This is a genomic window from Caulobacter sp. ALps2, from assembly GCF_058681635.1.
In genome coordinates this window covers 457,304-510,264 of the sequence record NZ_CM178743.1, presented here as the reverse complement: position 1 = coordinate 510,264, position 52,961 = coordinate 457,304, and the positions used below count along the sequence as shown (strand labels likewise).

Below are 52,961 nucleotides of genomic sequence, written 5' to 3'. Positions count from 1 at the left end.
GCCGGCGACGACGACAAGGCCTGCCGCACGCAGGACGCCCTGACTGTCGACCGCGGCGGCGCCTACTGGCTGCGCCTGCGAGCCTTCTGCCAGATGAAGGCCGGCCAGAACGATCCCGCCCAGCTGACCTTTCAACTGGCGCAACAGGCCACGAAAGACGCCGACTACGGCCGCCTGATGGGCGCGACCCTGGCCGGTACGGCGCCGGGCGCGGCCAATCTGAAGAACGGGGTCAACTACGCCCTGTCGCGCCATCTAAACCTTGATATCCAGTCGTCCGCCGCCGTCGCCTCGGCCTCGCCGGCCCTCAAGCCTCTGATCAAGGCCAGCGGCGATCTGTCCGGCGTGTCGTCCGGCGCCGACCTGACCGCGCGGGAAGCCTCGGACCTGGCCTTCCTGCGCCAGGCCAAGACGCTGTCCGCGTTCGTGGAAGCCGCGCAAGCCTCGACCGTCTCGATCGCGACCCTGGCCGCCGCTGGCGGACCCTTGCAGGATCCGGTGCTGATGGCCCGCGCGTCCCTGGCGGCTGGCGACGTCGCCAGCGCCCAGGCCATCCGTGGCCGTCTGGTGCAGGACAGCATCCCCGGCGCCACCGCCGTAGACCTTGCCGTGCTGGACGCCCTGATCGCCGCCGCCCAAGTTGGCGTAAATGGCGGCAAGGTCGACAACCAGGTGCTGGGCAATCTCGTGGCGCGCGGCGCTTCTGGCGGTCCGAAGTCGCCGGCCCAGCCCGCCGCCGCCCTGCTGGCCAGCCTGGGCGGAAGCCTGGATCCCGACGCCCGCGCCCAGTTCGCCGCCTTCGACCTGGGCAAGTCCGTCGCCTCGCCGGCGCGGATGCAGGTGATGGAGGACGCCGGCGCCGCCAAGCGCAAGGGCGAGGCGGGCCTGCTGGCCCTGTCGATCGCCGTCGACAGCGGCGCGACCGGTCCAGTCCCTGTCGACCGCGCCCGGATCGCCCGCGCCCTGAACCGCGCCGGCCTGCCCGCCGACGCCCGCGCCATTGTCGTCGAGGGGCTGCTGGGTCTGGCCTTCGTGAAATGAGCACGAAAGGCGCGGGCTGGGTCGACGCTTTCCTTGAGATGATGGCCGTCGAGCGCGCGGCCGCCCGCAACACCCTGACCGCCTACGGCAAGGACCTGGACGACGCCCGCGCCTTCCTGGCCGGCTCGGGCCTGGACCTGGACGACGCCGACGCCGAGACGATCGAGGCCTATTTCCAGGACCTGGCCGCGCGCGGCCTGTCGCCGGCCACCGCCGCTCGCCGCCGCTCGGCCGTGCGCCAGTTCTACCGTTTCGTGCTGGGCGAGACCTGGCGAGCGGACGACCCTTCCCGCCGCGTCGCCGCCCCCAAGGCGGGCCGGCCGCTGCCCAAGGTGCTGGAACGCGAGGAGATCGAGCGCCTGCTGGCCGCCGCGATCAAGAAGGATGGCGCGCAAGGCCTGCGCCTGTCGTGCATGATCGAGCTGATCTACGCCTCGGGCCTGCGGATCTCCGAACTCCTGGCCCTGCCGCTGACGGCCCTGGCCCGCGACCCCGCCTATCTGATCGTCAAGGGCAAGGGCGGCAAGGAGCGGCTGGCGCCCCTGAACGACGCCGCCCGCACGGCGGTGAAGGCCTATCTGGCCGAGCGTCCCAGCTTCCTGCCGAAGGGCGTGAAAGACAGTCCGTGGCTGTTCCCGTCGCGTGGCTCGACCGGCCGCCTGACCGCCCGCCGCGTGGGGCAGCTGCTGGAAGACGCCGCTATCGCCGCCGGGGTCGATCGCGAAAAGGTCAGCCCCCACGTGCTGCGCCACGCCTTCGCCACCCACCTGCTGGAAGGCGGCGCCGACTTAAGGGTCATTCAGACCTTGCTTGGCCACGCTGACATTGCGACCACGCAGATCTACACCCACGTGGCCGGCGAGCACTTGCAGCACGTCGTCCAGACCAAGCACCCGCTTGGGCGGAAAAGGTAAGAGCTATGTCCGAAGAAACCCGCGACTCGAACGGAACCCTGCTCGCCGATGGCGACACCGTCACCCTGATCAAGGACCTGAAGGTCAAGGGCTCGGGCGGCGTCACCCTCAAGCGCGGCACGGTGGTCAAGAAGATCCGCCTGACCGGCTACCCCGACGAGATCGAGGCCAATGTCGACAAGGTGAAGGGCCTCGTCCTGCGGACGGAGTTCGTCAAGAAGGCCTGAGGCTAGGCCTAGGCGACCCGCGGGCTCCGCGCTACCTTGGGTGGATTGGAGGCCGCCCATGCTGGATCTGATCTGTGACACCGCGCCGTTCTGCGTCGCCCGCGACTACGCTCCGGCGGTCGAGACCATCGGCATGTTCCGCGAGGTCGATACCGCCGGCCAGGCGATCCAGGCCGACGCCGAGGCGGTGAAGGGGCTGGGCGTGCGGATCCAGTACGTCTCCAACGACTATCTGAACAGGGTCCCGGCCAAGGCCCTGCGCCAGGCCTGCGCGGATGGGGTCTGTGTTGTCTTCCGGGTGTCGTGCGAGGACCTGACGTGCTCCTGGCATGTTGCTCCGACGTTGAAGACGGGTCCGGTGTTCCTGAAGGAAATCCGCCTGGTCGCCGCCAGCGCCGAAGACTTGGCCCGGGCGAAGACGCAGGTTTTCGTCTCCGCTGGCGGGCATCGGATCAGCCTTGCTCGGCTGGACAAGAACAGACCTGCTCCAGCGGGGGATTACACCGCGCCGGTCACGGCGGCGGACCAGGCCCGCCGCGCCCGCTCTTGATCGCCTTCAGCGCGATCGCCGTCAGGGCCAGCAGGCCGGCCGGCACGATGGCCAGCAGCCAGACCACGACGATCAGCAGCAGTTGCAGGCTGGTGACGACGACCACCAGCGCCCGGTTCTCCGGTCTCCAACCATCTGAACGGGGAGAGGGCCACGGCACGGACAGGCCTCGCGATGTTGGCGGCATGTCGCCGGATCGGCGGCGACATGCCGCCCGCCTCGCTGGACGGGAATCGAGCCGGAGGAGGGACGCCGTCTTTTGCGACGCCCCTCGCCCTTCTTGCGCCCCACCGCGCGAGCCCTTCGAAAGCCGTTGCTCACACAGCCGTCGACACAGCCTAGTTGCCGCGCGCGGGCCCTCGGAGCAATGTCGGGCCTGTCGCAAGATGTGATGACGTCGTCTGGCGAGAGTTAAGAGACGCCTTTTGCTACAACGGTTTGCCTAGGGTTTGTCGCGGAGGGCGAGGAGGGTCGAATGAGCATGGACGCCGCGCCGTCGACCCCGCTGAAGGTCGCCCTGGTCGAGGACGACGCAGCGTTCCAGCAGGCGTTTCGCACCGCCCTGGCCGCCGCGCCGGACCTGGCGATGGCCGGCGTCGCCGCGACCGCCACCGAGGCGCGCGCCATGCTGGCCCAGCCGCCTTGCGACGTGCTGGTCGTCGACCTGGGTTTGCCCGACGGTTCGGGCGTCGACATCATCGGCGAGGCCCACGGCCGCTGGCCTGGCTGCGCGATCATGGTCGCCACCACCTTCGCCGACGAACGCCACGTCATCGCCTCGATCGAGGCCGGGGCCAGCGGCTACCTGCTCAAGGACAGCCCGCTGCCGACCATCGCCGAGGACATCCGTATCCTGCACGGTGGCGGCAGTCCGATCAGCCCCCGCATCGCCCGCCAGGTGCTGATGCGCTTCCGCCCCGACGAGAAGCCAGCAGAAGAGGCCGAGGCCGCCGAGAAGCCGGGCGTCCCTAGCCTGTCGGAGCGTGAGAAGGAGACGCTGCAACTGATCACCCGCGGCTTCTCGTTCGAGGAGATCGCCGAGCTGATGGGCGTGTCGCGCAACACGGTGCTGACCTTCGTGCGACGGATCTACGCCAAGCTGGAGGTGCGCTCGAAGACCGAGGCGGTGTTCGAGGCCCGCGCCTATGGCCTCCTCTAGGGGCGCGCTGACACAGCGCCCCTGGTTCCCATGGGCGGTGTGGATCGCGGTCGCGCTGGCCATCGGGACGGTCGTCTTCTTCGTCCAGGCGCGCGCGGGGGGCGAGCGGATCACCGCCGCGCGGCTGAGCGTCGCCGACACCGTCGGTTACCAGCGGCCGCCCGCCACCAGTCCGCGAGCTGCTGGCGGCAAGGCCGTCACCCTGCCGCATGCGCCCAAGCCCGACTTCGCGCCCACCGCCGACGCCTCGCCGCGGCACATCGCCACCCGCGTCACCTGGTACGCCCTGAACGTGCCGCCGCTGCCCGACGACGGTCGCCAGCTCTACCTCTACATCCCGCGCTGGAAGTCGGACGGCTCCCTGGCGATCTATGCCGATGGCCGCCTGGTCAGCCAGTCGCACGCCAATCTGCAATGGAACGGCTCCAACCAGCCGATCTGGATCGCCCTGCCGCGCTCGGACGTCTCGCATCCGCCCAAGCGGCTGGACATCCGGCTGCAGCACGTACGCGGCATCGGCGGCGCGTTCTCGTCGGTCTGGATCGGCAATTTCCGGCAACTGGCGCCGCGCTACTATGTCCGCCAGTTCTTCCAGGTGTCGCTGCCGGCCTTTTCCGTCACCGCCTTCCTGGCGACCGGTGTCTTCTCGCTGTTCGTCTGGTTCAGTCGCCGCAACGAGCCGATCTACGGCCTGTTCTTCCTGATGTCGCTGGTCTGCTTCCTGAGGATGCTGCACACCTTCGTCGGCGAGCGTCCGCTGATCGTCTCCGACGCCTGGTTCGGCTGGATCACGATCAATTCGGTCTACTGGATCTGCGCGACGATGCATCTGTTCGCGATCCAGCTGCACCATGGACGCCAACCGATCCTGACGCGCGTGGTCATGGCCAATACCGCGTTCTGGTCGGTCGCCACCCTGCCGGGCCTCTTGGATCCCACCCTGCTGGCGGCGCCGATCTACATCAACATGCTGATCCTGGGCGGGGCCATCGGCTTCAACGTCATGCGCCTGTCGATCAAGGCCCGGTCGCGCTTCGCCATGTGGCTGTCGGTCTGGAGCTTGGTCGGCCTGGCCTTCGCCGTTTACGACGTGGCGCTGCAGCAGAACCTGGTCAATATCGAGAGCGTCTTCCTGACCAACTTCACCGGCGTCGGGCTGACCTTGCTGTGCTGGTACATCATGTTCAGCCGCTACATCGAGGCGCTGGAGACGGCGACCCAGGCCAAGGCCGACCTGGCCCGGCGCCTGGCCCAGCGCGAGGCCGAGCTGACCGCCAGCCACGCCAAGCTGCGCGAGGTCGAGCGCCGCGAGCTGCTGCACCAGGAACGCCAGCGGCTGATGCAGGACATGCACGACGGCCTGGGCTCGACCCTGGTCGGCGCCCTGCGGGCCTTCGAGGGCAATCGCACGGCCGATCTCGACACGGTCAGCATCCTGCGTGGCTGCATCGACGACTTGAAGCTGACCATCGACTCGATGGAGCCGGTCGAGACCGACCTCTTGCTGCTGCTGGCCACCCTGCGTTTCCGCCTGCAGCCGCGCCTGGAGGCGGCGGGGGTCAAGCTGATCTGGGACGCGGGCGAGGTGCCGCCGCTGGAGTGGCTGGACCAGCGCCACGCCCTGCACATCCTGCGGATCATGCAGGAGGCGATCGCCAACGTCCTCAAGCACAGCGGCGCGCGGACGGTGACGGTGTCAGTGCAGGCTGAGGGCGATCAGGTGCTGGTACGGGTGCAAGACGACGGCCTGGGGTTCCTGCCCGCCGCCTCGCCGACCGGCGGCCGTGGCCTGACCAACCAGCTCAGCCGCGCCGAGGCGATCGGCGCCGCCATCCGCTGGGAGCCGACCGACCACGGCAGCAGCCTGGCCCTCGTTCTGCCGGTCAGCAAGCCGCAGCGGTTGGCGCACGGCGAGATCTGAAAGCTACCGGCCGTCGAACGCCGCCTGGATCGTGGCGATGTCTATCTTCTTCATGCTCATCATGGCCTGGAAGGCGCGGCCGGCGGCGGCGCGGTCGGAGCTGGTGGTGGCCTCGATCAACTGGCGCGGCGTAACCTGCCAGGACAGGCCGAAGCGGTCCTTCAGCCAGCCGCACTGGCTTTCCTGGCCGCCGTCGGCGGTGAGCGCGTTCCAGTAGTGGTCGACCTCGCCCTGGCCGTCGCAATCGATGACGAACGAGAAGGCCTCATCCAGCTTGAAGGTCGGGCCGGCGTTGAGGGCGGTGATCTTCTGGCCGTCGATCTCGAAGGCCACGGTCATGACCTTGCCAGGCTCGCCGCCGCCGGGCGCTTCGCCGGGATAGTAGTCGACGCTGGTGATCTTCGAATTCGGGAAGAGCGAGACATACAGCTTGGCGGCGTCCTCGGCCTGGTTGTCGAACCATAGGAACGGGGTGATCTTGGGCATGGGTCTTCCTCCATTGTTGTGAGCCTAGGACGTGGACGGGACGGGCGTTCCGACAGACGCCCGAAGAAAATCGCACGGGCGATTGGCCGTTGCGCCGCGAAGATTGCCCGATCCTCCACATCGGCGCGCGGAGCCTTACGCTCGCGCGTGTCGGGCCCATCTTCGTCATCACCCCATAGAAGGAGCATCCCCATGAAGACGCGCAAACTCGGCGACGGCCTGGAAGTGTCGGCCATCGGCCTCGGCTGCATGGGCATGGGCCAGGTCTACGGCACGGCGCTCGATACGGCCGACGCCCACAAGCTGATGGCCAAGGCCGTCGACCTGGGCGTGACCTTTTTCGACACCGCCGAGGTCTATGGCCCCTACACCAACGAGGAACTGGTCGGCGCGGGCCTGAAGCCCTTCCGCGACAAGGTCGTGATCGCCACCAAGTTCGGCTTCGACATCGCTCCGGAAGGGACCGGCGAGGGTTATGCCCGCATGCGCGGCGTCAACAGCCGTCCCGAGCACATCCGCGCTGTCGCCGAGGCCTCGCTGAAGCGCCTGGGCGTCGAGGTGATCGATCTCTTCTACCAGCATCGCGTGGACCCGAACGTGCCGATCGAGGACGTGGCGGGCGCGGTCAAGGACCTGATCGCCGAGGGCAAGGTCAAGCATTTTGGCCTCTCGGAAGCTGGCGCGGCGACCATCCGCAAGGCCCACGCCGTTCAGCCGGTGGCGGCCCTGCAGAGTGAATACTCCCTGTGGTTCCGCGAGCTTGAAGCCGAGATCCTGCCGACCCTGCGCGAGCTGGGCGTGGGCCTGGTGCCCTACAGCCCGCTGGGCAGGGGCTTTTTGACCGGGGCCGTCAAGCCCGAGACCCTGGCCGACAACGACTTCCGCCGGGGCCTGCCCCGCTTCCAGGGCGAGGCGCTGGCCAAGAACTTCTCGGTCGTCGAGGCCCTGACCGCCATCGCCGCCGAGAAGGGCGTCACCCCGGCCCAACTGGCCCTGGCCTGGATCCTGGCGCAGGGCGAGCACATCGCTCCGATCCCTGGCACCACCAAGATCGCCCGCCTGGAGGAGAATGTCGGCGCCGTCGACGTGACCTTTTCGGCCGAGGAGCTGGCCCGCATCGCCGCCGCCGTGCCCGAGACGGCCGTGGAGGGCGAACGTTACGCCCCGGCCGGGCTGGCGATGGTGGGGCGATAGGGTTCACGCCGTGCGTCCTTCGAGCTGAGGCGCGCGCTCCCGAGCGCGCCTGGAAGGACGCACGGCGGCCCAATTTCGGAACGCAGCGCGAGCACCCCGCATTGTCCGGTCATGCTCGAACTGATCCTCGACCTCTGCAACATCCTGGGCGGCTTTCTCCTGGCCATCGGTCTCTTGGCCCTTATCCCGAAGGCCGGCGAAGACCTCGACCGCTTCGCGGGTCGCCTGGCGCCATTCCGCTGGATCGTCGGGATCGCGGCCCTTGTGTGCGGCGGCTATTTCCTGATCGTCCACGCCACTAGCGGGCCGAGGATATTCCATTTCGAGCTGGTCGGGATCGCGGTCGGGGTGCTGCTGCTGTGGGACCGCCTGCGGGCCGGTCGAGCTCTGCCGGCCAGCGGCGCCAGCGGACCCGGGCTGATCCTGGCCGTGTTCGGCGTCATCGCCATGATCGTCGGCCTGCGGGGGATCTTCACCCCGGACTAAGATCGGCGCCCCTGAAACCCCGTGCATTGGCGCCTGACGCCGACAATTCCCGCCTCCCTTTTCGCGGGTTGCTGACAGAATCTGGTCGTGGATCCGCAAGTTTCGGGCGGAGCCGCGTCGGAAGGCGGCCTAAGGCGCAACGACGTCTTTCCGGGGAGGATTCATGTACTCGACCACTCAACGCGCCGCGGTGTTCGCCGCCGCTTGCGCGCTAGCCACGCCCGCCTTCGCCACGGTGGAAACACCAGAGCGCCAGCGCCTAGACGACGCCTGGTGGACCGGGCCACTGCTGGCCTCGGGCGCCTCGACCTTGCCCAAGGGCCACATCCTGTTCGAGCCCTATCTGTACGACGCCAAGCCGTATGGGAGCTTCGACGCCGGCGGCAAACGCAGGAGCGCCCCGGACGCTGACAACATCGGCTCGTCGGCCTACATGCTGTACGGCGCGACCGACACCCTGACGGTCGTCTTCATTCCGCATCTGGGCTACAAGCGGGCCGGCGGGCGCTGGAGCCAGGGGCTGGGTGTCGGCGACCTGACCGCCCAGGCCCAGTATCGGCTGCTGAAGTACGAGGAGGGCCGTCGCGTCCCGACCGTTTCGCTGATGCTGCAGGAGAACCTGCCGATCGGCCGCCACGACAATCTGGACGACCGCCCCAATGACGGCTTCGGCAGCGGAGCCTACGCCACCACCGTCGGGATCAATTCGCAGTACTATTTCTGGGTCCCCAACGGGCGGATCCTGCGCACCCGCCTGAATGTCGCCTACACCCGCTCGAACAATGCCAGGGTGCGGGGGACCAGCGTCTACGGCACGCCCAAGGGTTTCGCGGGCAAGGCCCAGCCGGGCGACAGCTTCCTGGTCAACCTGGCCTTCGAGTACAGCATCACCCGCAATTGGGTGGCGGCCATGGACCTGGGCTGGCAGCGCGACGCCTCGACGAAAGTTACGGGGACACTGGGCGGCTCGGCCTTTGAGCGGCGCTATCCGGTCAGCGAGGCGCTGATCCTGGCCCCGGCGGTCGAGTACAATTTCAATAGCCGCGTCGGGGTGATCGTCGGCGCCCGGATCGTGCCGGCCGGCCGCAACACCACCGCCTCGGTGACACCGGCGATCGCCTTCAACTACGTGCGCTGAGCCAGCCAGCAGTCTATCCCGTCGTGCAAAACTAAAACGATCAATACTACTTTCGCGACATCCGGTCGCGATTGAGAACGATGATCGGATAGTGAGTCTTCCAATATGTCGTTGAATTTATAAGAAAAATTATGATATTTTGTGCGTGTGAATAGGTCTAGCTAATCGATCGTGTGCGACATATTGGACTTTGTCCGCATCCGTCAGGGTGCTTCATGCTCTTCCTCGAGTTGTTTGGGGATGGGGCTTCCCATGAGAAGAGTGCTGGTCGTCGAGAGCCAACCGCTGATGCGCGCGGCGATCGTCCGTCTGCTGGAGACGGCCTGGCCCAAGGCCAGCATCGTCGAGGCCGGAGATCTAGCCGGCGTCGACGCCGCGTGCCGGGCCGGCAATGTCGGTCTGGTCATCCTGGAGCCTGCCCTGCCGGACGCCACGGGCCTGGGCGCTTTGCTCGCCGTGCAACGCCGCCTGCCGGACGCGCCGGTCGTCGTCTATACGGCTCGCCGCGACGATCAGGTGATCGCCTCCAGTAACGCCCTGGGCGCGGCCGGCTATGTCCACAAGTCCGCCCAGATCGAAGAGTTGCTGTCGGTGCTGCGCGCCGCCGCCGCCGGGGCGCGATCGTTCCCATCGCTGAACGGCGCCGTGACGGCCGACCAGGAGATCGTCGCCATGCGCAAGCGCCTGGCCTCGCTGACCGCCACCCAGATGAAGGTGCTGATGAGCGTCGCCGACGGGCGCTTGAACAAGCAGGTGGCGGCCGACCTCCAAGTGTCGGAGGCCGCGATCAAGGCGCACCTGACCGGCATCTTCCGCAAGCTGGGCGTCCACAACCGCACCCAAGCCATGCTGGCCCTGCAGCCGATTTTGAGTAGCGCGCGAGCGATCGCCGCCTAGAGCGCCTCGCCGTCCCGCCCGAACCGGGCCCGCAGGGTTTTCACCGCCTCGCGGGCGATCTTGAGCGGATCGCGCCGCGCCGGCGTGTCGTCGCCCCGCATGATGCCGAGCACGATGGTCTCATGCTCCAACATTCCGAGGAGCTGGCGCGAGGCGGTGTCGGCCGCGCCGGCCGCGAACTTGCCCTGCGCCGCCAGACGCTCGAACAGGGCGACGGCGGCCTGGTGGCCCTTCAAGCGCGTATGGGCGTCGAAAGTCGCCAGCACGTCCGGAAAGCGCGGACCTTCCACCGCCATGATCCGAAACACCGCCCGCAGGTCGGGATTGTTGAGCGGCTCCATGAAGGCCATCGCCAAGACCTCGATCGGATCGCCATCAGGCGTGTGCAGCGCCGCGTCCATCCGTGTGTCGACATCGATGGCGACGCTCTCGACGACCGCTCGGAACAGATCATTCTTGCTGGGGAAATAGGCGTAGACCGTCGCCGTCGAGACGCCGGCCTCGGTCGCGATGGCGCTCATCTTGGCCTGATCCAAGCCCTCGGCGAGGACAACGCGGCGCGCCGCGTCGATGATCGCCTGCACTTTCTTGCGCCCTGTCAGCCCCCTAGGCTGCCTGAGCATGGATGCGCTCCTCAATCACTCGCCGGAAGATTGAGTCGACCTTAGCGGGTGATGTCGTCAAAGCGAAAGTCGGAAAGAACACAAAATATGCGAACACCCGACATATGGCGCGCTCAGGTGACTATTGATCGTGAGCTTGTCATCCCGCCAAATCCGCCCATGGCAGACAATCCGCTTCGCACGCTCGATTCCTTTGAACTCCTGAAGCTGGGTAAGGCTTCGGTGACGGTCGGGGGGCTGCTGGCCGGGGTCCTGATCGTGGCGGCGGCTCTTTTCGCCGCGCGCCTGACCTCGGCGGGCCTGCGCAAGCTGCGCGAGAAGGCGGCCGGAGACGCGGCCTCGCTGTACATCGTCGAGAAGGTGGCGACCTACGGCCTAGTCATGGTCGGGGTGACGGCCGGCCTCTCGACCATGGGTGTCGACCTGACGTCGCTCACCGTGTTCGCCGGCGCCCTGGGCGTCGGGGTGGGCTTGGGGTTGCAGGGGATCATCAAGGACTTCGCGTCTGGCGTCAGCCTGGTGTTCGAGCGATTGGTGGCGGTGGGCGACTTCGTCGAGTTGCCCAATGGCGGTCGGGGCGTGGTGCACGAGATCGGCCCACGCGCTACCCGAATCCGCACCAACGACAGCACCGACGTCATCGTGCCCAACTCCGTGCTGGTCAACGATCAGGTGATCAACTGGACCCTGCGCAACACCAATCGCCGCATCCGGGTGCCGTTCGTCACCGCCTTCGGGGTCGACAAGGACCGGGTGCGCGAAGCGGTGCTGAAAGCCGCCAAGGCCGCGCCCTACACCTCGCCCGATGACGCCGTGCGCCGAGCGCAGGTCTGGCTGGTCGGCTATGGCGACAGTTCGCTGAAGTTCGAGTTGGTGGTCTGGCCGACCGTCGAGGCGGTGCGTCGCCCGGCGGCGATCTTCGCGGCCTATACTTGGCTCATCGACGACGCTCTGCGCGGGGCCGGCGTCGAGATCCCGTATCCGCAGCACGACGTGCGCCTGCGTGGTCTTTTCGGCGAGGAGGGCGAGGACGCCCTGACCAGCCTCAAGCTGGAACCCGCCGCCCGCCGTCGCAAGGCCAAGGCCGTCAAGCCAGGCTCCAGCAACGACGCCGCCGCCGATCTCGAGCGCGAGGATCCGGAGGAGCTGCCCAAGCCGACGTCGCCCGCGATCAAGACTTAACGCCGATAACTTGACGCTCCTCCCGCGCCGCCGCATGGTCTTCGCAACTGCGAAAAAGAACATCGGGGAGTAAGCGGATGAAGACGCCGCGCGGCTTTTTCAAACCCTTGGCGATCGGAGCGCCCGCGCCGTACCGCGAGCTGCCCGCCCGCGTGGAGCGGATGATCCACTTCGTGCCGCCGCATCTGGACAAGGTCCGCGCCAAGGTCCCCGAGATCGCCCCGACCGTCGACGTCATCCTGGCCAATCTGGAAGACGCCATCCCGGCCGACGCCAAGGGCGCGGCTCTGGCCGGCCTGGTGGCGATGTCGCGCGAGGTCGACTTCAAGGCCCTGGGCGTCGGCTTCTGGACGCGGATCAACTGCCTGAACTCGCCCTGGCACCTGGATGAGGTGGCGACCATCGTCGAGAAGGCCGGCGACAAGATCGACGTGATCATGGTCCCTAAGGTCGAGGGACCGTGGGACATATTCTACATGGACCAACTCTTGGCCTCGCTGGAGGCCAAGCACGGCGTCGTCCGGCCCATCTTGCTGCACGCCATCCTGGAGACGGCCGAGGGTGTGATGAACGTCGAGGCCATCGCCGCGGCCAGCCCGCGCATGCAGGGGATTTCGCTGGGTCCGGCGGACCTGGCGGCCAGCCGAGCCATGAAGACCACGCGGGTCGGCGGCGGCCATCCGGGCTACCGCGTCATCGAGGATCCGCATGCGGATGGTTCGGCGCGCGCCTCGGTGCAGCAGGATCTCTGGCACTACACCTTCGCCAAGATGGTCGACGCCTGCGCCGCCCATGGCGTCAAGCCGTTCTACGGCCCGTTCGGGGCGATCGACGACCCGGTGGCGTGCGAGCAGCAGTTCCGTAACGCCTTCCTGATGGGCTGCGCGGGCGCCTGGAGCCTGCACCCCAGCCAGATCGCCATCGCCAAGCGGGTGTTCAGCCCCGATCCGGCCGAGGTCGCCTTCGCGCGGAAGATTCTGGAGGCGATGCCGGACGGCACCGGCGTGGCCATGATCGACGGCAAGATGCAGGACGACGCCACCTGGAAACAGGCCAAGGTGATGGTCGACTGCGCCCGCCAGATCGCGGCGAAGGATGCGGAATACGCGGGGCTGTACGGGTTCTAGATAGGACAGGTTCCTTCCCCTTGATGGGGGAGGGGCCGAGGTGGGGTGACTACGGCGGTTGACGCCAAGCGCGGCGTGCGGCTCAGCCTCACCCCCATCCCCGACCCTTCCCCCATCAAGGGGGAAGGGAGGAAGATCACTCCCCGCCCACCGTCGTGACCACCCGCGCCCCGGCCGTCAGCAGCTTGTGGATCGGGCACTTCTCGGCGATCTGGAACAGGCGCTCGCGCTGTTCGTCGTTGAGGTTGCCCTCGATGGTGATGACGCGCTCGAAGCGCTCGTGCGGGGTCTGGTCGGCGTCGAAGTGCGAGAAGACCTCGACGTGCATGGCGCTGATGTCCCAGCCCTTCTGGTTGGCGTAGAGGCGCAGGGTCATGCTGGTGCAGGCCGCCAGACCGGCCGCGACCAGCTCGTGCGGGTCGGGCCCCAGGTCCAGGCCGCCTTGCGCCACCGAGATGTCGGCGACGATCGTCGACGGGCCGGCCGTGACGAAGGTCTGCAGGCCGCCGTTGCCGCTGTCGGTGGCGGTGGCGAACGGGCGAGTGCGAACGACGTCGGTCATGGCGGAGGTTCCTTGGAAGCGCGATGGGCGGAAACTCGTGCTTCGTAGCACCCGCTTCAAGGCTCTGCTTGCACGATCGGCGTCAGGATGAACGCGGGTTCGTGGTCCGGTCCCAGGGTGATCGAGGCCTTGGGCGTCACGGGCCGCTCGCTCGCCATCGCCACCTCGAACCGCGCCAGCAGGCTAGCCAGCACGATCTGCGCCTCGGCCATGGCGAAGCCCGCGCCGATGCAGACACGCGGCCCCGCCCCGAACGGGATGAAGGCCTCGATGCTCCATGGATGGGTCTGGTCGATGAAGCGCTCGGGGCGGAAGGCGGTGGGCGCGTCCCACAGCTTGCGATGTCGGTGCATGACCCAGGGGCTGATGGTGATCATGCAGCCGGGGACGACCGCGCGGCCCAGCACCTCGTCGGCCATCAGCGCCTGGCGGGCAATCATCGGGGCCGAGGGATAGAGCCGCAGGGTCTCGAACAGCACCGAGCGCAGCAGGGGCCAATGCTTCAGGTCGTCGAGGTTCGTCACCCGCTCGACCGGGAAGGCCAGCACCTCGGCCCGCACCCGGCCTTGGGTCTCGGGATCCAGGGCCAGCAGATAGGCGGCCCAGAACAGCAGTCGCGACGTGGTCTCGAAGCCGGCGGCCAGCATCGAGCTGCACTGGTCGCGGATTTCCCGGTCGGGCAGGGGCGAGCCGTCCTCGTTCCGGGCCGCCAACAGGCGGTCGAGCATGTCGCGGATGTCCGGATGCGGGTTCGTCCGCCGCTCCTCGATCAGGGCGTCCACCGCCTTGAACCACCGCGCGCCCATCCGCCGGCGGTCACCGTCCAGGAAGGTCAGGTCGTCGGCGCCCTTGGCCATGAAGTCGAACAGCTTGAAGTGGGCCGGCCCTTCCATGTAGCGGCGGGCCAGGTCGGCCAGCACCGCGCCCTCGGCGTCGGCCCGGCGCGAGAACAGGGCCCGCAGCACCGCGTCCAGCGTGGCGCGATGGAAGGCCTGGGCCAGGTTGGCGCGAGCTCGGCCGGTCAGGCTCTCCACGAGGCCGGCGCCGGCGGCGATGAAGTGCGGCAGCAGGCCGCCGGTCGCGGCGGGGGTGAAGACCGGGGCCAGGCTCTTGCGCTGGCGCCGCCAGGTCTCGCCCTCGGACATCAGCACGCCCTCGCCGACCAGGGGCTTGAGCGAGCGCGCCGCCTTCACTGGTCGGGCGTATTTCGGCGAAGCCAGGACCTGGCGAGCGGCGGTCGGGTCGTTCAGGAACAGGCCCGGCTGGCCCATGAACAGGTAGGGCGCGGCGAGGCTCTCATAGTCCTCATCGCAATAGGCCCCGATCATGTTGCGGCCCATCTCCCAGGCCACGCGCAACTGGCCCAGTGGCGTGACGCCGAGAGGAGACGGATGGATCTTGGGAGCGGGAGGGATCAGCGGCGCGGTAAGGACGGTGTCCATGGAGCGGCGACCTTCCGGAAAGCGGAGCTCGTTTTGAGCTCCATCCGGACATCGAGGCTATAGCCGCTCAGGTCGCGACGCAATAATTCATCGCGTGCAGAATTTACTTAAGCAGCCGCCGCATGAGGCGCGACGTCGAACACGCGCTGCGACCCACACCAGACTTCCACGAAGTCACAGCGGTGGTGCATGTCCAGCAACTCGAAAGCTCTGGCGCGCGCGGCGGAGTCGTCGGCGCACGGCGTGACGTCGAAACGCGGGACCGAGCCGTCGGACTCGACACAGAAAAAGGTGAACACCTGCATGGGAACTGTGCGCTCTCATCAGGCGGGTCCGCGCACATTCGATGGCGGGGCCGCGGGGGCGCAAGTCGTCTTCCGCGACCTGCTACATAAGAACATAGGACTCTATGTCGCGATTCACCAGGGGAGAGAGTCTCGATTCGAGACTCACCTGTGAACCGCACCATTCAGTCTGTGGATAAAACCCGGCGGATTCACGACGGTTCCGTGCCTGAATCTGGCCTCTTTCCCTTGAGGGATTCCGCCACTAGGTTCGCACCCTTTCATCAACGGCGACGTTTAAGAGTCCATGGCCGCCCATTATCTCGATTTCGAACGCCCAATCGCTGACCTGGAAAGCAAAATCGAAGAGCTGTCCCGGCTCTCCGAGACCGCTGGACCGGGCGCGTTCGACGCCGAGATCCAGGCTCTTCGCGACAGGGCGCAAGACCTCCGCAAGGAGGCCTACGCCAATCTGGACGCCTGGCAGAAGACCATGGTCGCCCGGCACCCGCAGCGGCCCCATCTGCGCGATTATGTCGCGGGCCTGATCGACGAGTTCGTCGAGCTGCGCGGCGACCGCAAGTTCGCCGACGACCAGGCCATCGTCGGGGGCCTCGGTCGTTTCCGCGGCCAGCCGGTCGTGGTCATGGGCCACGAGAAGGGCCACGATACGACGACGCGCCTGAAGCACAATTTCGGCATGGCCCGCCCCGAGGGTTATCGCAAGGCCGTCCGCCTGATGGACATGGCCGAGCGTTTCAGCCTGCCGGTCATCACCTTCGTTGACACCGCCGGCGCCTATCCGGGCCTGGGCGCCGAGGAGCGCGGCCAGGCCGAGGCCATCGCCCGCTCGACCGAGCGTTGCCTGACCCTGGGCGTGCCGATGGTCGCCACCATCGTCGGCGAAGGCGGCAGCGGCGGGGCCATCGCCCTGGCCGGCGCCAACCGCGTGCTGATCCTGGAGCACTCGATCTATTCGGTGATCTCGCCGGAAGGCGCGGCCTCGATCCTGTGGCGCGACGGCGCCCGGGCCAAGGACGCGGCGACCAACATGCGCATCACCGCCCAGGACCTGATCAAGCTGGGCATCGTCGACCGCATCGTCGAGGAGCCGGCCGGCGGCGCCCATTCCGATACCGAGACGGCGATCCAGTCCGTCGGCGACGCGGTCGAGGACGAGCTGAAGGCCATGGCGGCCATGAGCCCGGCCGAGCTGAAGAAGCAGCGCGCCGACCGCTTCTACGCCATTGGCCGCGCCGGCCTGCAGTAGGGCTTGCCTGACCTAAGGGGCGCCTCTTCATAGTCTCCCGAAATCAGAGGGAGGCGACCCGCCATGGCCATCAAGACCCGTTTCACCCAGCTGTTCGGCGTCGAGCACCCGATCGCCCAGGGCGGCATGCAGTGGGTCGGCAAGGCCGAGCTGGTCAGCGCCGTCGCCAACGCCGGGGCGCTGGGCTTTCTCACCGCCCTGACCCAGCCGACGCCCGAGGCGCTCTCCAAGGAAATCGCCCGCTGCCGGGAGATGACCGACAAGCCGTTCGGTGTGAACCTGACCATCCTGCCGGCCATGACGCCGCCGCCCTATGCCGAGTACCGCGCCGCGATCATCGAGAGCGGGATCAAGATCGTCGAGACCGCCGGCTACAAGCCTCAAGAGCATGTCGACGACCTCAAGGCCCACGGGGTCAAGGTCATCCACAAATGCACCGCCGTCCGCCACGCCCTGAGCGCCGAGCGGATGGGCGTCGACGCCATCAGCATCGACGGCTTCGAGTGCGCCGGCCACCCGGGCGAGGATGACATCCCCGGCCTGATCCTGATCGCCGCCGCCGCCGACAAGGTGAAGATCCCGATGCTGGCTTCCGGCGGCGTCGCCGATGCGCGCGGCCTGGTGGCGGCCCTGGCGCTGGGCGCCGACGGCGTCAACATGGGCACCCGGTTCTGCGTCACCCAGGAGGCCCCGATCCCGATGGCCTTCAAGGAGCAGATGGTCGCCAATGACGAGCGCCAGACCGACCTGATCTTCCGCACCCTGCACAATACCGCCCGCGTCATGCGCAACGCCGTCAGCCAGGAGGTGGTGCGGATCGAGCGGGCCGGCGGCGCCAAGTTCGAGGACGTCGCCCATCTGGTCGCCGGGACCCGCGGCCGCGACGCCCTGGCCGAGGGCGACACCGACGGCGGCATCTGGAGCGCCGGCATGGTCCAGGGCCTGATCCACGACGTGCCGACGGTGAAGGACCTCGTCGACCGCATCGTGGCCGAGGCGGAAGACCTGATCCGCCAGCGGCTGGCGGGGATGTTGGCTTGAGCCCACGCCGCCGCTGCTTCACGCGGGGGAAGCCGCTGAAGGCATGGAAAGGGACGCGGAGCGCCGGACAGCGTCCGATGTAGGGGTGTGTAAGTACCGTTTCGACGAAGCCCGAACGCTCCGCGCGATCGTTATCCGGAAGCGTGGCGTCCCGACGCTGTTGGCGCCTGTTCGCCCTTGAAGCCTCCGACGGGCGGGCTGGATCGATCGCCCCTCGTCGCCGCAACGGTCGCTGGCCATGCGCCCTTTCCTCGCGACGAGGTGGGTAGGCTGTAAGGCGGGTTTTAGAGGCGGGGACGGAGGGCGTGAACGCTCGTGCCCTACTCACCCTCTCCCCATGGGAGAGGGTGTCCAGCACCCATCCCCGTCGAAGCCTAAGCCCTAGACCTTCACCCGGAAGTGGAACGCATCCGCCGCCAGTCCCTCGCGGAAATAGAAGGCGTGGGCGCGTTCGCGGACGACGCCATCCTCGACGACGGCGGTGAGCCGGAAGTTGTCCGAGGCCATCACCTGCCGGATCCGCGCGACATAGGTCTCGCGGGTCAGGGCGGGGCGGAGGTGATGCATGACGTCGAACGTCGCGAGGATCTCGGCGTCGGTGGCGGGGTGGAGGAGGGGGGTATGCCGTTTTCGTATCCCTTCTCCCCTTGCGGGAGAAGGTGTCGGCGCAGCCGACGGATGAGGGGTTGATAGTCCTGTCGGCTTGGCGCCCAGCCTTGGCCGCCGATCGCGGCGGTCACGTCCTTCAACCCCTCACCCGACCCGCTTCGCGGGCCACCCTCTCCCGCAGGGGGAGAGGGGGATTGGCGCGTGGCCGCCCTTCCTCGGAAGGGAGCCATCCTTTCATCTCACGGCGAGACGATCGCTGACCTGTACGGGTTGCTCAAGGACGGCGCGCAGCGCCGCCGCGCGGCGGCCGCCCGGAGGGCGGTCCTTGACCAACCCGTACAGGTCAGCACGCTACAGCCTTCGAGAGATGTAAGGCGGGCGCCGACCTGGGAGGTCGGCTTTCGGCCTTTAGCGGGCGTTCAAAGATTGTCAGGCCGCGCTAACTGCGTGACACCACCTTATGATCGTTCGCCGCGAAACCCCCACAGACATCCCGTTCATCAGGTCATTGACCGACGCCGCTTTCCTCGGCGTGGAGCACAGCAGTCGGACCGAAGGCGCCATCGTGGACGCGCTTCGGAAAGCCGGTGCGCTGACCCTGTCTCTCGTCGCCGAACAAGATGGCTTGATCGTCGGCCATGTCGGATTCTCGCCTGTGCAGATCAATGGCCTGGACGTCGGGTGGTTTGGTCTTGGACCGGTCTCAGTCGCTCCAAGCCTTCAAAAGAGCGGGATTGGTTCTGCATTGATCAAGGCAGGCCTAGCCCAGTTGGCACGCCTTGGCGCGCAAGGATGCGTCCTGCTTGGCGACCCAGGCTACTATGTTAGATTTGGGTTTAGAAGCGACCATGCCCTTCACTACGGCGATGTCCTACGCGAGTATTTCCAGGCGTTGGTGATCGGCGGCGAACCCATGAGCGGCGAGGTGACCTATCACGAAGGCTTCGACGCAAGTTGACCAGGCAACTTGGGGCCGCTTCCACCCTTCGCGGACACCTGACGATCTACTCTCCTATCGCCCCAACACCCCGCGGCCTGACCCGCTCGGCCGCCGACAACACGTGTCAGCCCCCTCATCCTTCGCCGCGAACCTCGAGACGCCCCGCGCACCGCGTCGCGCCCGAAGGCCCCTCCTCACCCCATCCCCGACACCAACCCCAGATGCTCCACGAACGGCTCGAAGTCCCGGTCGCTGAACAGCAACGCATGGCCGCTCTCGATGCACCGCGTGGCGATCAGGGTGTCGATGGTCTTGCGGGGCGTGACACCCAGGCCGCGTAGGGCGCGGTAGTTGCGGGCGGCCTGGAGGGCGACGTCTTGGCCGCCGATCTCCACGAGGGTGAAGGCGCCAAGCGCCGCCAGCGCCTGGTCGAAGTCGCTCTGGCGCGAAAAGCCTTGCAGGACTTCGGTCAGGATCAGGTCGCCGATGGCCAGCGGCTCGACCCCGAGCAGGGCGTCCAGCCGGTCGACCTGCGGCGTGGCGGTTCCTCGGAAGAAGTCGATCCAGACGCTGGAGTCGACGAGGATCATTTGTCGGTCCGCAGCGCCTCGAGATCGCCGCGCCATGGCAACTGGCCGCGAAGTCTACGGACCTCGCCTTGCTTGCGCAGGTTCAAGAGCGTTTTGAGGCCAAGTTCGACGGCCTCGCGTTTGGTCTTCAGGCCGGTCGCCTTCAACGTCTCGGCCATAAGGGCGTCATCGATGACGATGTTGGTGCGCATGAGGTGTATCCGAAGGCTTCATCATACACCTAGCATAGCCAGGGCGGGCGCGCCACGGCTTCACCGCCCCAACACCCCCCGCAACCTCGCCACGTCCTCCGCCGACAACCCCCGCCCATACCGCGTCCAGCACGCCTCATCGCTCGCCGCGAACCTCGGCACGCCGCGCGCTCGCAGGCTCGCGTCGATCGGGGCCAGCTGGTTCAGCAGCTTCCGCACATCCCCGGTCTCGCGCGCCAGGTTGGCCTCGCGCCCGCTCGGGAACGCCACGTCGTAGTTGAGCTTCGGCTCGACCTTGCCGGTGGCCTCGTCGCGCTGGACGGTGCAGGCGACGCCGACGCTGGTGGCCGCGCCCCAGGACCAGTGCTCGCGGGCCTTGCCGTCATAGAGCCAGGCCGCGCCGATCTGGGTGGCGACGCCCAGTTCCTGGCGGGCGGCGGTCGCGCCCCAGGCGACGCCGGCGACGACGCAGGCGGCGGCGATGCTCACGAGGGTCCAGCGGGCGCGGCGGGTGACGGGCGGCATGCCGCGGCTGAGGCCGAAAGCGCCGGGCAGCAGCACCAGCGGGGCGATGGCGATCAGCATCATCGGCAGGAAGGCGTCGCCGCCCTCGCGCCAGCTGACCAGGACCTCGGGGATGGTGCTCAGGAAGATCTGGTCGCGGCGCTCGTAGAAGGTCTGGACCAGGGCCAGCCCCGCGAAGCCCCCGCCCACCAGGCCGGCGGTGATCAGCACGCCGGCCAGCTTGTCGGCCATGCCGGTTCCGGCGTTCGGGCTCATGGGCGCGTTTCCTCGGGCGACGTCTCCGCCCTGACTAACGCGAGTTGCGGGGCAAGGGGAGGGGCGGACGTTCGGGCCTACTTCCGCTTCTTGCGGAACTCTTCGGCCTTCTCCTGGCGGATCTCGGCCCGGATGCGCTTGGGCGCGGCGCGGTCGACCTCGTCGCCCGTGGCGGTCAGGATGTCGTTGGCGAACTCCAGATCCATCAGCTTCATGCGCTTGATCTCGTCGCGCAGGCGGGCGGCGGTCTCGAACTCCAGGTTGGCCGCGGCCTCGCGCATCTTGGCTTCCAGGTCCTTCAGCGCGGCCTTGAAGTTGTCGCCGCTGAACGGGCGGTCGTCGGTCTCGGACATGCCCATCGGCACCAGCACGCGGTCGCCGCGCTCGTAGGGGCTGTTGAGGATGTCCTTGATGTCGCGCTTGACGCTCTCGGGCGTGATGCCGTGCTCGAGATTGTAGGCGTGTTGCTTCTCGCGGCGGCGGGCGGTCTCGGCCATGGCCCGCTCCATCGACCCAGTGATCCGGTCGGCGTAGAGGATGACCTTGCCGTCGACGTTCCGCGCGGCCCGGCCGATGGTCTGGATCAACGAGGTCTCCGAGCGCAGGAATCCTTCCTTGTCGGCGTCGAGAATGGCCACGAAGCCGCACTCGGGGATGTCCAGGCCCTCGCGCAGCAGGTTGATGCCGACGAGCACGTCGATATTGCCCATCCGCAGCTCGCGGATGATCTCGATGCGCTCCAGGGTGTCGATGTCGGAGTGCATGTAGCGGACCTTGATGCCCTGCTCGTTGAGGTACTCCGACAGGTCCTCGGCCATCTTCTTGGTCAGCACGGTGACCAGGGTGCGGTAGCCCTTCTTGATGGTCTGGCGGATCTCGTCGACCACGTCGTCGACCTGGCTGGCGTTGTCCTTGGAGACCGGGCGCACCTCGACCGGCGGGTCGATCAGGCCGGTGGGGCGGATGACCTGCTCGGCGAACACGCCGCCGGCCCGCTCCAGCTCCCAGTTGGCCGGGGTGGCGCTGACGTGCACCGACTGGGGCCGCATGGCGTCCCATTCCTCGAACTTGAGGGGGCGGTTATCCAGGGCCGAGGGCAGGCGGAAGCCGTACTCGGCGAGCGTCCATTTGCGGTTGCGGTCGCCCTTGTACATGGCGCCGATCTGCGGAACGGTCTGGTGGCTCTCGTCGGTGAACAACAGGGCGTTGTCGGGAATGTATTCGAAGAAGGTCGGCGGCGGCTCGCCCGGCCGGCGGCCGGACAGGTAGCGGCTGTAGTTCTCGATGCCGGCGCACGAGCCGGTGGTCTCGATCATCTCCAGGTCGAAGGTGGTGCGCTGCTCCAGGCGCTGGGCCTCCAGCAGCTTGCCGTTGGCGACCAGCCACTCCAGCCGCTCCTTCAGCTCCTGGCGGATGGCGATGATCGCCTGGCGCAGGGTCGGGCGCGGGGTGACGTGGTGGCTGTTGGCGTAGACCTTGATGGTCTCCAGCTCGGAGGTCTTCTTGCCGGTCAGGGTGTCGAACTCGGCGATCGCCTCGACCTCGTCGCCGAACATGGTCACGCGCCAGGCGCGGTCCTCGTAGTGGGCGGGGAAGATCTCGATGGTGTCGCCCCGGCGGCGGAACGTGCCGCGCTCGAAGGCCTGGTCGTTGCGCTTGTACTGCTGGGCGACGAGGTCGGCGATCAGCTGTTTCTCGTCGACCTTGTCCCCGACCGTCAGGGTGAAGGTCATGGCCGTGTAGGTCTCGACCGAGCCGATGCCGTAGATGCAGCTGACGCTGGCCACGACGATGACGTCGTCGCGCTCCAGGATCGCCCGGGTGGCCGAGTGGCGCATGCGGTCGATCTGCTCGTTGATCGAGCTGTCCTTCTCGATGAACGTGTCGGTGCGCGGGACGTAGGCTTCCGGCTGGTAGTAGTCGTAGTAGCTGACGAAGTACTCGACCGCGTTCTCCGGGAAGAACGACTTCATCTCGCTGTAGAGCTGGGCGGCCAGGGTCTTGTTCGGCGCCAGGATCAGCGCCGGGCGCTGGGTGGCGGCGATGACCTGGGCCATGGTGAAGGTCTTGCCCGAGCCCGTGACGCCCAGCAGCACCTGGTCCTGGTCGCGGTTGTTAATGCCCTGGACCAGTTCGGCGATGGCGGTCGGCTGGTCGCCGGCGGGCTGGTAGTCGGAGACCAGCTTGAACGTCTTGCCGCCCTCGGACTTGTCCGGCCGCGCGGGCCGGTGCGGGGTCCAGAGCATGGGCATCGTGGCGTCGGCGACGTCCTGCACCGTGTCCATGACGAAGGGCGTCGAGACGTCTGCAAGTCCACTTGGGACGCCGGGGTTATCGCGAGAAGGCATGGCCCCAAGTTAGGGACGCGCGCGGGTCTCGGCTAGTGGGGCTGCTGACGACGAGTGGCAGCAGTCTGTCACCAGGTCTCGCCGCCCGACGGGGTGAGGGGCGAACGCCGCGCGCCGCCGGCCGCGACCAGGGCGGCCTGGACGTCGGGACGGGCGGCGATCTCGGCCTGGCGGTCCAGCATCACGGCGTCCCAGCGGCCCAGGGCCTTGGGGCGGACGCGGGCCGACAGCGCCTGCACGGCCCACGGCGCTGCGTCGGGATCGGCCAGGCGGGCCTTGTAGCTGGCGGCGGCGGCGTCCAGGTCGTCCAGGCACAGCAGGGCGTAGGTGCGGGCCGGGACGGTGTCGGCCTTCAGGTCCTTCAGGTCGCGGCGAGCGGCGGTCAGCCGGCCCAGTTGGACGTTGACGCAGGCCGAGCGGGCCACGACCCAGTCGCCCAGGTTCCCGCTGGGCTTGTAGAGGAAGTAGTCCAGCGCCTTCAGCGCCGCCGGGGCCCGGCCGTCGGCGGTCAGGTGGCTGATCAGCATGTTGTCGGCCCAGCCGTCATAACCCTCGCGCGGGCGGGCGTCCTTCACGATGGCGCGGTCCTCGGCGATGGCCTCGTCGAAGCGGCCCAGCTGCCAGAGGCTGAAGGCCCGCTCGGCGCGCAGGTTCACGAGGCCGCCGTCCAGGTCGCTGAAGGTCCGGGGCGAGACCTTGGCGCGCAGCAGGGCGGCGTCGATCAGCGCCAAGGCGTCGGCCGGTCGGCCCAGGCGCTCCAGCAGGTCGGCGCGGCGGGTGACCAGGGAGAGGCGGTCGGTCGCCTTCACCGCCAGCCGGTCGGCCCGCTGGAAGGCGCGCATGACGACGGCGCGCGGCTCGAACCAGGCCTCGTCCAGCCGGCGGGCGGCGGCGAAGCGTGGCGACAGGGCCGCGCCCAACTGCTCGTCGACGCCGTTGAGGCGCTTGAGGGCGGTCAGCACCTCGCGCGGCGGGGCGCCGGTCTTGGCCAGCAGCCGGGCGTGGTCCTCCCAGATCTGGTCCTCCTGGTCGAGCGGATCGACGGGGCCGAAGTTCAGGGCGGCCAGGGCGTTCAGCAGCCGCAGGCGCGGGGTCTCGTCCTGGGCCAGGGCTTCCCACAGGTCGTGCAGCTGCTTGTGATCGAAGACGGCGACGCCGCCGCCGATCCTGGCCTGGCGCTCGACCTGGGCCACGGCGTCGGCGGGCTGGGCCAGCTCCAGCGGGATGTCGGCGAAGCGCTGGGCGAAGGCGGGGGCGGCGACCGTAAAGGCCGCGATGAGGCCGAGGAGCAACGCGCGCATCAGTAGACCGCCGGATAGGGCTGGCGCTCGCGCCGACCGACTGCGGCGATGGCGGCGCGAACGTCGGGGCGGGCATGGAGCGCGTGGCGGCGGGCGAGCTGGGCGCGGCGGAACGGGGCGGTGGTCGTGGGGAGCGGATAGTCCTGGGCGTCGGCCAGGGCGTCGAGGCGCGTCTCGGGATCCTTGAGCTGGGCGATCAGGATCGCGGCCGCGCCGTCCTGGTCGCCCGCGCACAGCCGGCCGCTCATCTCCAGCATCGGCGCGGCGTCGCGGTCGGCGGCCAGGGCGGCCAGGGCGAGGTCGGTCCCGGCGCGGTCGCCCAGCCGCGCATTGGCGCAGACCGCCAGGTTGGCGGCGACCATCCGGCCGAAGGCGCTGACCTGGTCGGGCTTGACGCCGCTGACGATGGTCAGGGTCTCGGCCGGCTGGTCCTGCTCCAGCAGGGCGTCGGCGAGATTGAGGTCCTGGCCGACCCCGCCGCCGGTCTCGGGCCGGGTCGCCGTGCGCCAGGCCACCAGGGCCTCGTCGGGCCGGCCCAGGTCGCGCAGGGCGCGAGCCTGGATGTCCAGGGTCCAGGCCCGGGCCTTCGGATCGTCCCAGCTGTCGAGCCGGCGGTCGAGCGCGGCCTGCGTCACGACCAGCGCCTCGGCGGCGCGGTTCATGGTCAGCAGGGCCATGGCGTGGGCGTTGACCGCCGCGACGGAGCGCGGCTTGTCGACCATCCGGGCGCGGGTGGCCTCGACCCGCGCGGCATAGGCCTTGGCGAGGTCGAAGCGGGCCGGATCCTGGCGCACCAGCGGGGCGAACCGGCGGTCGGCGCGCGCCGAGGCCAGCGGCTCGGGCGCGGTGGCGCGCGCCATCGCCTTGCCGGCCCGCTCGACATCGCCGCGATCCAGAAGCCGGGCGGCGTGATCGACCCAGAAGTCGCTCCAGTCGGCGTTCGGATCCTTGGGTTTCCAGTCGGCGTCGAGCAGGTCGTCCATCAGGTCCATCCGCCGCTGCTCGCCGCGCGGCAGGTCCAGGGCCTCGCGCCGCAGGTGGTCGATGAAGGCGTCATCCACGTCGGCCAGCGGCGTCAGATCGACTTCCACCAGGGTGCTGAAGGCATGGACCGCGTCGTCGGAGTCCTTGTCGAGGTCGGCGGTATAGGCGCGGTACAGCCAGTCCCAGCCGATGGCCCCAGCCAGGCGGGACGAGGCCTTGAAGGCCTTGTGCGCCTCGGGCAGGCGGCCGGTCTGCCAGGCGCCCAGGCCCAGCAGATGCCAGGCCAGGTGGCGTGTCGTCTCGGGCAGGCTCTCGAAATCGGGGCGTTCGGTATAGGCCTTGGCGATGGCGTGAAGGCCAGCGTAGTCGTTGGCCTTCAGCTTCTCCAGCCCAGCCTTCAGCGCGGCGACCTGGGCCTCGGGCGGCGGCGACCAAGGGATGTGAGGCGTCAGCTTGCCGGCGACCTGGGTTCGGCTCGCGGCGGAGCTGGCGGCCGCGGACCCGCCGCAGATCACCGACACGGACGCCCCCATGGCCACCAGGGCGACCGCCCACTCCCTACGCATGCCTTCCCCACCGACGCGACGCCCGGCGACCTTGATAGCGCCGAAAGCGCTACCGCAAAGCCTTGCGCGTCATAAGCGAGTCAGAAGCGAGCGATCAGCGTCGCTTCAAGGCGGCGCTTCAGCGGATCGTCGATCGACCACCGGTCGAACAGGTTCCGCACGCCCAGGCGCAGCTCGGTCTCGGACACGCCCGGTGGTCGCGGCGCCGCCCAGGCCAGGGACAGGTCCACGGTCGTGCGCGCGGCGAGGGCGGTCGGGACGTTGGCGCTGATGTAGCGGGCCGTGGCCGAGGCCGCGAAGCTCGGGGTCGACCAACGGACCCCGGCGGCGGCGCGCCACTCCGGGGCTCCGCCGTCGGGGGTGCGTTTGCCCAGCCAGTTGTCGGGCGCGGTGCGCAGGGTGAGCGTCGGTTGCCAGGTCACCGTGGCGCTGAGGCTCAGGCGACCGCCGGCCAGGTCCAGGTCGTGCTGGGCGGCGATGTCCACCGCCTGCACCAGGCTGGCGCCGCTGTTCTCGTTGACATCGCGCACCTCGAGGATGCGGCCGCCCGTATAACCCTTGGCGCGGTCGGCGTCGGTCAGTGGCGCGCGGATGACGGCGCCGGGATAACGGTCCTCGTTGAGGATGTAGAAGTCGGAACCCCGGTAGACCTGGACCAGCAGGTCGTGACCCTCGATGCGGGTGTAGTCGACCGACAGGCGGGTGCGCGGGATCAGCGGCGCGTTCAACACCAGGCCCGCCGACCAGGTTCGGGTCTGGTCGGGCTTGAGCTCGGACGAACCGCCATAGACGGTCCAGAACCAGCCCTCGGCCGAGATGGGCCGGTTCGGATCGCGCTTGGGATCGACCAGGCCGCTGCCTCCGGTCCCGCGCGCATTCATGAACATCAGAGGGTCGGGCAGCTGCGCGCCCGAGGCGTAGGCCCCGCGCAGGATCAGGCCGGCGACGGGCTCGGCCTTCAGGCCCACCAGATAGAGGTCGGCGGACTTCTCGACCTTGGCGAACCCGCCATAGGCGATGCGGATGCGGCCGGCCTGGCGTCGCGCCGCGGCCTGCAGCTCCAGGCCCCGCACGCCGACGACACCCTCCAGTGGCGCGCGCAACTCGGCGAACAGCGATCGCGAGCGCATCGAGACGTGGTTGCTGGCGGCGCCGGGCATATGCGGCATGCCCTCCCACAGCTGCTGGGCGGTCAGGGACAGGGTCAGGTCGCGGTCCCTGATCCGGGCGATCGGCCCCGAGGCCCGCAGCGAGATGTCCTCCAGCCGCGTGGCGGTGTAGGGCTCGGCCGGCGCGCCCTTGACGACATAGAGGTTGAGATCCGCCAGGAACTTGGCCTGGGCGCCGAAGGGATCGGGCGCCGGCCGGCCGGCGGGCGCGACCCCGTCGGCGATGATCTGGTAGGTCTGGTAGTCGAAACCCTGGTCGCTGGTCAGGGCGCGAATGCGGGAGGAGCCCACGGCGTAGTCGACGCCGCCGCGCCAGCGGGCCGGCAGGTCGAACACCAGGCCCGCCGTGACACGGCGCGAAAGGGTCCGCATGTCGGTGGTCCCCGCGGTGTGGGGCGCGGGCGCGACCAGTTCGATGGGGCTCGAGCCCGAGAACCTCGCGCCCGCGCCCTGGCCCGGCGTCAGCCGGACGGAGACGGCGCCGTAGGGCGCGAAATAGGCGTCGTGGCTGGCCAGGTAGATGTAGTCCACATAGGCCTCGGCCCCGGGCCATAGACGCTGGCGGAGATTGGCCAGGACCGCGTCGCTGCGGCTGTCGGTGGAAAGCTGCCGGTCTCGGTGGGCCTGGGCCACGCCCGGCGCGGACAGGCCGGCGTTGCGGATCAGCACGGCTTCGATCGGTATCGAGCCGTCATAGTCCGCCGGGATGTAGGTCTTCAGCATCGAGACGCCGCCGACCGTGAAGGGGCCATTCACGCCGAACAGGGTGATCCCGTTCCCCGGCACGCCGTTGAAGCTCTGGCCGCTCTTCAAGTTCGCCCCGTCGAGCGGCGCGGAGACCTCGATCCGGTCGCGGACGGTGACGCCATTGAAGCGCCTCTGGCCGTAGCGGACCATCATCGCCGTTCCGTCGTTCCTTGAGCTCCATCCCAGCCGCGCGTCGAAGCGTCCGTATCCGCCGTCGCCGTTCTTGCCCGCGCCGACCGTGGCGGCGACCTCGGCCCCGCGATAGTCGCGGTCGAGCACCAGATTGACCACGCCATTGACCGCGCCCAGGCCGTAGAGCGCGCCGCTGCTGGCGCCCAGGGTCTCGATGCGGCCGATCGCGGCCAGGGGGATGGGACCGATGTCGGCCTGGATCATCTGGTTTCCGGTCGGGATCGCCGGCATGCGTCGGCCGTCCACCAGAACCAGCGTCGCGGCGTTGGCGCTGGGATCGCGGAAGGCGAAGTTCGAGCGCGACGGCGGCAGGCCGCGCAGCCGGCTCGGGACCGACTGGTAACTGTAGGTGTTAGCGGTCAGCCAGGTTTGCAGGAAGTCGTCGGCCGACAGGCTTTGGGCCGCCCGCAGCGCGCCGCGTTCATGGACCTGGTAGGGCTGGATGTCGTCGGGATCGCGGCGCTGGTCGACGTTCTGGCTGCGCACGCCGACGATCAGCAGTTCGGGCAAGGCGGTCGGGGTCTCGGGTTCGATCTTGGCCGTCGCCGACCGCGCGCGCACCACATAGACGCCAGGTTCGATCATCTCGTAGCCCAGGCCCGAACCGGCCAGCAGCCGCTCCAACGCCTCGCCGGGGGTCAGCCGGCCGCGCAGGGGCGGGGCGGCTCGATCGCCGACCACGGTGGGCGAGGCCAGGATGTCGACGCCGACCTGGCGTCCCAGCTCGCCCAGGGCCCGGCTCATCGGCTGGGCGGGCATGACGATGCTGATCGGGCGCTCGGCGGCCATGGCGGGCGCGAACAGAGCGCAAGCGTACAAGACGGCCAGCGGATATTGTCTCAGAAAGTCCACCCGAACCCGCTTCGCCCCGACATTGACAGCGCTGCAATAGGGCGAACGCCGTTATTTGGGCAAGCGCGTGGGAGTTGAAACTTTCGCGAACCGTCAGTGTACGGCGCGGGCGGCCAGGGCGTGGTCGATGACTGCCCGAACCTTGGGCGGGGAGGGCAAGGTCGCTCCCTCTCGCCCCGTTCGCGTTGGAGGCGCGGCCTACTCCGCCCTAACCCAGCTTCTCCAGCGTCAGCATGTCCTCTCGCCCGGAGAAGTACTTGGCCAGCGCTTGGCCAAACACCGGCTCCTCCGGCGCCGCCGCCTGGAACAACGTCAGGCTCGAGCGCAGTTTCAGGTCGTCGGGCGAGCCGAAGACGGCGTGGGCGTCGCGGCCGGGGAGGGCGATGAGGGCCTCGACGGCCTCGACCAGGCGCGGGCCCAGCACGGGATGGGCCACGTAGGCGCGGGCTTCGGCCAGGTCGACGATGGCGTAGAACTGCGCGGTCGGGCTGCGGCCGAGGCCCGCGATCTGCGGAAAGACGAACCACATCCAGTGGCTGGTCTTCTGGCCGCGCCGCAACTCGGCCATGGCGGTGTCGTAGGTGCTGGCCTGGGCGTCGACGAAGCGACTGAGCGTGTTCGGACGTGTCGTGGCGCGGCCCATGGTGGTCTCCCCACCGTCAGGCGGCGAAACGCTTCGCGACCCAGTCGATGAACACTCGAACGCGCGGGGACAGCTGTCGGCTGCGTGGATAGAGCAGGGAAACCGGCGTCGGGGTCGGCGGATGCTGGGGCAGCACCTCGACCAGGGTCCCGTCGGCCAGGCGGTCCTCGACCCGGTAGCGGGGGACCTGGATCAGGCCAAGGCCGAGCAGGCCCATGGCGACGGTGTTCTCGGCCGAGTTGACGATGACGTCGGCCGGTACGGCGATCTCGCGCGGCTTGCCGTCGACCGTCAGCTCCAGCGGATAGGGATGGCCCGCGCCGGCCTGCAGGAAACCGACCATGCGGTGGTTGGCCAGATCGTCGGGCGTGCGGGGCGCGCCGCGCCGTTCCAGATAGGCCGGGGCGGCGCAGGTGACCTCGGGCAGCAGGGCCACGCGGCGGCCGACCATGGCGCTGTCGGTGAGGTCGCCGATGCGCAGCACGCAGTCCACGCCTTCGCGCACCAGGTCGACCAGGCGGTCGCCCTCGGTCAGTCGCAGCTTGAGATCCGGATAGGCGGCCAGAAACTCCGGCAGACCCGGCAACACGAAGCGCCGCGCCAAGGCCCCTTGTACGTCGACCCGCAGCAGGCCGCGCGGCGTGCGCTGGCGGAACGCGCCCTCGGCCTCCTCCAGCTCGTCCAGCAGGCGCAGGCAGCGCTGATAATAGGCCTCGCCGTCCAGGGTGGGGCTGACCTGGCGGGTGGTGCGCTGGAGCAGCCGCACGCCCAGCCGCGCCTCCAACTGTTGCACGGCCTCGGTGGCGGTCGAGCGGGGGAGGTCCAGGTCGGCGGCGGCCTGGGTGAAGCTGCGCCGCTCCACGATCCGGGTGAACAGGCGCATGGCCTCGAACCGATCCATGCCGCGCGCTCCATTGTTCGTAAATGCGAACAGTCATGTCGCATCTGGCTGAATTATTCAATCGGAGCGAAGGCGCATGATCTCTCCATCGAAGGAGACCAACCCATGACCCAAGAGATCCAAGACAAGGTGGCGCTGGTGACCGGCGCCTCGGGCGGCATCGGCGCGGAGACGGCCAGGCGCCTGGCCCGCGACGGCTTCACCGTCATCGTCAACTACGCCGGCGACACCGCCTCCGCCGAGGCGGTGGTCCGCGAGATCGAGGCGGCCGGCGGCAAGGCGATCACCGCCCAGGCCGACGTCAGCGACCCGGCCGCCGCGCGCCGGCTGTTCGACCACGCCGAAGCGGCGTTCGGCGGCGTCGACGTGCTGGTCAACAACGCCGGGATCATGAAGCTGGCCAGCCTGGCCGACTCCGACGACGCCCTGTTCGACCAGACGATCGCCGTGAACCTGAAAGGCGTGTTCAACACCCTGCGCGAGGCCTCGAGGCGCCTGCGTGACGGCGGGCGGATCATCAATCTCTCGTCCAGCGTCGTGGGCCTGCTGCCGGCGAACTACGGCGTCTATGCCGCCACCAAGGCGGCGGTCGAGACCATGAGCGCCATCCTGACCAAGGAGCTGCGCGGCCGGAACATCACGGTCAACAGCATCGCGCCCGGCCCGACGGCGACCAAGCTGTTCCTGGACGGCAAGCCCGCCGAGGTGGTCGAGCGCCTGGCCAAGGCCGCGCCCCTGGAGCGTCTCGGTCAGCCCGAGGACATCGCCGGCGCGATCGCCTTCCTGGCCGGTCCGGACGGCGCCTGGGTCAACGGCCAGACCCTGCGCGTCAACGGCGGCGTCATCTGAGAAAGGACCCGACCATGAGCAAGCAAATCATCCTCGTCACCGGCGCCTCCTCGGGCTTCGGCGCGCTGACCGCCCGCGAATTGGCCGGCGCCGGCCACACCGTCTACGCCTCGATGCGCGAGACGACGGGCCGCAACGCGCCTCAGGTCGCGGCGGTCGCCGACCACGCCAAGACCCACGGCGTCGACCTGCGCACGGTCGAGCTGGACGTGGCCTCCGAGCCCTCGGTCCAGGCGGCCATCGATCAGATCGTCGCCCAGGACGGCCGCCTCGATGTCATCGTCCACAACGCCGGCCATATGAGCTTTGGCCCGGCCGAGGCCTTCACGCCCGAGCAGTACGGCCAGTTGTTCGACGTCAACGTGTTGTCGACCCAGCGGGTCAACCGCGCCGCCCTGCCGGTGCTGAGGAAGCGGGGCCGGGGCCTGGTGGTCTGGGTGTCGTCCAGCTCGACCCGGGGCGGCACGCCGCCGTTCCTGGCCCCGTACTTCGCGGCCAAGGCGGCGATGGACAGCCTGGCCGTCTCCTATGCCAGCGAACTGACCCGCTGGGGGATCGAGACCTCGATCATCGTGCCGGGGGCCTTCACCAAGGGCACCAACCACTTCGCCCATTCCGGCAAGCCGGCCGATGAGGCGGTGGCTGGTGCGTACATGGATGGACCCTATGCCGGGGTGGCCGACGCGGCGCTGAACGGCCTGGCGGCGCTGGAGCCGGCCGATGCGGACGCCGGCGAGGTGGCGCGGGCCATTGCGCGGGTGGTGGACATGCCGTTCGGCCAGCGGCCGTTCCGGGTGCACATCGATCCGTCGCGAGATGGGGCGGAGATCGTCAACGGCGTCGCCGATCGTGTGCGGGCCGAGATGTTCCGGCGGATCGGGTTGGAGGATCTGCTGGAGGTGAGCGCCCGCTGAATCCGCTCCCCTTTTTGGGGAGCTGTCGCGGAGCGACCGAGGGGGCATCGCCGGCCCAGGCCGAGCTGCCCCCTCCGGCCCTCTGGGCCACCTCCCCCAGCGGGGGAGGAGAGTCTCAGTAATTCCCCAGGCTCAGAATATTCCCGTCCGGGTCCTTGAACCACACGACCCGCATGTCGCCGGCCACGTGCACGTCGCCATCGTGGCCCATGCCCGGCAGGTCGTAGCGTTCGAAGACGACGCCGCGGCCTCTCAGCATCTCCACCGCCGCGTCGAAGGTCTCACCCAGCGCCCATGTCAGCACCGTGGCCTTGTTGTCGCCCGCGAACTGGGACTCGTAGACCAGCACCAGCGACTTTCCGGCCTGGAAGGCCTGGACGTCGGGCTGGTCCGAGGGGAGGGGCCTCAGGCCCAGGATCTCCTCATAGAACGGCCGCGCCGTCTTCAGATCCTTCACCGCCACCGTCGCTTGGGCGTCCTGGTCGCCGAGCATTCGAAAACCTCCGTTTCGTTTCGCCAGGAAAAGCCGCGAGCGCGAACGGCGTTCCGTCTCGGTTGACTCCCGATCATACTGTGTGACATACAGTGTGCGTCACACACCATGTGATGCACACTATGTGGCGCACACTCAATGCCGACCGATACGGACATCTTTGAATCGCTCCGCCAGGAGCTGCGGCGGGGGAGCCTGATCCTCGCCGTCCTCGCCCAGCTGCGGGAGGAGCGCTACGGCTACAGCCTGCGCCAGGCGCTCTCGACCGTGGGCGTCGAGATCGACGAAGGCGCGCTGTACCCGATGCTGCGCCGGCTGGAGACCCAAGGGCTCCTGGCCAGCGAATGGCGCGAGGAAGACAGGCGCAAGAAGCGTTTCTACCAGCTGTCGGAGGAGGGCCGGGCGGTGCTGGCCCGCCTCGCCGACGAATGGCGCGCGATCAACGCCGCCCTCGAGCCGCTGCTGTGAGCGCGGCCTCTCACCATTCCAAGGGGAACAAGACCATGAGCGATCTGATCGATCGTTATCTGGCGGCCGTGGCCGCCCTGCTGCCGAAGGCCTCGCGCCAGGACATCGTCGCCGAGCTGCGCGACCTGATCATGAACCGCGTCGAGGAGAAGGAGGCCGCCCTGGGCCGCCCGCTCGACAAGGACCAGACCGAGGACCTGCTGCGCGAGATCGGCCACCCGATCGCCGTGGCCGGCCGCTACGGCCCGCACAGCGCCCTGATCGGGCCCGAGATCTATCCGTTCTGGCTGTTCGCCGTGAAGGTGCTGCTGGCCATCGCCGCCCTGGCCGCGGTGGTCCCGGCGGCGGTGGTGCTGATCGCCGGCCATGGCGACAACCACCGGATCGGCGGGATCCTCTCGGACTTCATCCCCACCGCGCTCAGCCTGATCGGCGCGGCCACCGTGGTCGCGGCGGCGATCGAGCGCGGCTGGATCAAGGTCGGCGACTTCGCCAAGTGGAAGGTAAGCGAGCTGCCGCATCTGCCGGAGGGCAGTGGTTGGCTCGGCGCGAGCTGGCCTGAGGGCAAGGGATGGATGGGCGGCAAGGGTTGGCTCGCCAAGAGCCGCTTCGAGGGTGTGTTCGAGCTGGCGGCCATCGGCCTGTTCATCGCCTGGTGGACCGGCGCCCTGCCGTTCCCAATGGAGCGGGTCATGCGCACCCCCGATGGTGTCGGCGTCATCCTGAGCCCGGTGCTGCTGGCCCTGTATTGGCCGATCCTGGGCCTGGCTGTCCTGCAAGGCCTCTCGGCGTTGATCCTGGTGATCCAGCCCGGCTGGGTGCGGGCGCGGGCGGCGACCGAGCTCTTGGGCGCGATCGGCGGCCTCGCCCTCGCCGCGGCCCTGTGGCGGGCCCAGCCGCTGGTGACCCTGTCCGCCGACACGCTCGCCGCCGACCTGGTCAATCCGCAGGAGGTGATCGACATGACCGTCAAGATCATCATCGCGGTGGCGGCGGGCATCAATCTGACCAAGCTGTTCGTCGACGGCTGGCGGCTCGTGCGGGGGCGGTGAGGCGGGCAGTCCGGCGCTCGACAGATCGTCCGGCGCCGACCCAATCCTGGCTCCCGGTTAAGCAAGATTGTTAAGGTTTATGTCGTCGTCGAGTAACGATGCGGCGCCGCCGAAGTTACGCACGGAAAGGCTGAGCAAAGGCCTGGCAAGGCGTTTCGATCCACAAAAAAACGTCGATCGCGCTTGTCGAGCTTCTCGCGCGGATTCAAGACGTTAACAATTTGACTGTGCGACTTCTAGGCGCAGAGGCCATGTTGCAGTGCGGCAAGTGCTTGCGAGTCGGTCATGGATACGTCATAAGCCGCTACAAGCAGGATCTTGGCCACAGCGTGTTACGGCCAGTCCACCCGTTTCGAAGGGTTCCCCGCCAGTGGATTTCGGGGGTTTCGAGGCGGATTTTGTCGGGGGGCCGGAGCGCCCTCGCCGCGCAGGACGCTAGTTTTGTATATCAAGTCGCAGACGCGCGCGGACGCGCGCGGGCTGGTCGGCGCCGTATTGGTCGGATCCATCACGGGTCTGGCCCTGGGCGGCGTTTACCTTCTGGGTGGCCTGGCCCAATCGGCCTCCACCCACGCCCGCGTCGCCCGATTGGCGGAAGGCGCTTCGGGGAACTTCTCCGACGCGGCCATGCTGAGCGCTTCTACGCGTATGGACCCCGGCGCGCTCGCCGTGGCCAAGCGTCACGATCCTTACCTGTTCGCCGCCGTCGAGCGCAGCGACCGCCAGTCGCAGATGCTGGCGGCGCGTCTCGACACCGCCGGTTCGAACCTGCTGCCCGGTCAGAACGGCCGCACCGGCCCGCTGATGTTGCGGGCCAGCTTCGGTTCCGGATTCAGCCCCGGACTCGCCACTCCGTTCCAACTGCACAATGCGTTGGAGAGCTCGCGCGAGCTGGAATGCCTGGCGGAGGCCGTCTATTATGAAGCCCGCGGCGAGACCCCCAGCGGTCAGGCGGCCGTGGCCCAGGTGGTCATGAACCGCGTTCGCCACCCGGCCTTCCCGAAGTCGATCTGCGGCGTCGTGTTCCAAGGCGCCTACAATCGCACGGGCTGCCAGTTCAGCTTCGCCTGCGACGGCTCGATGCGCCGCGCCCGCGACACGGGCGCCTGGGCCCGGGCCCGCAAGGTCGCCGCCCGCACCCTGGCTGGCGACAGCTCCAGCGCGGTCGGCTCGGCCACGCACTTCCACACGATCAATGTCTCGCCTGGCTGGGGTCCGCGTCTGCTGCGCGTCGCCCAGGTCGGCATGCACATCTTCTACCGCTTCGGCCGTCACGGCGCGACCTATGCGCCGTCACGGCTGCCGACCGTCGATGACATCGCTCCGTCCGAGATCGCCAGCCTGACGGCTGACGGCAAGCCGACGGCGGTCTACGCCGCCAGCGCGCTTGGCCGTCTCGAGCCAGCGGCGGCGCAGATGGCCATGGCGACGCCCGGTATGGGCGGTCCGGTCGGCGCGGCGGTGACCGAGCCGGCCTCGGCCCCGATCGCCACGGCGCCCAAGGCCCCCTCGGCGTCCAAGGCCCTCCCGGCGTCGGTGACTCCGGCGAAGGCGAACGGGACCAACGGTCTGACCGCGGTCAAGAGCCTCACGTCCGACAAGCCGGTCCTGGAAGGCCTCAAGACGACAGTAGGGGCCGGGAGCGGAGCTGCTTCCTGACGACGTTCGGCATGTGGCTGCTGGCGAAGCGCATCTGCTTCGCCCGCTTGCCCACGAAGTAGTGCAGCGCCTTGCCGTGCGCGGCCTCCCAGACCGCCTGGGCGGCGTCCTCCACCGGATAGACCTCCAGGCCGCCGGCCCGCAGGGCGTCGGCCATGTTCTCGTTCGTGCCTGAGGCTCCGGCGGTCAGGATCGGCGTCTCGACGAACCACGGCATGACGCAGGCGACGCTGACGCCGTGGCGGGCGTATTCGACGTCCAGCGCCTCCGACAGCCCTCGCACCGCGAACTTGGTCGCCGAATAGACCGCCAGCTTGGGCGAGCCGTACAGGCCCGCGCACGAGGCGATGTTGATCAGCCGCCCGCCGACCGCCCGCAGCAGGGGCAGGCCCGCTCGCGCGCCGTTGATCACGCCCTTGATGTTGACGTCGATCTGGATGTCGCAGTCGGCGTCGGACAGGTCCTCCAGCACCCCGAACCGGGCCACGCCGGCGTTGTTGAGGATGATGTCGGCCTTGCCGCCGGTCTCTTTGCCGAATTCGCCCAGCGCATTGGCCCAGGCCTCGCGGTCGCGGACGTCCAGCCCGTGGACCGAGCCGTTGGCCAGGCCGATGGCCTCGCGCGCGGCGTTCAGGCCCGCCTTGTCGATGTCCGACAGGCCCACGAACCAGCCGGCCCCGGCGAACCGTTTCGCGCAGGCCAGGCCGATGCCGCTGGCGGCGCCGGTGATGAAGATGGATTTCCGGCCGTTGGCAGCCATGGCGGTCCCCTCCCGTATCATTGTTATCAATGATCAGAGACCTTCCAGGTCGAGCCGGTCAAGCCGTTGCTGGTAGATGCTCCCCCACATCGCGGGGGAGCATCCACAGGCCGCTTGCGCTTAGTCCGTCTGGTCGTCGGTCTCGGCGTCCGGGCCGTTCTTCTTGATCGACTCGATAGCGTTCTTGGCCGAGGCCTTCGACGAATAACCTTCCGTCCAGAAGATGCTTTCGCCGTTGTAGGTGAAGTAGGCGACGAATTCGCCCGCCTTGTTCTTCTTGATCAGAAACTTATGGGCCATCGGTCTTCTCCTCTGGAAGGAACTGGAAGTCGTCGGCCCCACCCGACACATGAACCGTCGCCTTCTCGACAGGTCGCTGTCAATCTCGGCCCCGTCAAACTCGACCCGTAACGTCCGCCGCGAGTCCTCGATGAACCAGGAACACCTCGACCAGCTGTCCCGCGAACTGCTCAGCCGGCCCTATGGCGAACTGACCGACGTGCAGAAGCGGGTCATCGACCTGATCCTGCACGGTGCGCCCTCCGACCAGCCCGACGAGAACGAGGCGTCCACCTTCTGGACGCGACTGGCCGACCAGGTGGCGGCGGTCGGCGGCTCGTGGGGCTTCATCGGCGGCTTCGGCCTGGCGCTACTTCTGTGGATGGGGCTGAATCTGGCGCTGGCCCCTTTCAAGCACGCCTTCGACCCCTATCCGTTCATCTTCCTGAACCTGCTGCTCTCGACCCTGGCCGCCATCCAGGCGCCGGTGATCATGATGAGCCAGAACCGCCAGGCCAAGAAGGACCGACTGACCGCCGAGCACGACTACGCGGTCAACCTGCGGGCCGAGCTGGAGATCATGCGGGTGATCGACAAGCTGGACGCCCTGCGCAGCGAAGAGCTGATGGTCCTGTGCCGCGAACACGCCGCCCGGCTGTCGGACCTGCAGGCGGAGGTGGGGCGGCTGCGGGCGGGGCGGCCCGCGTGAAGGTCGCGACCGCCCAGTTCGGGGTCTCATCCGACATCGCCGAGAACCTGGCGGCGGCGCGGCGGCTGATGCGCCAGGCCAGGGCGGACGGCGCGGACATCGTCCATTTCTGCGAAGCAGCGCTGTCGGGCTATGCGGGCGTCGACTTCGAGACTTTCGCCGGTTTCGACTGGGACGCTTGTCAGGCTGCCACGCGGGCGGTAGCGGCGCTGGCGGGAGAGCTTGGCCTCTGGACCGTGATCGGCTCCGCCCATCGCCTCTCGCAAGGTCACAAGCCGCACAACAGCGTCTATGTCATCGACGCGTCGGGCGCCCTGGTCGACCGCTACGACAAGCGGTTCTGTGCTGGCGACGCGGCGGGCAGGACCGGAGACTTGGTCCACTACACGCCCGGCGACCACTTCGTGGTGTTCGAAATCAGGGGCGTGCGGTGCGGGGTGCTAGTCTGCCACGACTACCGCTACCCGGAACTCTATCGCGCCTATCACCGGCTGGGCGTGCGGTTGATGTTCCACGGCTTCCACGCCGGCGGACTGTCGGCCGAACGGTTCGCGGACATGGAGGCCGGGGTCGGGGCGCACCTTCTGACCGGCGGGACCACGCTCCCGGCCATAACCATGCCGGCCGGCATGATCGCCAGCGCCTCGAACAACAACATGTGGATCAGCTGCCCAAACTCGTCGGCGCCGAGGAGCTGCTGGCCGTCGTTCTTCGTGCGGCCCGACGGAGTGATCATCGGGGCGCTGGAGTCGGAGACGGAAGGCCTGCTGTTCTCCGAGGTCGACCTGTGCGCCGAGATCTACGACAGCACGATCGCCTGGCGCGACCGGGCCATCGACGGGATGCTGCACTCGGGGGAGGTGGTCGACGACCCTCGGTCGGGGGATCGGACGGTGTTGTGATCGGAACGAGCGCGGGCGGGGCGGGTTACGCCGGGACCCTCAGCAGGAGCGTTCCGATGCCCGCTATCAACTCGACCCAGCCCGACGCCCGCGATCCGGACGAAAAGACCGCCGACGCGATCACCAAGGCCAACACCGATCTGAACGACCAAGGCGACATCGCCGCCGACGACGCCGGCGGCACGGCCGCGGCGCATCGGGTCGAGGAGGCGCTGGAGAAGGGCTCGCCGGACTGATCCCCACGGCGTCTTCGCCTTCCCAGGCGCGAGGCCCAGGAAGGCGAAGGGCGCGAACTACCGCCAGGTCCAGTAACAGACGCGCTCGCGGTGACCGTGGCGCCATTCGCGGTGGCAGACCTTCACCTTGTGGCCGCGGTGATGGCGGCCGCGATCGTAACGCACGCGGTCGTAACGCCCACGGTCATAGCGGTCATGGCGATCGTATCGACCATCGCGACCGTACCGGTCGTGGGCGTCGGCGACGGTGGGCGCGCTGACGACCAGGGCCGAGGCCGCGATGACCGCGACGCTCAGCAGTTTCATGACGGACATGATGTCCTCCAAGGATCGATGTCCCTCGATCGAGGCCACGATCCTTGCCGCGTGTTGCGAAACTATGTCCGAAATGTACGCCCTAGCTGTCACCCCGCCTTCGCCGCGCGCCGCAGCGCCTGGGGGGGCTGGCCATAGGCGCGGATGAAGGCGCGGCGCATGCGCTCGCTGTCGCCGAAGCCGGTTTCCAGGGCCACGTCCTCGACCTGAAGCGGGCCGCTGTCGAGCAGGGCGCGAGCGGCCTCGACCCGCAGGCGCTCGACGGCCTTGGCCGGGGTGACGCCAGTCTCGTGGGCGAACAGGCGGGCGAAGTTGCGCGGGCTCATGGCGGCGCGGTCGGCCAGCTGTTCGACGCTGAGCGTCTCGGCCAGGTTCTGCCGGGCCCAGGACAGCAGGGCGTCGAAGCGGCCCGGGCGCAGGTCGATCAGGGCCGAGTGCTGCGACTGGCCGCCGGGGCGGTGGTGATAGACCACCAGCTGCTGGGCCGTGCGGCGGGCGATGGCCTCGCCCTCGTCGGCGCCGATCAGGGCCAGGGCCAGGTCGATGCCGGCGGTGATCCCGGCCGAACTCCAGATCGCGCCGTCCTGGATGAAGATCCGGTCGGGCTCCAGGCGGATGTTTGGATAACGGCGCTGGAAGTCCTGGGTCCGGCTCCAGTGGGTGGTGGCGCGCTTGCCGTCCAAGAGGCCCGCCTCGGCCAGGACGTAGGTCCCCGAGCACACGCTGGCCACGCGCCGCGACAGCCGACCCGCTTCGCGCACGAAGGCCAGGGTGGCGTCGCAGGTGGCCGGAACCTTCACCCCGTCACCGCCGGAGATCAGCAGGGTGTCCAGGCGCGGGCAGTCGGCGAGGGCGGTGGTCTGGATCACCACGCCCGAGGAACTGGGCGTCAGCCCGCCGTTCAGCGACAGGAAATGCAGAGCGTACGCCCCCGGCGACAGCCGCCCGGCGATCTCGAAGGCCGCGATGGGGCCGGTGGCGTCCAGCAACTGGAAGCCTGGATAGACGAGGAAGCCGATCGCGCGGGCCATGCCAAAGACCTGTGGCTGAAACCGTGGGAACTATGTCATTTCAGACGGACGCTAACCGAACCATGTTCTCTCCGCAATCATGACGGAGACCATCGTATGAGCCAGCCTCTACAAATCGTGATCGCGCTTTTTCCCGGCGTGACCCACCTGGACTTCACCGGCCCGCACCAGATCCTGTGCCGCCTGCCCGGCGCCAAGGTGACGGCGGCCAGCCTCGCCGGCGGCGAGATCGAGGCCGACGGCCTGGTCTTCGCGCGCCTGCCCAAGCTGTCGGACATCGAGGCGTGCGATGTGCTGCTGGTCCCGGGCGGTTTCGGGACCACCGAGGCCATGGGCGACATGGACTTCATCGCCGAGATCCGGCGGCTGGCGGATGGGGCCAGGTATGTGACCTCGGTCTGCACCGGCTCGCTGGTGCTGGCGGCGGCGGGGCTGCTGAAGGGCAAGCGGGCGGCCTGCCACTGGGCGTGGCGCGATCAGCTGGCGTTGTTCGGCGCGATCCCGGATCCGTCGCGGGTGGCGCGGGACGGGCGCTATATCACCGGCGGCGGGGTGACGGCGGGCATCGACTTCGCCTTGACCATGGTGGCGGAGCTGGCCGGCGACGACATGGCCCAGAGCATCCAGCTGGCGGTGGAGTACGCGCCGGACCCGCCGTTCAACGCCGGGCGACCGGAGACGGCGCCGGAGGCGGTGCTGCGGCGGGTGAGCGGGATTTACGGAAAGGGGATGGAGGAGCGCGAGGCGGCGGCGAAGAAGGCGGCTGAGGCGCTGTAGCCAAAGAAAGCCCTCCCCCTTGATGGGGGAGGGTTAGGTGGGGGTGACTACGGCGTGGGCAGTTGAACCGCCGCATCACCCCCATCCCCGACCCTTCCCCCATCAAGGGGGAAGGGAGAGATCAGCCGACCTTGACGCCCGTCATCGAAATCGCCGCGAACACCTCGTCGGTGAAGAAGCCGACGGGTTCGCCCTTGTCCTGCGCCCCTAGCACATAAAGCAGCGGCAGATAGTGCTCGGCGCTGTTGATCGACGCCTCGGCGTCCGGACCCAAACTCCGCCAGTCGATCAGCGGATCATGATCCCCGGCCAAGATCAGCGCCTTGGCCGCCTCATTGAACCGATCCGCCCATTCCGGGGCCTCGGGCCGGCGGAAGTCGGCCGCTCGCAGGTTATGGACGATGTCGCCGCTGCCTACGATCAGCACGCCTTCGTCGCGCAGGACGCCGAGCCGGCGCCCGGCCTCGTAGTGCCAGCGGTCCGAGCGGCCGCGATCCAGGCTCAGCTGCACCACCGGCACGTCGGCGCGCGGATACATCGGCTTCAGCACGCCCCAGGCGCCATGGTCGAGACCCCGCGTCGGATGCTGCACGACCGGATCGGGCGACAAGAGCTCGACCACCCGCGCCGCCAGAACTGGATCACCCGACGCGCGGTACTGGACGTCGAACAGCGCCTGCGGGAAGCCGCCGAAGTCGTGGATGGTCTCGGGCGCGATCGAGGCGCTCACCGCCGAGGCGCCGCGTGTCTCCCAGTGGGCGCTGATCATCAGCACGGCCTTGGGGCGCGGCAGTTCGACGCCCAGCCGCGCCCAGTCGCGGTTCCAGGCATTGTCCTCGATGGCGTTCATCGGCGAGCCGTGGCCGACGAACAGGACGGGCATGCGAGACATGGCGTGACCTATCAGAAACAGTAGAAGTTGCAGATAGTGGCCGTGACGCCATACCGCAAGACGATGCGCCAGCGACGGCTTTTCGGGGGGCGGCGCCTTTGCTATGGCCACCCTCGTGACCGTCCCGCTTTCCCAGAATCCTTCGGGTGAGACGCCCGATGCGGAGCCTGTCGGCTTCAGGCCCGGCAAGGACGCCGTGCGCGGCGGGCCGCTGGACTTCCTGCGTTTCCTCGCCTCGCTGCTGATCGTCGTCTACCACTATGGCGCCGAGAGCCCGATGCGGATCGAGCGCTTCGGCCAGGTGTTCTCGCGCGGGTTCCTGGCCACCGACTTCTTCCTGATGCTGTCGGGTTATGTGCTGGGCCGGGCTTATGGCGGCTCGGTGCTGAGCGGCAAGGTCAGCCCGCCGCGCTTCTGGGCGCGCCGCGCCGCGCGCGTCTGGCCGGGGCACCTGGTGGTGCTGGCCATGCTGGCCGTGCTGGTCCTCCTGCTCAACACCATCGGCACCGACGCCCACAAGCCCTCCCGCTTCGCCTGGGATCAACTGCCGACCCAGGCCCTGCTGATCCACGCCTGGGGCTTCCCCAGCGATGGCTGGAACCTGCCCAGCTGGTCGCTGTCGGCGCTGATCGTCTGCTACGCGCTGTTCCCGTTCTTCTGGAAGACGGTCAGCAAGGTGCGTCACGCCTGGCTGCTGCCGGCCGGCGCCGCCGTGATCCTGGGCGTGTTCGAAATCATCGCCCGCAAGGTCTTCCACCACCCGCTGCCCGACCTGCCCTTCCAGTACGGCGTGGTGCGGGCTCTGCCGCTCTTTATCCTCGGCGTCTGCCTGGCGCGCGCGGTCGACATGCGCTGGCCCTCGGAGCCGATGGCCAGGGCCCTGCTATGGGGCGGCGTCGCCCTGCTGGTGGTCACCCAGCCGCTTGACCGCTACGCCCTGCCCGACCAGTGGCTGTTCGACGCCCCGTCGCTGCTGGCTATCGCCATGATCGTGCTGGGCGCCGGCCGTCTGCCGGTCAAGCGTCCCCGCGCGTGGATCGAGGAGGGCGCCAAGCTCTCGTTCGCCCTGTTCATCACCCACATCTTCGTCGGGGTGATCTACTGGAGCGCCGTCCACGAGTTGATCGACACCGTGCCGATCGGCATCGGCTGGCAGTGGCTGATGTGGCTGGCCGGCTTCCCGGTCGCCTACGGCGCGGCATGGCTGTTCCACACCTATATCGACCAGCCGATCCAGGATCGGCTGCAGCCGCTACTCAGGAAATAGACATGACTCGGCACATCTCCCTCCAAGGCGTCGAGAACTTCCGTGATTTCGGCGACTACGCCGCGGGGGCGGGACGGCTGAAGAAGGGAGTGCTGTTCCGGGCCGCCCACCAGGCCGAGGCCACCGATGAAGACCTCCAGGCCCTGGCCGCCCTGGGCATCGTCACCCTGGTCGACCTGCGCCGGCCCAACGAGCGCGAGCGTTCGCCCTCGCGCCGCTGGACGGGCTTCGCGGCGCAAGTGATCGATAATGACCTGGGCGTGACGGGGACGGATCCCTGGCTGGAGTTCATCACCAGCACCGATCTCACCGAGGCCTCGGTCCACGACTACATGGACGAGTATTATCGCCGCCTGCCGTTCAAGGAACGGCACATCGACCTCTTCCGCCGCTTCTTCTTGGCGCTGGCCGAAGCGAAAGGCCCGGCGCTGATCCACTGCGCGGCGGGCAAGGACCGCACCGGCGTGCTGGCGGCCCTGACCCACCACATCGCCGGCGTGGGCGACGACGACGTCATCGACGACTACCTGCTGACCAACGACCCGACCCGCTTCGACCGGCGCGGCGCGATGTTCATGGACCACATTCAGCAGATGACCGGCCGCCGTCCGGATGAGGCCGCCATGCGCGCGGCCATGGGCGTCGAGGCGCGCTATCTCGCGGCGGCCTTCGAGGTCATCAAGGCGGAGCACGGGTCGCTGGACGGTTATCTAGAGCAGGTGGTGGGGCTGGACGCGGCCACGCGGGAGGCCGTTCGCGTTCATATTCTCGCCTAGAATTCTCCCTCTCCCGCGAGGGGAAAAGGAACCCAAATCCGTAAGGTGACAAACGCCCGTTTAAGGTCCAGCCTCTCGTGACGGCCCCGGCAGAGGGCCGAGCATCATCAGGGTTGTGGCATGAGCGAGTTGGCGGGCGCGGCTCCGGGCATGAGCGATGTCGCGGGCGACGATGTTCTAATACCCGCCCCCAAACAGAAGCTCTCCCGCGGCGCGCTCAGCTGGATCCTGCATCAGGGCACGCGCGACCCCTATGTCATCCTGATCACCATCTACGTCTTCGCGCCCTATTTCTCGCGCGTGCTGATCGGCGATCCGGTGAGAGGCCAGGCGGCCGTCGCCGACATCTCCACCGTCTATGGCCTGCTGACCGCCGTGTTCGCGCCGATCCTGGGCGCGTCGATCGAGCGGTTCGGGCCACGCAAGCCGTTCATGGCCGCGATCCTGGTGATCATGGTCCCGATCCTGTTCGCGCTGTGGTTCGCCAGCCCTGGCGGGCTCTCGGTAGGCCTGGTCGGCCTGGCCCTGATCGTCCTGGGCGTGGCCTATAACTGCGGCGACGTGCTGCAGAACTCGCTGCTGTCGCGCTCGGCCGAAAAGGGCCAGGAGCCGGTGCTTTCGGGCCTGGGTTACGCGGCCGCCAACGCGCTGTCGGTGTCCCTGCTGATCTTCGTGATGTGGGCCTTCGTGCTGCCCGGCGTCGTGCCGTGGTCGTTCGTGCCGGCCTCGCCGCTGCTGGGCCTCAGCCAGACCGCGCACGAGCCCAGCCGCATCGTCGGACCGCTGGCTGGCGCGGTCATGCTGCTGGGCGCCATCCCGTTCTTCCTGTGGACCCGCGACGCGCCGCGCACCGGCGTGTCGCTGATCGCCTCGCTGAAGGAAGGCGTGCGGCTGATCCTCGACACCTTCGCCAACCTCAAGGGCCATGCCGATGTCGCCAAGTTCCTGGGCGCGCGCATGCTCTATTGCGACGGCATGACGGCCTTGCTGATCTTCGGCGGCCTGTTCGCGGCCGGGTTGATGCAGTGGGGCGAGCTGGAGATGCTGGCCTACGGCGTTTCGCTGTCGATCTTCGGCGTGCTGGGCGGCCTGATCGCGCCGTGGTTCGACAAGACACTGGGCCCCCGGCGGGCGATCCAGGTCGAGGTCGGCATGTGTATCCTGGTGCTGCTGGGCACGCTGGGCATGGGCCGCGAGAAGATCCTGTTCTTCTGGACCTGGGAGGCGTCGACCCATCCGGTCGTCTGGAACGGCCCGCTGTTTCGCACCCTGCCGGAGCTGATCTATCTGGGCATGGGCCTGCTGATCGCCGTGTTCGTCACGGCCCAGTACGCCTCGAGTCGGACGCTGCTGGTGCGCCTGGCCCCGCCGGACCGCATGGCCGCCTTCTTCGGCCTGTTCTCGCTGTCGGGCACGGCGACCATGTGGCTGGGCTCGCTGCTGGTGGCCCTGGCCACCAAGACGTTCGCCAGCCAGGTCGCGGGCTTCATCCCGATCGCGGGCCTGCTGGCGCTGGGGCTGGTCGGGCTGTTCACGGTGAAGGGCGGGGGACGGGAGGCCTAGTCATCGGCTGTGGAGGGGGGCGGCGGCGCCTGCTACACCCGCCCCCATGCGCCGCGTCGCCCTCCTCACCGCCCCCTGGCGCGAGCCGGTCTGGGCGCTGGCTCCGTTCCGGGATGAGCCGTACGCGTGCGCCCTGGTCACGGGCGGGCAGGGCAGGTGGTCGTATCTGCTGCGCGCGCCGGACGCGACATTCAGCCTCGCGGCCGCCGACGCCGCTGACCCCTTCACGAGGCTCGCCGAGCTGATCGGTTCGAAGGCGGCGGGGGACCCGGAAGGCCCACCGTTCCAGGGCGGCGTCGTGGGCCTGGCCGCCTACGAACTGGGCGACAGGGTCGAAAGTCTGGGCCTTGGCCGCACCGACTGGCCGGACCTGATCTGCGCGCGTTATCCGGCCCTGCTGGCCTTCGACCACCACGCGCGGCGGGTGGTCGCGGTCGGCCGCGGCGAGACTGACGCCGAGGCCGCCGAGCGCGCCCGCGCCGCCCTGGCCTGGCTGGACGCTCCGACACCGAACCGCCCCGAACGCGCCGGCCCGCTGTGCGCCGACCTCGTCGCCTCCGATGGCGAGGCGTACCAGACCGCCGTGGCCCAGGTGGTCGACCGCATCGTCGACGGCGAGATCTTCCAGGCCAATATAGCCCGCGCCTGGACCGGTCGCCTCTCCGCCGGCGCCGACCCGTTCGACCTGTTCGTTCGTCTGCGCGCCCAAAGCCCGGCGCCGTTCTCGGCCTATCTGCGCCTGCCGGGCCGCGCCCTGGTGTCGAACTCGCCCGAGCGCTTTCTCAAGCTGGACCCGTCCGGGGCGATCGAGACCAAGCCGATCAAGGGCACCCGCCCGCGCGGCCGCGACGCCGCTGAAGACCGGGCCCTCGCCGCCGAGCTGCTGGCCAGCGACAAGGATCGGGCCGAGAACCTGATGATCGTGGATTTGATGCGCAACGACCTGGCGCGCGTGTCGCCGCCGGGTAGCGTCAAGGCGCCCGAGCTGTTCAAGGTCGAAAGCTTCGCCAACGTCCACCATCTGGTCTCGACGGTGACCGGCCAACTGGCCGATGGCCGCACCGTCGCCGACTTGCTACGGGCCAGCTTCCCGCCGGGCTCGATCACCGGCGCGCCCAAGGTCCAGGCCATGAAGGTGATCGCCGGGCTGGAGCCGCCGCGTGGTCCCTATTGCGGCTCGCTGTTCTGGGCCGGGTTCGACGGGGCGTTCGACTCGAGCGTGCTGATCCGCACCGTCGGCCTCGTCCAGGACGCGGAAGGCTGGCGGCTGGAAGCGCGCGCCGGAGCCGGCATCGTCGCCGACAGCGATCCGCGCGGCGAACGCCTGGAAACCGAAGCCAAGATCGCCGCCCTGAAGAAGGCCCTGACGGAATGATCCCACATGATGATCGTGGTCTCCTCCTGGGCGACGGCCTGTTCGAGACCCTGCTGGCGGTCGATGGCCACTTGCCGCGCCTCGCCGCTCACCTCGACCGCATGGCCGCCGGCTGCGAAGCCCTGAACCTGCCGTTCGACCGCGATGAAGCCGAGCGGGTGGCGCGCGAGGCCGTGCCGGAGGAGGGCCGGTTCGCCGTCCGCCTGACCCTGACCGCCGGCTCGGGCGGCCGAGGCTTGGACCGTCCCGCCGCCCCGGCCCCGATCCTGTTCGCCAAGGCCGCGCCCTCGGCCCCGGTGACCGCGCCCGCCACGGTTATCGTCGCGACCGCCCGCCGCAACGAAGGCTCACCGGCGTCGCGTCTGAAGACCCTGAGCTATCTCGACAACGTCCTGGCCCGCGCCGAGGCCCGCGCGGCCGGCGCCGACGAGGCGGTGATGCTGAACAACCGCGGCGAGCTCGCCTGCGCCGCCGCCGCGAACCTGTTCTGGATCAAGGCTGGCCGCCTCTACACCCCGCGCCTGGACTGCGGCGTCCTGGCGGGCGTCACCCGGGCGCGACTGATGGCGCTCCGGGCGGTGGAAGAGGTCGCGGTGGGCGTGGAAGCGCTGGAGTCGGCGGAGACGATCTTCCTGACCAACAGCTTGATCGGGGTCCGGGAAGTGTCGCGGCTTGGGGAGAGGGACTTCGCGCCGCACCCGTTGGTGGAGGAGCTCGCTCAGCTCGCCGTGTTCCACAGCACCGAGTCGGTCTTGCGCGGGCGCAGATAGTAGGTGCGGTTGAAGGTCATGCCGGCCGGCAGGACCAGTTTGATGGCCGAGGTGTAGTTGTAGCTGACGCGGGCCAGGATCACGCTCTGGTTGGCCGGCAGCACGCCGACGGGGACGTCGGTCAGCACGGCGCCCTGGGAAGGGCAATTGGCCATGCCGGAGACCGAGGCCTTGGACCAGGCGACGGTGTCCTTGCCTTTCGAGTCCGAGGCGACGCTGACCAGACACATCTTTAGCCGCCCCGTGGTCGGGAACGGCGACATGATGGTGTCGCCGATCTTGAAGATGTCGGCGGTCTTCAACGGGCCGGTCTGGCTGCTCTGGGCCACCAGGTCGCCGATGGCCGAGGCCAGGTTGGACAGGCGGCGCTGGGCCATCATGGCCTGGGTCAGCTCGGCCATGCCGCAGTACAGGGTGATCAGCACCGGGGCGATCAGGGCGAACTCCACGGCGGTCGCGCCGCGGCGGCTGCGCCAGAAGCCCTTCAGGCGCGGCGCGCTCATTGGTAGGGCTCGTTGGAGAAGGCGGTGGCGGCGTAGATGATCCGCTTGCCGTTGGCCGATTGCAGGCCGGTGGTCAGCAACGGCGTGATCAGCGGCCAAGTGTAGTAGGCGCGGACCAGCACGATTGAACCTGGCGAGCCTGGATCCCAGTTCATGGTGGTGGGTACGTTCAGGTTCGCGGACGAGGTGTTGGTGCTGGCGTAGTCGCTGAAGGTGCGCACGTCGATCTGCAGCGCCCCCTGGCACTTGGAGCCCAGCCAGCTGAGCTTGTTGCAGACGGCGGTCTTGAAGGTGGAGGCCGTGCCGCCGGCGGTCTGGACCTGGCCGGTGCGGATGGTGCGGCCGACGTCGGCGACGGCGGTCTCCAGGGTGATGGAGACCAGGAACACCAGGCCCAGCTCGATGATCGCGAAGATCAGCATCAGGAAGGGTATGCCAACGAGGGCGAACTCGACGGCGGTGGCCCCGCGCTCGGCGCGCGCGAAACGGCCGGCCATGCGGGCCAGCCGGGTCCTGGCGTGGGCGAGAAGACGGGCCATCAGGCGAGATTCCGTTCGGACCCGGACGGGTCGGTCGAGGAAAGACTAGCCGAACGATCCTAACCACTGGTTAGGCGCGCGCCCGCGTACGCGGGGGCGCTACGGCGTGCCGGGAGCGGCCGGCGCGCCGGCGGCGGGGGCCGGGGAGCCCAGGCGGGTGCACTGAGCCGCGCAGGCATAGTTGCTGGCGCTGTTGCCGCGATAGACGGTGACGCTGCCGCCGCCGTTCTCCGACACCACGATCTGGCGATCGGCAAGCGCGCGGCCGCCGGGACCGAAGGCCAGCAGGCTGGTCACGCCCGGCTTCTTGCCCAGCACCACCAGGGTGCGGTCGTTGACGACGCTGACGTCGGCGATGGTCGGGTCGCCGACCACGATGTCGCGCACCGCGCCGCCCATGCTGAGGTACGAGGCCTGGCCGGCGGCGACCGGCAGGTCGACCGTCGCGTTCGCCGCGCTCGTGGGCGTCGCGCGGACGGGTAGGGTCTGGGCGTTCGCGACGCCCCAGAAGGTCAGGGCGGCGGCGATGGAGAGCGAAAGGCGGCGCATGGAAGTTTCCGATCTCGGATCCGAACGTTCCCCAGCATCACTTTGTTTGGTCAACAAAAGACTAAAGCGCGGCTGTGTGCGTCCAAGCGTCGCTTGAGAAAAGCCTTGATTCCAAAGGGTTTGAGAGGTCTCGGGATGGGTGTGGTTAAGAACAAGTAATGGTAAATACAAATAAACCAAAAGAAAATCGCCGAAAACTATTCGATGTTTACTCAGCATTAAGTGCGCTGGGCGAAATTGATCGTGTTTTCGGGGGTGAGCAAGTCGAACGGCTTGAGAGCCTCAAATCAACTAGCTCTGGTTTAGGAGACCAAGTCATGACCAAGTTCGTCACTCGCTTCCTGAAGGATGAATCGGGCGCCACGGCCATCGAATACGGCCTGATCGTCGCCCTGATCTCGGTGATCATCGTGACCGCCGTCACGACCCTCGGCAGCAACATCAAGGGCGCCTTCGAAAAGGCCGCGACGGCGACGACGGCCGCTGGTTCGTAATAAGAACCTTCGCACGCTCGAAAAAAGAGGGTCGAGGCTAACGCCTCGGCCCTTTTTCTTTGCTTTCAAGTCTTTGTCCGTAGCGCGATTAGCGCGGAATACTCGCCGCTAGCGCTAATTTCTTTAGGTTGAGCGGCTGGTTAACCGACAACTCTAGGGTTCGATTCACTGCCGGCGACCTATTGTCGCGCCGTTGGTTCAACCTCTCGGAGACTGCGTTCATGACGCGCCTGCTCAAAGCCTTCGCTCAAGATGAATCCGGCGCCACCGCCATCGAATACGGTCTGATCGTCGCGCTGATCGCGGTGATCATCGTCGGTGCGGTGACCACGCTGGGCACGAATATCTCTGGCGCCTTCGACAAGGCCGCCACGGAAACGGCCGCCGCTGGCTCCTGATCGGATCTAACGCACGCTCGAAAACGGAAAGGGTCGAGGCCGTGCCTCGGCCCTTTTTCGTTTTTCGGGAGAGCGGGCGCGGGCTCAACGTTTGCTTCACCCGCCTGTCCCACAATGAAGCGATCCAAACGAGGCGCGTTTTCGCCATGCAGGCTCTTCAGATCTCGCTGCTGCTGGTCTTTCCGGCCCTGGCCATTGTCGGGGCGCTGAAGGACCTGACCAGCTACACGATCCCCAACTGGGTTTCCCTGGCCCTGATCGGCGCCTTTCCGATCGCGGCCCTGGCCGTCGGCGCGCCGCTGGGCGAGGTCGGCCTGTGCGCGGCCGTGGGTTTCGTCGGCCTCCTGATGGGCATGGGCATGTTCGCGGCCGGCTGGATCGGCGGCGGCGACGGCAAGCTGTTCGCGGCCTGCGCCCTGTGGCTGGGCTGGCCCGCCGCCCTGCCGTTCATGCTCTATACGGGCCTGGCCGGCGGCGCCCTGACCTTCGCCATCCTGGCCCTGCGTTCGGGCTGGCTGGCCCCGGCCGTGGCCGGCGGTCCCACTTGGCTACGCAAATTGGGGACGAACGGCGGCGACCTGCCTTACGGCGTCGCCATCGCGATCGGCGCCCTGGCGGCTTTCCCGCGAAGCCCGCTGGCGCACGGACTCCTGGGTTAGACAGCCTGCACGCGGCGGTTGCGGCCGCGCTCGCCCGACTCGTCCCGCGACAGCCTGTCGCGCGCCAGCCGGCTTTCGACGCAAAAACTTTTAGCGCCCGTTAACCATGCGCGAGCGACCATGGGGCGTGGCCAGAAAGGCTGACTGACGAATCGTGCGTGTTCGCCTGAAGGCGTCCGTTCGGCTCACCCTTGAGTTTCAGCCCGCGCCATGAGCCCCGTTCGCCTCCTGATCGTCCTGGTCGCCGCCATCTCGGCCATCGGCCTCGCCGTGGTCCTGCAGAAGGCGCTGGGCGGCAAGCCCGCCGCGCCGACGGCCCGGGCCGCGCCCGCCGCGGCGCCGGGCAAGCCCATGACCCAGGTCCTGGTGGCCAAGCGCGATCTGCCGATCGGCACGCGCCTGGTGGCCGCCGACGTCGCCTGGCAGGCCTGGCCCTCTGATTCAATAAGCACCGCCTTCATCACCAATGGCGCGGCGCCCGCCACGCCCGACGGCAAGGTCGAGGCCGCGAAGGCCAGTCTGGCCAACACCGCCGACCAGATGATTGGCGGCGATCCGGCCAAGGTGGTCGAGGGCGCGATCGTTCGCGACCCGATCCTGACCGGCGAGCCGATCACCAACCGCAAGATCGTGCGTGGCGGGGAGGGCGGCTACCTCTCGGTCGTGCTGACCCCGGGCAAGCGGGCGATGGCCGTGCAGGTCACCTCCGACACCGCCGTGGGCGGCTTCATCCTACCCGGCGACCGCGTCGACGTGCTGATGACCCGCGACGTCCAGAACACCTCGACCGAGAACGCCTCGGGCAAGACGGTCGTCGCCGAGACCGTCCTGCAGAACATCCGCGTGCTGGCGCTGGACCAGAGCACCGCCGCCGACAAGGACGCCAAGTCCATCGTCGCGGCCACCGCCACCCTCGAGGTGGGTCCGGTCGAGGCCGAGGCCCTGGCCCGCGCCAAGGCGGCCGGCGCCGTCTCGCTGGCCCTGCGCGCCTATACCGACCTGGGCGGTCCCTCGGGCATGACGCGCCCGGCCGCTCAAGACGACTCCACCGTCCGTATCAACCGCGGCGGTCAGACCACCAGCGTGGCGGTGCGCCCATGAGCCGCCCGGTGAAAGCGAACATGACCAGAAAACGCCTGACGGTCCCCGTGGCCGCCATGCTGGCCCTCTCCTGGACCGCGCCGGCGTTCGCCGACGGCCCGGTGGGCGGCTCGCACGTCTACCGCCCCCCCGCCCGCGTCTCGCGTCCGGCCCCGCCGCCGCTCGCGTCGGTCTACGCCCCGTCGCCGTCCGAGCAGGTGGTGCGCATCACCTTGACCGCCGACCAGAACGCGGCCGCCGTCGAGCTGGCCAAGGGCAAGTCGGCGATCATCGAGCTGCCGACCGACGTCCGCGACCTGCTGGTCACCAACCCGCTCATTGCCGACGCCGTGCTGCGCGACAAGCGCCGCATCTATGTGGTCGGCCTGGAACAGGGCACGACGGACGCGGCGTTCTTCGACGCCACCGGCCGCCGCATCGTGTCGCTGAACATCCGGGTGACCGCGCCCGTCGACCAGCTGGCCGATACGCTGAACAGCGTCCTGCCCAACGCCAAGATCCGCGTGCAGCCCATCCGCGACAGCGTGGTGCTGACCGGCATGGTGCGCAACGCGTCGGAGTCGGAATCCGCCGCGCGCATCGCCGCCCAGTTCGTCGGCGCGCCGGAAAAGGTGCTCAACATGCTGAGCATCGCCGGCAAGGACCAGGTGATGCTGCAGGTCCGCATCGTCGAGGTGCAGCGCAACATCGTCAAGCAACTGGGCTTCGACACCAGCGCGGTGCTGGGCCAGCTGGGCGAGACCCAGTATAAGTTCGGCATGACGCCGACCTTCGGCGTCAACGGCAGCCTGCTAGGCGGGATCACCGGCGGCTACTTCACTGACACCACCAAGCAGCCTCAGATGATCATCCCCTGCGGGGCGGGCATCACGGGCACGTGCTACGGCGTCGTGCGCGATACTAGCGTCTATGCGAATGGCGACACCGCCACGATCCGCGACACAGCCGGCAGCGCCGGCCTGAACTCGGCCAAGGGCATGGTCCAGGCGTTCGAGCGGGTGGGCCTGATGCGCACCCTGGCCGAGCCGAACTTGACGGCCGTGTCGGGCGAGAAGGGCAACTTCCTGGTCGGCGGCGAATTCCCGGTCCCCACCGGACAGGACGAGACCGGCAAGATCTCGATCGAATTCAAGCCTTATGGCGTGGGCCTGGGCTACACCCCGGTGGTGCTGTCGGGCGGCCGGATCTCGCTGAAGATCAGCACCGAGATCTCGGAGTTGACCAACCTGGGCGCCTTCTCGGTGTCCACCGGCAACGCCGCCAGCCTGGTCGTG

Annotated in this window: 59 protein-coding genes (2 of these 59 running past the window's edge); 34 read left to right on the top strand and 25 right to left on the bottom strand. The window is 68.6% G+C overall.

All coding sequences use genetic code 11. The features are described 5' to 3' along the window. The 4 genes in view from ACW173_RS02280 to ACW173_RS02265 are tightly spaced (at most 58 nt apart) and all read left to right on the top strand, a layout consistent with a single transcriptional unit that may run on beyond the window. Positions 1 to 1,041 carry the 3' portion of a hypothetical protein gene (locus ACW173_RS02280; protein WP_492083277.1) on the top strand. It extends 471 nt beyond the left edge of the window, so the window shows 1,041 of its 1,512 coding nt (coding positions 472-1,512); its start codon lies beyond the left edge, outside the window; it ends in the stop codon at positions 1,039 to 1,041. Continuing rightward, positions 1,038 to 1,955, top strand: coding sequence for a site-specific tyrosine recombinase XerD (locus ACW173_RS02275; RefSeq protein ID WP_492083275.1), 918 nt, complete (start codon positions 1,038 to 1,040; stop codon positions 1,953 to 1,955). Before ACW173_RS02280 ends, ACW173_RS02275 begins: the two co-directional genes overlap by 4 nt. Before the next feature lie 5 nt (positions 1,956 to 1,960). Further along, positions 1,961 to 2,182 carry an alkylphosphonate utilization protein gene (locus tag ACW173_RS02270; protein ID WP_492083274.1) on the top strand — a complete coding sequence of 74 codons (222 nt, stop codon included), beginning with the start codon at positions 1,961 to 1,963 and terminating at the stop codon, positions 2,180 to 2,182. Positions 2,183 to 2,240: 58 nt separating this feature from the next. After that, positions 2,241 to 2,732, top strand: coding sequence for a hypothetical protein (locus ACW173_RS02265; RefSeq protein ID WP_492083273.1), 492 nt, complete (start codon positions 2,241 to 2,243; stop codon positions 2,730 to 2,732). On the opposite strand, the gene ACW173_RS02260 is transcribed toward ACW173_RS02265, so the two are convergent. Next, entirely contained in the window at positions 2,695 to 2,838 is a 144-nt protein-coding gene (locus ACW173_RS02260) for a hypothetical protein (protein WP_492083272.1), read from the bottom strand. The two genes, ACW173_RS02265 and ACW173_RS02260, sit on opposite strands and share 38 nt — an antisense overlap. 369 nt (positions 2,839 to 3,207) lie before the next feature. On the opposite strand from ACW173_RS02260, the gene ACW173_RS02255 reads away from it, so the two are divergent. Further along, positions 3,208 to 3,891 (top strand): response regulator, encoded by a 684-nt coding sequence (locus tag ACW173_RS02255; RefSeq protein ID WP_492083271.1) that lies wholly within the window; start codon positions 3,208 to 3,210, stop codon positions 3,889 to 3,891. Further along, the gene (locus tag ACW173_RS02250; protein ID WP_492083270.1) at positions 3,878 to 5,812 is read left to right on the top strand and encodes a sensor histidine kinase; all 1,935 of its coding nucleotides are present in this window, start codon (positions 3,878 to 3,880) and stop codon (positions 5,810 to 5,812) included. The genes ACW173_RS02255 and ACW173_RS02250 overlap by 14 nt, the downstream gene beginning before the upstream one ends. Positions 5,813 to 5,815: 3 nt before the next feature. On the opposite strand, the gene ACW173_RS02245 is transcribed toward ACW173_RS02250, so the two are convergent. Beyond that, positions 5,816 to 6,298, bottom strand: a complete 483-nt coding sequence (locus ACW173_RS02245; protein WP_492083269.1) for a VOC family protein — start codon at positions 6,296 to 6,298, stop codon at positions 5,816 to 5,818. A gap of 192 nt (positions 6,299 to 6,490) precedes the next feature. On the opposite strand from ACW173_RS02245, the gene ACW173_RS02240 reads away from it, so the two are divergent. From ACW173_RS02240 to ACW173_RS02225, 4 genes are all read left to right on the top strand, one after another. After that, positions 6,491 to 7,492, top strand: a complete 1,002-nt coding sequence (locus ACW173_RS02240; protein ID WP_492083268.1) for an aldo/keto reductase — start codon at positions 6,491 to 6,493, stop codon at positions 7,490 to 7,492. 111 nt (positions 7,493 to 7,603) lie between these two features. Beyond that, the gene (locus tag ACW173_RS02235; protein WP_492083267.1) at positions 7,604 to 7,978 is read left to right on the top strand and encodes a hypothetical protein; all 375 of its coding nucleotides are present in this window, start codon (positions 7,604 to 7,606) and stop codon (positions 7,976 to 7,978) included. 163 nt (positions 7,979 to 8,141) lie between these two features. Beyond that, on the top strand, positions 8,142 to 9,116 hold the full coding sequence (locus ACW173_RS02230) for a transporter family protein (RefSeq protein ID WP_492083266.1): 975 nt from the start codon (positions 8,142 to 8,144) through the stop codon (positions 9,114 to 9,116). A 252-nt stretch (positions 9,117 to 9,368) separates the two neighbouring features. After that, entirely contained in the window at positions 9,369 to 10,013 is a 645-nt protein-coding gene (locus tag ACW173_RS02225; RefSeq protein ID WP_492083265.1) for a LuxR C-terminal-related transcriptional regulator, read from the top strand. On the opposite strand, the gene ACW173_RS02220 is transcribed toward ACW173_RS02225, so the two are convergent. Continuing rightward, on the bottom strand, positions 10,010 to 10,636 hold the full coding sequence (locus ACW173_RS02220) for a TetR/AcrR family transcriptional regulator (protein WP_492083264.1): 627 nt from the start codon (positions 10,634 to 10,636) through the stop codon (positions 10,010 to 10,012). The two genes, ACW173_RS02225 and ACW173_RS02220, sit on opposite strands and share 4 nt — an antisense overlap. Before the next feature lie 159 nt (positions 10,637 to 10,795). Between ACW173_RS02220 and ACW173_RS02215 the strand changes: the two genes are divergently transcribed. Together ACW173_RS02215 and ACW173_RS02210 are read left to right on the top strand one after the other, a co-directional pair. Further along, a complete protein-coding gene (locus ACW173_RS02215; RefSeq protein WP_492083263.1) occupies positions 10,796 to 11,818 on the top strand; it encodes a mechanosensitive ion channel family protein in 1,023 nt (340 codons plus the stop codon). Between the two features lie 77 nt (positions 11,819 to 11,895). Beyond that, positions 11,896 to 12,945 (top strand): HpcH/HpaI aldolase/citrate lyase family protein, encoded by a 1,050-nt coding sequence (locus ACW173_RS02210; RefSeq protein WP_492083262.1) that lies wholly within the window; start codon positions 11,896 to 11,898, stop codon positions 12,943 to 12,945. A gap of 136 nt (positions 12,946 to 13,081) precedes the next feature. Here ACW173_RS02210 and ACW173_RS02205 read toward each other — a convergent pair whose 3' ends face one another. The 3 genes from ACW173_RS02205 to ACW173_RS02195 form a co-directional block, all read right to left on the bottom strand. Then, the gene (locus tag ACW173_RS02205) at positions 13,082 to 13,507 is read right to left on the bottom strand and encodes an OsmC family protein (protein WP_492083261.1); all 426 of its coding nucleotides are present in this window, start codon (positions 13,505 to 13,507) and stop codon (positions 13,082 to 13,084) included. Between the two features lie 56 nt (positions 13,508 to 13,563). Continuing rightward, complete coding sequence (locus tag ACW173_RS02200) at positions 13,564 to 14,949, bottom strand: cytochrome P450 (RefSeq protein WP_492083260.1); 1,386 nt, start codon at positions 14,947 to 14,949, stop codon at positions 13,564 to 13,566. A 107-nt stretch (positions 14,950 to 15,056) separates the two neighbouring features. Further along, the gene (locus ACW173_RS02195) at positions 15,057 to 15,254 is read right to left on the bottom strand and encodes a hypothetical protein (RefSeq protein WP_492083259.1); all 198 of its coding nucleotides are present in this window, start codon (positions 15,252 to 15,254) and stop codon (positions 15,057 to 15,059) included. A gap of 286 nt (positions 15,255 to 15,540) precedes the next feature. Here ACW173_RS02195 and ACW173_RS02190 point away from each other — a divergent pair, with 286 nt between their 5' ends. Both ACW173_RS02190 and ACW173_RS02185 read left to right on the top strand, forming a co-directional pair. Next, complete coding sequence (locus tag ACW173_RS02190) at positions 15,541 to 16,503, top strand: acetyl-CoA carboxylase carboxyltransferase subunit alpha (RefSeq protein ID WP_492083258.1); 963 nt, start codon at positions 15,541 to 15,543, stop codon at positions 16,501 to 16,503. A 63-nt stretch (positions 16,504 to 16,566) separates the two neighbouring features. Beyond that, positions 16,567 to 17,544 carry an NAD(P)H-dependent flavin oxidoreductase gene (locus ACW173_RS02185; RefSeq protein ID WP_492083257.1) on the top strand — a complete coding sequence of 326 codons (978 nt, stop codon included), beginning with the start codon at positions 16,567 to 16,569 and terminating at the stop codon, positions 17,542 to 17,544. A gap of 381 nt (positions 17,545 to 17,925) precedes the next feature. Here ACW173_RS02185 and ACW173_RS02180 read toward each other — a convergent pair whose 3' ends face one another. Then, entirely contained in the window at positions 17,926 to 18,111 is a 186-nt protein-coding gene (locus ACW173_RS02180; RefSeq protein ID WP_492083256.1) for a hypothetical protein, read from the bottom strand. A gap of 502 nt (positions 18,112 to 18,613) precedes the next feature. Here ACW173_RS02180 and ACW173_RS02175 point away from each other — a divergent pair. Beyond that, positions 18,614 to 19,111, top strand: coding sequence for a GNAT family N-acetyltransferase (locus ACW173_RS02175; RefSeq protein WP_492083255.1), 498 nt, complete (start codon positions 18,614 to 18,616; stop codon positions 19,109 to 19,111). A 176-nt stretch (positions 19,112 to 19,287) separates the two neighbouring features. Here the strand turns inward: ACW173_RS02175 and vapC are convergent, their stop codons facing one another. From vapC to ACW173_RS02130, 9 genes are all read right to left on the bottom strand, one after another. Continuing rightward, positions 19,288 to 19,683 (bottom strand): type II toxin-antitoxin system VapC family toxin, encoded by a 396-nt coding sequence (gene vapC / locus ACW173_RS02170; RefSeq protein ID WP_492083254.1) that lies wholly within the window; start codon positions 19,681 to 19,683, stop codon positions 19,288 to 19,290. Continuing rightward, entirely contained in the window at positions 19,680 to 19,874 is a 195-nt protein-coding gene (locus tag ACW173_RS02165) for a type II toxin-antitoxin system VapB family antitoxin (RefSeq protein ID WP_492083252.1), read from the bottom strand. Before ACW173_RS02165 ends, vapC begins: the two co-directional genes overlap by 4 nt. A gap of 60 nt (positions 19,875 to 19,934) precedes the next feature. Beyond that, entirely contained in the window at positions 19,935 to 20,654 is a 720-nt protein-coding gene (locus ACW173_RS02160; protein WP_492083250.1) for a hypothetical protein, read from the bottom strand. Between the two features lie 77 nt (positions 20,655 to 20,731). Further along, the gene (uvrB, locus tag ACW173_RS02155; RefSeq protein WP_492083249.1) at positions 20,732 to 23,002 is read right to left on the bottom strand and encodes an excinuclease ABC subunit UvrB; all 2,271 of its coding nucleotides are present in this window, start codon (positions 23,000 to 23,002) and stop codon (positions 20,732 to 20,734) included. Between the two features lie 68 nt (positions 23,003 to 23,070). Continuing rightward, positions 23,071 to 24,303: a hypothetical protein gene (locus ACW173_RS02150; RefSeq protein ID WP_492083248.1), complete on the bottom strand. Its 1,233-nt coding sequence runs from the start codon at positions 24,301 to 24,303 to the stop codon at positions 23,071 to 23,073. Then, the gene (locus ACW173_RS02145; RefSeq protein WP_492083247.1) at positions 24,303 to 25,853 is read right to left on the bottom strand and encodes a hypothetical protein; all 1,551 of its coding nucleotides are present in this window, start codon (positions 25,851 to 25,853) and stop codon (positions 24,303 to 24,305) included. Before ACW173_RS02145 ends, ACW173_RS02150 begins: the two co-directional genes overlap by 1 nt. A gap of 80 nt (positions 25,854 to 25,933) precedes the next feature. Next, positions 25,934 to 28,813, bottom strand: coding sequence for a TonB-dependent receptor (locus ACW173_RS02140; RefSeq protein ID WP_492083246.1), 2,880 nt, complete (start codon positions 28,811 to 28,813; stop codon positions 25,934 to 25,936). 208 nt (positions 28,814 to 29,021) lie between these two features. Continuing rightward, positions 29,022 to 29,456 carry a DUF1810 domain-containing protein gene (locus ACW173_RS02135; RefSeq protein WP_492083245.1) on the bottom strand — a complete coding sequence of 145 codons (435 nt, stop codon included), beginning with the start codon at positions 29,454 to 29,456 and terminating at the stop codon, positions 29,022 to 29,024. 16 nt (positions 29,457 to 29,472) lie between these two features. Continuing rightward, complete coding sequence (locus tag ACW173_RS02130; protein ID WP_492083244.1) at positions 29,473 to 30,357, bottom strand: LysR family transcriptional regulator; 885 nt, start codon at positions 30,355 to 30,357, stop codon at positions 29,473 to 29,475. Positions 30,358 to 30,462: 105 nt separating this feature from the next. On the opposite strand from ACW173_RS02130, the gene ACW173_RS02125 reads away from it, so the two are divergent. Further along, positions 30,463 to 31,206 (top strand): SDR family oxidoreductase, encoded by a 744-nt coding sequence (locus ACW173_RS02125; RefSeq protein WP_492083243.1) that lies wholly within the window; start codon positions 30,463 to 30,465, stop codon positions 31,204 to 31,206. A gap of 14 nt (positions 31,207 to 31,220) precedes the next feature. Further along, the gene (locus ACW173_RS02120) at positions 31,221 to 32,120 is read left to right on the top strand and encodes an SDR family oxidoreductase (RefSeq protein WP_492083242.1); all 900 of its coding nucleotides are present in this window, start codon (positions 31,221 to 31,223) and stop codon (positions 32,118 to 32,120) included. Positions 32,121 to 32,235: 115 nt separating this feature from the next. On the opposite strand, the gene ACW173_RS02115 is transcribed toward ACW173_RS02120, so the two are convergent. Then, entirely contained in the window at positions 32,236 to 32,613 is a 378-nt protein-coding gene (locus ACW173_RS02115) for a VOC family protein (protein ID WP_492083241.1), read from the bottom strand. A 138-nt stretch (positions 32,614 to 32,751) separates the two neighbouring features. Between ACW173_RS02115 and ACW173_RS02110 the strand changes: the two genes are divergently transcribed. The 3 genes from ACW173_RS02110 (at position 32,752) to ACW173_RS02100 (ending at position 35,792) form a co-directional block, all read left to right on the top strand. Beyond that, positions 32,752 to 33,081, top strand: coding sequence for a PadR family transcriptional regulator (locus ACW173_RS02110; protein WP_492083240.1), 330 nt, complete (start codon positions 32,752 to 32,754; stop codon positions 33,079 to 33,081). A 35-nt stretch (positions 33,082 to 33,116) separates the two neighbouring features. Next, positions 33,117 to 34,133 (top strand): HAAS signaling domain-containing protein, encoded by a 1,017-nt coding sequence (locus ACW173_RS02105; RefSeq protein WP_492083239.1) that lies wholly within the window; start codon positions 33,117 to 33,119, stop codon positions 34,131 to 34,133. A 441-nt stretch (positions 34,134 to 34,574) separates the two neighbouring features. Beyond that, positions 34,575 to 35,792: a cell wall hydrolase gene (locus tag ACW173_RS02100; protein ID WP_492083238.1), complete on the top strand. Its 1,218-nt coding sequence runs from the start codon at positions 34,575 to 34,577 to the stop codon at positions 35,790 to 35,792. Here the strand turns inward: ACW173_RS02100 and ACW173_RS02095 are convergent. Both ACW173_RS02095 and ACW173_RS02090 read right to left on the bottom strand, forming a co-directional pair. Continuing rightward, on the bottom strand, positions 35,752 to 36,582 hold the full coding sequence (locus ACW173_RS02095) for an SDR family oxidoreductase (protein ID WP_492083237.1): 831 nt from the start codon (positions 36,580 to 36,582) through the stop codon (positions 35,752 to 35,754). The two genes, ACW173_RS02100 and ACW173_RS02095, sit on opposite strands and share 41 nt — an antisense overlap. Before the next feature lie 90 nt (positions 36,583 to 36,672). Next, positions 36,673 to 36,852: a YegP family protein gene (locus ACW173_RS02090; RefSeq protein WP_492083236.1), complete on the bottom strand. Its 180-nt coding sequence runs from the start codon at positions 36,850 to 36,852 to the stop codon at positions 36,673 to 36,675. Between the two features lie 130 nt (positions 36,853 to 36,982). Between ACW173_RS02090 and ACW173_RS02085 the strand changes: the two genes are divergently transcribed. From ACW173_RS02085 to ACW173_RS02075, 3 genes are read left to right on the top strand one after another with little or no spacing between them, the layout of a single operon-like run. Next, positions 36,983 to 37,540 (top strand): DUF1003 domain-containing protein, encoded by a 558-nt coding sequence (locus ACW173_RS02085; protein ID WP_492083235.1) that lies wholly within the window; start codon positions 36,983 to 36,985, stop codon positions 37,538 to 37,540. Continuing rightward, positions 37,537 to 38,442, top strand: a complete 906-nt coding sequence (locus ACW173_RS02080) for a carbon-nitrogen hydrolase family protein (RefSeq protein WP_492083233.1) — start codon at positions 37,537 to 37,539, stop codon at positions 38,440 to 38,442. Before ACW173_RS02085 ends, ACW173_RS02080 begins: the two co-directional genes overlap by 4 nt. A gap of 56 nt (positions 38,443 to 38,498) precedes the next feature. Beyond that, positions 38,499 to 38,678 carry a hypothetical protein gene (locus ACW173_RS02075; RefSeq protein ID WP_492083232.1) on the top strand — a complete coding sequence of 60 codons (180 nt, stop codon included), beginning with the start codon at positions 38,499 to 38,501 and terminating at the stop codon, positions 38,676 to 38,678. A 57-nt stretch (positions 38,679 to 38,735) separates the two neighbouring features. Here the strand turns inward: ACW173_RS02075 and ACW173_RS02070 are convergent, their stop codons facing one another. Both ACW173_RS02070 and ACW173_RS02065 read right to left on the bottom strand, forming a co-directional pair. After that, positions 38,736 to 38,993 carry a hypothetical protein gene (locus tag ACW173_RS02070; RefSeq protein WP_492083231.1) on the bottom strand — a complete coding sequence of 86 codons (258 nt, stop codon included), beginning with the start codon at positions 38,991 to 38,993 and terminating at the stop codon, positions 38,736 to 38,738. Positions 38,994 to 39,082: 89 nt separating this feature from the next. Beyond that, positions 39,083 to 40,024: a GlxA family transcriptional regulator gene (locus tag ACW173_RS02065; protein ID WP_492083230.1), complete on the bottom strand. Its 942-nt coding sequence runs from the start codon at positions 40,022 to 40,024 to the stop codon at positions 39,083 to 39,085. Between the two features lie 96 nt (positions 40,025 to 40,120). Between ACW173_RS02065 and ACW173_RS02060 the strand changes: the two genes are divergently transcribed. Next, on the top strand, positions 40,121 to 40,801 hold the full coding sequence (locus ACW173_RS02060) for a DJ-1/PfpI family protein (RefSeq protein WP_492083229.1): 681 nt from the start codon (positions 40,121 to 40,123) through the stop codon (positions 40,799 to 40,801). Positions 40,802 to 40,922: 121 nt separating this feature from the next. On the opposite strand, the gene ygiD is transcribed toward ACW173_RS02060, so the two are convergent. Continuing rightward, positions 40,923 to 41,693, bottom strand: a complete 771-nt coding sequence (ygiD, locus tag ACW173_RS02055; protein WP_492083228.1) for a 4,5-DOPA-extradiol-dioxygenase — start codon at positions 41,691 to 41,693, stop codon at positions 40,923 to 40,925. 103 nt (positions 41,694 to 41,796) lie between these two features. On the opposite strand from ygiD, the gene ACW173_RS02050 reads away from it, so the two are divergent. The 5 genes from ACW173_RS02050 (at position 41,797) to ACW173_RS02030 (ending at position 47,444) form a co-directional block, all read left to right on the top strand. Continuing rightward, the gene (locus ACW173_RS02050) at positions 41,797 to 42,960 is read left to right on the top strand and encodes an acyltransferase family protein (protein ID WP_492083227.1); all 1,164 of its coding nucleotides are present in this window, start codon (positions 41,797 to 41,799) and stop codon (positions 42,958 to 42,960) included. 2 nt (positions 42,961 to 42,962) lie between these two features. After that, positions 42,963 to 43,736 carry a tyrosine-protein phosphatase gene (locus ACW173_RS02045; protein WP_492083226.1) on the top strand — a complete coding sequence of 258 codons (774 nt, stop codon included), beginning with the start codon at positions 42,963 to 42,965 and terminating at the stop codon, positions 43,734 to 43,736. Positions 43,737 to 43,856: 120 nt separating this feature from the next. Beyond that, the gene (locus tag ACW173_RS02040; RefSeq protein WP_492083225.1) at positions 43,857 to 45,299 is read left to right on the top strand and encodes an MFS transporter; all 1,443 of its coding nucleotides are present in this window, start codon (positions 43,857 to 43,859) and stop codon (positions 45,297 to 45,299) included. Positions 45,300 to 45,345: 46 nt separating this feature from the next. After that, complete coding sequence (gene pabB / locus ACW173_RS02035) at positions 45,346 to 46,674, top strand: aminodeoxychorismate synthase, component I (protein WP_492083224.1); 1,329 nt, start codon at positions 45,346 to 45,348, stop codon at positions 46,672 to 46,674. After that, the gene (locus ACW173_RS02030; protein ID WP_492083223.1) at positions 46,671 to 47,444 is read left to right on the top strand and encodes an aminotransferase class IV; all 774 of its coding nucleotides are present in this window, start codon (positions 46,671 to 46,673) and stop codon (positions 47,442 to 47,444) included. Before pabB ends, ACW173_RS02030 begins: the two co-directional genes overlap by 4 nt. Here ACW173_RS02030 and ACW173_RS02025 read toward each other — a convergent pair. From ACW173_RS02025 to ACW173_RS02015, 3 genes are all read right to left on the bottom strand, one after another. Further along, complete coding sequence (locus ACW173_RS02025; protein WP_492083222.1) at positions 47,393 to 47,947, bottom strand: TadE/TadG family type IV pilus assembly protein; 555 nt, start codon at positions 47,945 to 47,947, stop codon at positions 47,393 to 47,395. The genes ACW173_RS02030 and ACW173_RS02025 overlap by 52 nt on opposite strands. Continuing rightward, positions 47,944 to 48,486, bottom strand: coding sequence for a TadE/TadG family type IV pilus assembly protein (locus tag ACW173_RS02020; protein WP_492083221.1), 543 nt, complete (start codon positions 48,484 to 48,486; stop codon positions 47,944 to 47,946). The genes ACW173_RS02025 and ACW173_RS02020 overlap by 4 nt, the downstream gene beginning before the upstream one ends. 99 nt (positions 48,487 to 48,585) lie before the next feature. After that, positions 48,586 to 49,035: a pilus assembly protein N-terminal domain-containing protein gene (locus tag ACW173_RS02015; protein WP_492083220.1), complete on the bottom strand. Its 450-nt coding sequence runs from the start codon at positions 49,033 to 49,035 to the stop codon at positions 48,586 to 48,588. A gap of 317 nt (positions 49,036 to 49,352) precedes the next feature. On the opposite strand from ACW173_RS02015, the gene ACW173_RS02010 reads away from it, so the two are divergent. The 5 genes from ACW173_RS02010 to ACW173_RS01990 all read left to right on the top strand — a co-directional run. Then, the gene (locus ACW173_RS02010) at positions 49,353 to 49,529 is read left to right on the top strand and encodes a Flp family type IVb pilin (protein WP_492083219.1); all 177 of its coding nucleotides are present in this window, start codon (positions 49,353 to 49,355) and stop codon (positions 49,527 to 49,529) included. 221 nt (positions 49,530 to 49,750) lie between these two features. Further along, complete coding sequence (locus tag ACW173_RS02005) at positions 49,751 to 49,927, top strand: Flp family type IVb pilin (protein WP_492083218.1); 177 nt, start codon at positions 49,751 to 49,753, stop codon at positions 49,925 to 49,927. A 146-nt stretch (positions 49,928 to 50,073) separates the two neighbouring features. Next, positions 50,074 to 50,586 (top strand): A24 family peptidase, encoded by a 513-nt coding sequence (locus ACW173_RS02000; protein ID WP_492083217.1) that lies wholly within the window; start codon positions 50,074 to 50,076, stop codon positions 50,584 to 50,586. A 210-nt stretch (positions 50,587 to 50,796) separates the two neighbouring features. Further along, positions 50,797 to 51,687, top strand: coding sequence for a Flp pilus assembly protein CpaB (cpaB, locus tag ACW173_RS01995; RefSeq protein ID WP_492083216.1), 891 nt, complete (start codon positions 50,797 to 50,799; stop codon positions 51,685 to 51,687). Then, positions 51,684 to 52,961, top strand: partial view of a type II and III secretion system protein family protein gene (locus ACW173_RS01990; RefSeq protein ID WP_492083215.1) — the 5' portion only. The gene runs 378 nt beyond the window's last position; 1,278 of the gene's 1,656 nt are visible here — the first part of the coding sequence; it begins with the start codon at positions 51,684 to 51,686; its stop codon lies off the right edge, out of view. The genes cpaB and ACW173_RS01990 overlap by 4 nt, the downstream gene beginning before the upstream one ends.

What these genes read in the sequence shown, in the direction of transcription:
- ACW173_RS02070 (WP_492083231.1), bottom strand. Translation starts at nt 38,993, where the DNA reads ATGTCCGTCATGAAACTGCTGAGCGTCGCGGTCATCGCGGCCTCGGCC.
- ACW173_RS02045 (WP_492083226.1), top strand. Translation starts at nt 42,963, where the DNA reads ATGACTCGGCACATCTCCCTCCAAGGCGTCGAGAACTTCCGTGATTTC.
- uvrB (WP_492083249.1), bottom strand. Translation starts at nt 23,002, where the DNA reads ATGCCTTCTCGCGATAACCCCGGCGTCCCAAGTGGACTTGCAGACGTC.
- ACW173_RS02005 (WP_492083218.1), top strand. Translation starts at nt 49,751, where the DNA reads ATGACGCGCCTGCTCAAAGCCTTCGCTCAAGATGAATCCGGCGCCACC.
- ACW173_RS02225 (WP_492083265.1), top strand. Translation starts at nt 9,369, where the DNA reads ATGAGAAGAGTGCTGGTCGTCGAGAGCCAACCGCTGATGCGCGCGGCG.
- ACW173_RS02120 (WP_492083242.1), top strand. Translation starts at nt 31,221, where the DNA reads ATGAGCAAGCAAATCATCCTCGTCACCGGCGCCTCCTCGGGCTTCGGC.
- ACW173_RS02215 (WP_492083263.1), top strand. Translation starts at nt 10,796, where the DNA reads ATGGCAGACAATCCGCTTCGCACGCTCGATTCCTTTGAACTCCTGAAG.
- ACW173_RS02060 (WP_492083229.1), top strand. Translation starts at nt 40,121, where the DNA reads ATGAGCCAGCCTCTACAAATCGTGATCGCGCTTTTTCCCGGCGTGACC.
- ACW173_RS02020 (WP_492083221.1), bottom strand. Translation starts at nt 48,486, where the DNA reads ATGGCCCGTCTTCTCGCCCACGCCAGGACCCGGCTGGCCCGCATGGCC.
- ACW173_RS02235 (WP_492083267.1), top strand. Translation starts at nt 7,604, where the DNA reads ATGCTCGAACTGATCCTCGACCTCTGCAACATCCTGGGCGGCTTTCTC.
- ACW173_RS02255 (WP_492083271.1), top strand. Translation starts at nt 3,208, where the DNA reads ATGAGCATGGACGCCGCGCCGTCGACCCCGCTGAAGGTCGCCCTGGTC.
- ACW173_RS02195 (WP_492083259.1), bottom strand. Translation starts at nt 15,254, where the DNA reads ATGCAGGTGTTCACCTTTTTCTGTGTCGAGTCCGACGGCTCGGTCCCG.
- ACW173_RS02040 (WP_492083225.1), top strand. Translation starts at nt 43,857, where the DNA reads ATGAGCGAGTTGGCGGGCGCGGCTCCGGGCATGAGCGATGTCGCGGGC.
- ACW173_RS02250 (WP_492083270.1), top strand. Translation starts at nt 3,878, where the DNA reads ATGGCCTCCTCTAGGGGCGCGCTGACACAGCGCCCCTGGTTCCCATGG.
- cpaB (WP_492083216.1), top strand. Translation starts at nt 50,797, where the DNA reads ATGAGCCCCGTTCGCCTCCTGATCGTCCTGGTCGCCGCCATCTCGGCC.
- ACW173_RS02185 (WP_492083257.1), top strand. Translation starts at nt 16,567, where the DNA reads ATGGCCATCAAGACCCGTTTCACCCAGCTGTTCGGCGTCGAGCACCCG.
- ygiD (WP_492083228.1), bottom strand. Translation starts at nt 41,693, where the DNA reads ATGTCTCGCATGCCCGTCCTGTTCGTCGGCCACGGCTCGCCGATGAAC.
- ACW173_RS02205 (WP_492083261.1), bottom strand. Translation starts at nt 13,507, where the DNA reads ATGACCGACGTCGTTCGCACTCGCCCGTTCGCCACCGCCACCGACAGC.
- ACW173_RS02030 (WP_492083223.1), top strand. Translation starts at nt 46,671, where the DNA reads ATGATCCCACATGATGATCGTGGTCTCCTCCTGGGCGACGGCCTGTTC.
- ACW173_RS02010 (WP_492083219.1), top strand. Translation starts at nt 49,353, where the DNA reads ATGACCAAGTTCGTCACTCGCTTCCTGAAGGATGAATCGGGCGCCACG.
- ACW173_RS02210 (WP_492083262.1), top strand. Translation starts at nt 11,896, where the DNA reads ATGAAGACGCCGCGCGGCTTTTTCAAACCCTTGGCGATCGGAGCGCCC.
- ACW173_RS02065 (WP_492083230.1), bottom strand. Translation starts at nt 40,024, where the DNA reads ATGGCCCGCGCGATCGGCTTCCTCGTCTATCCAGGCTTCCAGTTGCTG.
- ACW173_RS02075 (WP_492083232.1), top strand. Translation starts at nt 38,499, where the DNA reads ATGCCCGCTATCAACTCGACCCAGCCCGACGCCCGCGATCCGGACGAA.
- ACW173_RS02110 (WP_492083240.1), top strand. Translation starts at nt 32,752, where the DNA reads ATGCCGACCGATACGGACATCTTTGAATCGCTCCGCCAGGAGCTGCGG.
- ACW173_RS02115 (WP_492083241.1), bottom strand. Translation starts at nt 32,613, where the DNA reads ATGCTCGGCGACCAGGACGCCCAAGCGACGGTGGCGGTGAAGGATCTG.
- ACW173_RS02105 (WP_492083239.1), top strand. Translation starts at nt 33,117, where the DNA reads ATGAGCGATCTGATCGATCGTTATCTGGCGGCCGTGGCCGCCCTGCTG.
- ACW173_RS02015 (WP_492083220.1), bottom strand. Translation starts at nt 49,035, where the DNA reads ATGCGCCGCCTTTCGCTCTCCATCGCCGCCGCCCTGACCTTCTGGGGC.
- ACW173_RS02150 (WP_492083248.1), bottom strand. Translation starts at nt 24,303, where the DNA reads ATGCGCGCGTTGCTCCTCGGCCTCATCGCGGCCTTTACGGTCGCCGCC.
- ACW173_RS02175 (WP_492083255.1), top strand. Translation starts at nt 18,614, where the DNA reads ATGATCGTTCGCCGCGAAACCCCCACAGACATCCCGTTCATCAGGTCA.
- ACW173_RS02265 (WP_492083273.1), top strand. Translation starts at nt 2,241, where the DNA reads ATGCTGGATCTGATCTGTGACACCGCGCCGTTCTGCGTCGCCCGCGAC.
- ACW173_RS02145 (WP_492083247.1), bottom strand. Translation starts at nt 25,853, where the DNA reads ATGCGTAGGGAGTGGGCGGTCGCCCTGGTGGCCATGGGGGCGTCCGTG.
- ACW173_RS02240 (WP_492083268.1), top strand. Translation starts at nt 6,491, where the DNA reads ATGAAGACGCGCAAACTCGGCGACGGCCTGGAAGTGTCGGCCATCGGC.
- ACW173_RS02125 (WP_492083243.1), top strand. Translation starts at nt 30,463, where the DNA reads ATGACCCAAGAGATCCAAGACAAGGTGGCGCTGGTGACCGGCGCCTCG.
- ACW173_RS02130 (WP_492083244.1), bottom strand. Translation starts at nt 30,357, where the DNA reads ATGGATCGGTTCGAGGCCATGCGCCTGTTCACCCGGATCGTGGAGCGG.
- ACW173_RS02275 (WP_492083275.1), top strand. Translation starts at nt 1,038, where the DNA reads ATGAGCACGAAAGGCGCGGGCTGGGTCGACGCTTTCCTTGAGATGATG.
- ACW173_RS02270 (WP_492083274.1), top strand. Translation starts at nt 1,961, where the DNA reads ATGTCCGAAGAAACCCGCGACTCGAACGGAACCCTGCTCGCCGATGGC.
- ACW173_RS02025 (WP_492083222.1), bottom strand. Translation starts at nt 47,947, where the DNA reads ATGAGCGCGCCGCGCCTGAAGGGCTTCTGGCGCAGCCGCCGCGGCGCG.
- ACW173_RS02230 (WP_492083266.1), top strand. Translation starts at nt 8,142, where the DNA reads ATGTACTCGACCACTCAACGCGCCGCGGTGTTCGCCGCCGCTTGCGCG.
- vapC (WP_492083254.1), bottom strand. Translation starts at nt 19,683, where the DNA reads ATGATCCTCGTCGACTCCAGCGTCTGGATCGACTTCTTCCGAGGAACC.
- pabB (WP_492083224.1), top strand. Translation starts at nt 45,346, where the DNA reads ATGCGCCGCGTCGCCCTCCTCACCGCCCCCTGGCGCGAGCCGGTCTGG.
- ACW173_RS02190 (WP_492083258.1), top strand. Translation starts at nt 15,541, where the DNA reads ATGGCCGCCCATTATCTCGATTTCGAACGCCCAATCGCTGACCTGGAA.
- ACW173_RS02135 (WP_492083245.1), bottom strand. Translation starts at nt 29,456, where the DNA reads ATGGGCCGCGCCACGACACGTCCGAACACGCTCAGTCGCTTCGTCGAC.
- ACW173_RS02090 (WP_492083236.1), bottom strand. Translation starts at nt 36,852, where the DNA reads ATGGCCCATAAGTTTCTGATCAAGAAGAACAAGGCGGGCGAATTCGTC.
- ACW173_RS02165 (WP_492083252.1), bottom strand. Translation starts at nt 19,874, where the DNA reads ATGCGCACCAACATCGTCATCGATGACGCCCTTATGGCCGAGACGTTG.
- ACW173_RS02200 (WP_492083260.1), bottom strand. Translation starts at nt 14,949, where the DNA reads ATGGACACCGTCCTTACCGCGCCGCTGATCCCTCCCGCTCCCAAGATC.
- ACW173_RS02180 (WP_492083256.1), bottom strand. Translation starts at nt 18,111, where the DNA reads ATGCATCACCTCCGCCCCGCCCTGACCCGCGAGACCTATGTCGCGCGG.
- ACW173_RS02000 (WP_492083217.1), top strand. Translation starts at nt 50,074, where the DNA reads ATGCAGGCTCTTCAGATCTCGCTGCTGCTGGTCTTTCCGGCCCTGGCC.
- ACW173_RS02245 (WP_492083269.1), bottom strand. Translation starts at nt 6,298, where the DNA reads ATGCCCAAGATCACCCCGTTCCTATGGTTCGACAACCAGGCCGAGGAC.
- ACW173_RS02050 (WP_492083227.1), top strand. Translation starts at nt 41,797, where the DNA reads ATGGCCACCCTCGTGACCGTCCCGCTTTCCCAGAATCCTTCGGGTGAG.
- ACW173_RS02160 (WP_492083250.1), bottom strand. Translation starts at nt 20,654, where the DNA reads ATGAGCCCGAACGCCGGAACCGGCATGGCCGACAAGCTGGCCGGCGTG.
- ACW173_RS02085 (WP_492083235.1), top strand. Translation starts at nt 36,983, where the DNA reads ATGAACCAGGAACACCTCGACCAGCTGTCCCGCGAACTGCTCAGCCGG.
- ACW173_RS02220 (WP_492083264.1), bottom strand. Translation starts at nt 10,636, where the DNA reads ATGCTCAGGCAGCCTAGGGGGCTGACAGGGCGCAAGAAAGTGCAGGCG.